49 protein-coding genes (2 of these 49 running past the window's edge) are annotated in these 57,449 nt (G+C 66.8%); 22 read left to right on the top strand and 27 right to left on the bottom strand.

Annotated elements, in window-relative coordinates; all coding sequences use genetic code 11:
• On the bottom strand, positions 1-1,007 hold the 5' portion of the coding sequence (locus AB4Y94_RS06220) for an FAD-dependent oxidoreductase (protein WP_441726225.1). It extends 586 nt beyond the left edge of the window; 1,007 of the gene's 1,593 nt are visible here — the first part of the coding sequence; its start codon is at positions 1,005-1,007; its stop codon lies beyond the left edge, outside the window.
• A gap of 77 nt (positions 1,008-1,084) precedes the next feature.
• Entirely contained in the window at positions 1,085-2,779 is a 1,695-nt protein-coding gene (locus AB4Y94_RS06225) for a dipeptide ABC transporter ATP-binding protein (protein ID WP_441726228.1), read from the bottom strand.
• Positions 2,780-2,975: 196 nt separating this feature from the next.
• Here AB4Y94_RS06225 and AB4Y94_RS06230 point away from each other — a divergent pair, with 196 nt between their 5' ends.
• From AB4Y94_RS06230 to AB4Y94_RS06250, 5 genes are all read left to right on the top strand, one after another.
• Positions 2,976-4,235 (top strand): acyl-CoA dehydrogenase family protein, encoded by a 1,260-nt coding sequence (locus tag AB4Y94_RS06230; RefSeq protein WP_441726231.1) that lies wholly within the window; start codon positions 2,976-2,978, stop codon positions 4,233-4,235.
• A gap of 71 nt (positions 4,236-4,306) precedes the next feature.
• The gene (locus tag AB4Y94_RS06235; protein WP_441726233.1) at positions 4,307-5,482 is read left to right on the top strand and encodes an FAD-dependent monooxygenase; all 1,176 of its coding nucleotides are present in this window, start codon (positions 4,307-4,309) and stop codon (positions 5,480-5,482) included.
• Between the two features lie 15 nt (positions 5,483-5,497).
• Positions 5,498-5,848 carry a YciI family protein gene (locus AB4Y94_RS06240; RefSeq protein ID WP_441726236.1) on the top strand — a complete coding sequence of 117 codons (351 nt, stop codon included), beginning with the start codon at positions 5,498-5,500 and terminating at the stop codon, positions 5,846-5,848.
• A complete protein-coding gene (locus tag AB4Y94_RS06245; RefSeq protein ID WP_441726239.1) occupies positions 5,832-7,328 on the top strand; it encodes an MFS transporter in 1,497 nt (498 codons plus the stop codon). The genes AB4Y94_RS06240 and AB4Y94_RS06245 overlap by 17 nt, the downstream gene beginning before the upstream one ends.
• Before the next feature lie 35 nt (positions 7,329-7,363).
• Positions 7,364-8,848, top strand: a complete 1,485-nt coding sequence (locus tag AB4Y94_RS06250) for an MmgE/PrpD family protein (protein WP_441726242.1) — start codon at positions 7,364-7,366, stop codon at positions 8,846-8,848.
• Positions 8,849-8,931: 83 nt separating this feature from the next.
• On the opposite strand, the gene AB4Y94_RS06255 is transcribed toward AB4Y94_RS06250, so the two are convergent.
• From AB4Y94_RS06255 to AB4Y94_RS06270, 4 genes are all read right to left on the bottom strand, one after another.
• Positions 8,932-9,657, bottom strand: a complete 726-nt coding sequence (locus AB4Y94_RS06255; protein ID WP_441726245.1) for a GntR family transcriptional regulator — start codon at positions 9,655-9,657, stop codon at positions 8,932-8,934.
• A gap of 28 nt (positions 9,658-9,685) precedes the next feature.
• The gene (locus tag AB4Y94_RS06260; RefSeq protein WP_441726248.1) at positions 9,686-10,564 is read right to left on the bottom strand and encodes an ABC transporter permease; all 879 of its coding nucleotides are present in this window, start codon (positions 10,562-10,564) and stop codon (positions 9,686-9,688) included.
• Entirely contained in the window at positions 10,561-11,511 is a 951-nt protein-coding gene (locus AB4Y94_RS06265; RefSeq protein ID WP_441726251.1) for an ABC transporter permease, read from the bottom strand. Before AB4Y94_RS06265 ends, AB4Y94_RS06260 begins: the two co-directional genes overlap by 4 nt.
• A 90-nt stretch (positions 11,512-11,601) precedes the next feature.
• Complete coding sequence (locus AB4Y94_RS06270) at positions 11,602-13,233, bottom strand: ABC transporter substrate-binding protein (protein ID WP_441726253.1); 1,632 nt, start codon at positions 13,231-13,233, stop codon at positions 11,602-11,604.
• 186 nt (positions 13,234-13,419) lie between these two features.
• Here AB4Y94_RS06270 and AB4Y94_RS06275 point away from each other — a divergent pair, with 186 nt between their 5' ends.
• Positions 13,420-14,412, top strand: coding sequence for an LLM class F420-dependent oxidoreductase (locus AB4Y94_RS06275; RefSeq protein ID WP_441726256.1), 993 nt, complete (start codon positions 13,420-13,422; stop codon positions 14,410-14,412).
• A gap of 114 nt (positions 14,413-14,526) precedes the next feature.
• Positions 14,527-15,693 carry a methyltransferase gene (locus AB4Y94_RS06280; RefSeq protein ID WP_441726258.1) on the top strand — a complete coding sequence of 389 codons (1,167 nt, stop codon included), beginning with the start codon at positions 14,527-14,529 and terminating at the stop codon, positions 15,691-15,693.
• Positions 15,694-15,789: 96 nt separating this feature from the next.
• On the opposite strand, the gene AB4Y94_RS06285 is transcribed toward AB4Y94_RS06280, so the two are convergent.
• The gene (locus AB4Y94_RS06285; RefSeq protein WP_441726261.1) at positions 15,790-16,542 is read right to left on the bottom strand and encodes a DNA alkylation repair protein; all 753 of its coding nucleotides are present in this window, start codon (positions 16,540-16,542) and stop codon (positions 15,790-15,792) included.
• A 391-nt stretch (positions 16,543-16,933) separates the two neighbouring features.
• Here AB4Y94_RS06285 and AB4Y94_RS06290 point away from each other — a divergent pair, with 391 nt between their 5' ends.
• The 4 genes from AB4Y94_RS06290 to AB4Y94_RS06305 all read left to right on the top strand — a co-directional run bounded on the left by AB4Y94_RS06290 (position 16,934) and on the right by AB4Y94_RS06305 (position 22,137).
• Positions 16,934-18,361, top strand: a complete 1,428-nt coding sequence (locus AB4Y94_RS06290; protein ID WP_441726263.1) for a DUF6421 family protein — start codon at positions 16,934-16,936, stop codon at positions 18,359-18,361.
• On the top strand, positions 18,354-19,031 hold the full coding sequence (locus tag AB4Y94_RS06295) for an SDR family NAD(P)-dependent oxidoreductase (RefSeq protein WP_441726266.1): 678 nt from the start codon (positions 18,354-18,356) through the stop codon (positions 19,029-19,031). The genes AB4Y94_RS06290 and AB4Y94_RS06295 overlap by 8 nt, the downstream gene beginning before the upstream one ends.
• An 84-nt stretch (positions 19,032-19,115) precedes the next feature.
• Positions 19,116-20,612, top strand: a complete 1,497-nt coding sequence (locus AB4Y94_RS06300) for an FAD-dependent oxidoreductase (RefSeq protein WP_441726269.1) — start codon at positions 19,116-19,118, stop codon at positions 20,610-20,612.
• Between the two features lie 154 nt (positions 20,613-20,766).
• Entirely contained in the window at positions 20,767-22,137 is a 1,371-nt protein-coding gene (locus tag AB4Y94_RS06305; RefSeq protein WP_441726272.1) for a carboxypeptidase-like regulatory domain-containing protein, read from the top strand.
• A gap of 83 nt (positions 22,138-22,220) precedes the next feature.
• On the opposite strand, the gene AB4Y94_RS06310 is transcribed toward AB4Y94_RS06305, so the two are convergent.
• From AB4Y94_RS06310 to AB4Y94_RS06330, 5 genes are all read right to left on the bottom strand, one after another.
• Entirely contained in the window at positions 22,221-23,060 is an 840-nt protein-coding gene (locus tag AB4Y94_RS06310) for an SDR family oxidoreductase (RefSeq protein WP_441726274.1), read from the bottom strand.
• Between the two features lie 79 nt (positions 23,061-23,139).
• Entirely contained in the window at positions 23,140-24,087 is a 948-nt protein-coding gene (locus tag AB4Y94_RS06315) for a glycoside hydrolase family 43 protein (protein ID WP_441726276.1), read from the bottom strand.
• A 43-nt stretch (positions 24,088-24,130) separates the two neighbouring features.
• Entirely contained in the window at positions 24,131-25,048 is a 918-nt protein-coding gene (locus AB4Y94_RS06320) for a carbohydrate ABC transporter permease (RefSeq protein ID WP_441726279.1), read from the bottom strand.
• 8 nt (positions 25,049-25,056) lie between these two features.
• Positions 25,057-25,998, bottom strand: a complete 942-nt coding sequence (locus AB4Y94_RS06325) for a carbohydrate ABC transporter permease (protein ID WP_441726282.1) — start codon at positions 25,996-25,998, stop codon at positions 25,057-25,059.
• A complete protein-coding gene (locus AB4Y94_RS06330; RefSeq protein WP_441726284.1) occupies positions 25,991-27,307 on the bottom strand; it encodes an ABC transporter substrate-binding protein in 1,317 nt (438 codons plus the stop codon). The genes AB4Y94_RS06325 and AB4Y94_RS06330 overlap by 8 nt, the downstream gene beginning before the upstream one ends.
• Positions 27,308-27,554: 247 nt before the next feature.
• On the opposite strand from AB4Y94_RS06330, the gene AB4Y94_RS06335 reads away from it, so the two are divergent.
• The 4 genes from AB4Y94_RS06335 (at position 27,555) to AB4Y94_RS06350 (ending at position 32,368) form a co-directional block, all read left to right on the top strand.
• A complete protein-coding gene (locus AB4Y94_RS06335) occupies positions 27,555-28,583 on the top strand; it encodes a LacI family DNA-binding transcriptional regulator (RefSeq protein WP_441726287.1) in 1,029 nt (342 codons plus the stop codon).
• Between the two features lie 75 nt (positions 28,584-28,658).
• The gene (locus AB4Y94_RS06340; protein WP_441726290.1) at positions 28,659-30,503 is read left to right on the top strand and encodes a glycoside hydrolase family 2 protein; all 1,845 of its coding nucleotides are present in this window, start codon (positions 28,659-28,661) and stop codon (positions 30,501-30,503) included.
• Positions 30,504-30,507: 4 nt separating this feature from the next.
• The gene (locus AB4Y94_RS06345) at positions 30,508-31,431 is read left to right on the top strand and encodes an aldose 1-epimerase family protein (RefSeq protein WP_441726293.1); all 924 of its coding nucleotides are present in this window, start codon (positions 30,508-30,510) and stop codon (positions 31,429-31,431) included.
• 100 nt (positions 31,432-31,531) lie between these two features.
• Positions 31,532-32,368, top strand: coding sequence for an alpha/beta fold hydrolase (locus AB4Y94_RS06350; protein ID WP_441726296.1), 837 nt, complete (start codon positions 31,532-31,534; stop codon positions 32,366-32,368).
• 36 nt (positions 32,369-32,404) lie between these two features.
• Here AB4Y94_RS06350 and AB4Y94_RS06355 read toward each other — a convergent pair whose 3' ends face one another.
• Together AB4Y94_RS06355 and AB4Y94_RS06360 are read right to left on the bottom strand one after the other, a co-directional pair.
• Entirely contained in the window at positions 32,405-33,373 is a 969-nt protein-coding gene (locus AB4Y94_RS06355; protein ID WP_441726299.1) for a manganese catalase family protein, read from the bottom strand.
• 287 nt (positions 33,374-33,660) lie between these two features.
• Positions 33,661-34,872 carry an MFS transporter gene (locus tag AB4Y94_RS06360; protein WP_441726301.1) on the bottom strand — a complete coding sequence of 404 codons (1,212 nt, stop codon included), beginning with the start codon at positions 34,870-34,872 and terminating at the stop codon, positions 33,661-33,663.
• A gap of 79 nt (positions 34,873-34,951) precedes the next feature.
• Between AB4Y94_RS06360 and AB4Y94_RS06365 the strand changes: the two genes are divergently transcribed.
• The 4 genes from AB4Y94_RS06365 to AB4Y94_RS06380 all read left to right on the top strand — a co-directional run bounded on the left by AB4Y94_RS06365 (position 34,952) and on the right by AB4Y94_RS06380 (position 39,020).
• On the top strand, positions 34,952-35,416 hold the full coding sequence (locus tag AB4Y94_RS06365) for a hypothetical protein (RefSeq protein WP_441726304.1): 465 nt from the start codon (positions 34,952-34,954) through the stop codon (positions 35,414-35,416).
• A gap of 30 nt (positions 35,417-35,446) precedes the next feature.
• Complete coding sequence (locus AB4Y94_RS06370; RefSeq protein ID WP_441726307.1) at positions 35,447-36,514, top strand: threonine aldolase family protein; 1,068 nt, start codon at positions 35,447-35,449, stop codon at positions 36,512-36,514.
• Positions 36,515-36,607: 93 nt separating this feature from the next.
• Positions 36,608-38,296: a long-chain-fatty-acid--CoA ligase gene (locus tag AB4Y94_RS06375; RefSeq protein WP_441726310.1), complete on the top strand. Its 1,689-nt coding sequence runs from the start codon at positions 36,608-36,610 to the stop codon at positions 38,294-38,296.
• A gap of 130 nt (positions 38,297-38,426) precedes the next feature.
• On the top strand, positions 38,427-39,020 hold the full coding sequence (locus AB4Y94_RS06380; protein WP_441726312.1) for a nitroreductase family protein: 594 nt from the start codon (positions 38,427-38,429) through the stop codon (positions 39,018-39,020).
• A 12-nt stretch (positions 39,021-39,032) separates the two neighbouring features.
• Here AB4Y94_RS06380 and AB4Y94_RS06385 read toward each other — a convergent pair whose 3' ends face one another.
• A complete protein-coding gene (locus AB4Y94_RS06385) occupies positions 39,033-40,082 on the bottom strand; it encodes a zinc-dependent alcohol dehydrogenase family protein (protein WP_441726315.1) in 1,050 nt (349 codons plus the stop codon).
• A 100-nt stretch (positions 40,083-40,182) separates the two neighbouring features.
• Between AB4Y94_RS06385 and AB4Y94_RS06390 the strand changes: the two genes are divergently transcribed.
• Together AB4Y94_RS06390 and AB4Y94_RS06395 are read left to right on the top strand one after the other, a co-directional pair.
• Positions 40,183-40,740 (top strand): gluconokinase, encoded by a 558-nt coding sequence (locus AB4Y94_RS06390; RefSeq protein WP_441726318.1) that lies wholly within the window; start codon positions 40,183-40,185, stop codon positions 40,738-40,740.
• Entirely contained in the window at positions 40,737-42,275 is a 1,539-nt protein-coding gene (locus AB4Y94_RS06395) for a GntT/GntP/DsdX family permease (protein WP_441726321.1), read from the top strand. The genes AB4Y94_RS06390 and AB4Y94_RS06395 overlap by 4 nt, the downstream gene beginning before the upstream one ends.
• Here AB4Y94_RS06395 and AB4Y94_RS06400 read toward each other — a convergent pair.
• The 12 genes from AB4Y94_RS06400 to dnaK all read right to left on the bottom strand — a co-directional run bounded on the left by AB4Y94_RS06400 (position 42,272) and on the right by dnaK (position 56,930).
• Positions 42,272-42,775 (bottom strand): flavin reductase family protein, encoded by a 504-nt coding sequence (locus AB4Y94_RS06400; protein WP_441726323.1) that lies wholly within the window; start codon positions 42,773-42,775, stop codon positions 42,272-42,274. The genes AB4Y94_RS06395 and AB4Y94_RS06400 overlap by 4 nt on opposite strands.
• Positions 42,772-43,887, bottom strand: coding sequence for an FUSC family protein (locus AB4Y94_RS06405; RefSeq protein ID WP_441726326.1), 1,116 nt, complete (start codon positions 43,885-43,887; stop codon positions 42,772-42,774). Before AB4Y94_RS06405 ends, AB4Y94_RS06400 begins: the two co-directional genes overlap by 4 nt.
• 29 nt (positions 43,888-43,916) lie before the next feature.
• Positions 43,917-46,085 carry an ATP-dependent Clp protease ATP-binding subunit gene (locus tag AB4Y94_RS06410; protein ID WP_441726328.1) on the bottom strand — a complete coding sequence of 723 codons (2,169 nt, stop codon included), beginning with the start codon at positions 46,083-46,085 and terminating at the stop codon, positions 43,917-43,919.
• A gap of 114 nt (positions 46,086-46,199) precedes the next feature.
• On the bottom strand, positions 46,200-47,297 hold the full coding sequence (locus AB4Y94_RS06415; RefSeq protein ID WP_441726331.1) for a substrate-binding domain-containing protein: 1,098 nt from the start codon (positions 47,295-47,297) through the stop codon (positions 46,200-46,202).
• A 73-nt stretch (positions 47,298-47,370) separates the two neighbouring features.
• Positions 47,371-48,711, bottom strand: a complete 1,341-nt coding sequence (gene mmsB, locus AB4Y94_RS06420) for a multiple monosaccharide ABC transporter permease (RefSeq protein WP_441726334.1) — start codon at positions 48,709-48,711, stop codon at positions 47,371-47,373.
• A complete protein-coding gene (gene mmsA, locus AB4Y94_RS06425; RefSeq protein WP_441726337.1) occupies positions 48,708-50,231 on the bottom strand; it encodes a multiple monosaccharide ABC transporter ATP-binding protein in 1,524 nt (507 codons plus the stop codon). The genes mmsB and mmsA overlap by 4 nt, the downstream gene beginning before the upstream one ends.
• Positions 50,232-50,425: 194 nt before the next feature.
• Complete coding sequence (locus tag AB4Y94_RS06430; RefSeq protein ID WP_441726340.1) at positions 50,426-51,652, bottom strand: ROK family transcriptional regulator; 1,227 nt, start codon at positions 51,650-51,652, stop codon at positions 50,426-50,428.
• Positions 51,653-51,738: 86 nt separating this feature from the next.
• A complete protein-coding gene (locus tag AB4Y94_RS06435; protein ID WP_441726343.1) occupies positions 51,739-52,878 on the bottom strand; it encodes a class I SAM-dependent methyltransferase in 1,140 nt (379 codons plus the stop codon).
• 102 nt (positions 52,879-52,980) lie between these two features.
• Complete coding sequence (locus AB4Y94_RS06440; protein ID WP_441726345.1) at positions 52,981-53,394, bottom strand: heat shock protein transcriptional repressor HspR; 414 nt, start codon at positions 53,392-53,394, stop codon at positions 52,981-52,983.
• Positions 53,395-53,396: 2 nt separating this feature from the next.
• Positions 53,397-54,398, bottom strand: coding sequence for a DnaJ C-terminal domain-containing protein (locus AB4Y94_RS06445; protein WP_441726348.1), 1,002 nt, complete (start codon positions 54,396-54,398; stop codon positions 53,397-53,399).
• Entirely contained in the window at positions 54,391-55,032 is a 642-nt protein-coding gene (locus AB4Y94_RS06450; protein ID WP_441726351.1) for a nucleotide exchange factor GrpE, read from the bottom strand. The genes AB4Y94_RS06445 and AB4Y94_RS06450 overlap by 8 nt, the downstream gene beginning before the upstream one ends.
• Before the next feature lie 8 nt (positions 55,033-55,040).
• Positions 55,041-56,930 (bottom strand): molecular chaperone DnaK, encoded by a 1,890-nt coding sequence (gene dnaK, locus AB4Y94_RS06455; protein WP_441726354.1) that lies wholly within the window; start codon positions 56,928-56,930, stop codon positions 55,041-55,043.
• 357 nt (positions 56,931-57,287) lie between these two features.
• Between dnaK and AB4Y94_RS06460 the strand changes: the two genes are divergently transcribed.
• Positions 57,288-57,449 carry the beginning of a DUF4383 domain-containing protein gene (locus AB4Y94_RS06460; RefSeq protein ID WP_441726357.1) on the top strand. Its footprint extends 303 nt past the window's final position, so only the first 162 of its 465 coding nucleotides appear in the window; the start codon lies at positions 57,288-57,290; the stop codon falls past the right edge of the window.

Below are 57,449 nucleotides of genomic sequence, written 5' to 3' on the forward strand. Positions count from 1 at the left end.
AAGCTGTGCGTCTCCATCAGGGTCTCGCGTGCGTAGCGACGGCCGTTCTGGTCGATCAGGACGAACCCGTAGTCGGTCATCTCGCAGGGGAACGCGGCTGCCGCGTCCGGAACCGAGTACCCGATCGTGGTGGACGTCGCAGTCATGTGCCAGAGGTCAGCCCCAGCCGACTGCGCGATGCGGATGCCGTCACCGGCGTTGCGGTTCGCCGGGCTCATTGCCGGCATATCGATGCCGAAGTACTGACGCTGCATTTCGGGGTCCCAGGCGAATCCGCCGTTTGCGAGCACCACGCCGCGCTTCGACTTGATCTGGATCGGGCCGTCGGCAGTCTCAACGGTGACGCCGGTGACAGCACCGCCCGGGGTCTCCTGCAGGACGCCGGTCACGCGCGCGCCAGTGACAACCGGGGCACCGCTGGCTGCGAGTGCGCCACGCAGGAAGTCCCACATCGCTGCGCCGAAGCGGCGATCCGGACGCTGGGGCTGGACGTGCATGCGCAGGCCGAGGGAATCAGAGTGCGGGAAGTCCGGGAAGGCGGAGCCGACGCGGCCGGCCGGGAAGACACGGCGCTGGGCGATCTCGCTGTTCTCGCGGGCGATCTGGTACTCGTCTGCGATCAGCACACCACCATGCGCTTCAACCCAGTCGGGAATCTCATCCAGGCCCTTGACGAAAGCCTCGATCGGTTCGACAGGAGTTCCGCCTTGGGCGAGTGCGAAGAAGTGCTCGACCGCACCAGCGGCGTCGGCGATCATGCGGATGGTTCCACCCGAGTAGTGGGTGCTCCCACCGGCGTGGTCCGCCTTCTCGAGGACGAGCACCGAGGCGCCGAGGTCCGTCGCCTCGACCGCCGCGGCCGTTCCGGCACCGCCGGCACCCACGACGATCAAGTCGTACTCCTTCTCAGCGAGCGCAGGGAGTTCTGCGACGGTGAAGAAGTTCTCGGGTCGATCGTAGTCACCAGTGTAAATATCTGATTCCCAGATTCCATCAACAAACGTCATTGTTTTTCCTTACCCTTAGCCGATATGGCACGCTACGTACATTCTATAACATATAGCCACGCACCCGCAATCCTGTCTTACGCTGCGGGTTGCTGCCCCTGCTCGGCCAATTGCCCAGCCAGCCGCGCGAGCCGCCGCTCGCGCTGCACCACCGGATCCGGAACAGGAATGGCCTGGACCAGCCGTTGCGTGTACGGATCTTTCGGGTTGCGGATGACGGCGTCTGGAGTGCCGCTCTCGACAAGCTTTCCGCGCCGCAAGACGACGATGCGGTCGGAGAGGCGGTCGATGACCGCGAGGTCGTGACTGACGAAGAGGCACGCGAAGCCGAAGTCGGCCTGCAGTTCCTCCAGGATCTCCAACACCCTCTGCTGCACCGACACATCCAGTGCAGAGGTGGGCTCATCCGCGATCAGCAGTTCAGGGCGGGTGATGATCGCGCGCGCGATCCCGACCCGCTGTCGCTGGCCACCAGAGAGCTGGTAGGGGTAGCGAGACAGCGCGTCCGCCGGAAGGTATACCGAGTCCAGGGCCTCGCGCACGCGATCAGTGATCTGCGGACGCGTCAGCCCACCGGCGAGACGCAGCGGCTCGGATACCGAGTCCCCGACGGTCCGCCTCGGGTTCAAGGAAGAGCCCGGATCCTGGAAGACGAAACCGATTCGGCGTCGGAGGCGCTGGAGGTCTTGGGCGCCGACACCGACGATCTCCGTCCCGCCCATCTTCACGGAGCCCGACTTGAACTTCTCCAGCCCGATGATCGCCTTCGCGATTGAGGTCTTTCCGGACCCCGACTCGCCCACCAGGCCGACGATCTCGCCCTTGCCGATATCGAAGCTCACCTCGTCGACAGCGCGGAATGCGCCACGGCCGCGAACCTGGTACTCGATGACCGCCTGATCCAGCCGGAGCAGTGGCTCGGCCTGCTGCGGCGCAGGAGGCGCCAAGGTCTCCCCCACCCGCAGACGGGGCACCGCAGCGAGCAACTGCTTCGTATAGGGGTGTTGCGGCCGTTCGAAGACATCGACCACCCGGCCGTGCTCGACGACGTGTCCATCCTGCATGACGACGACATGGTCTGCCGTGTCGGCGACAATGCCCAGATCATGCGTGATCAGCACCGCGGCCCCGTTCATTCGCTTCCGGAGCCTGCGAAGCAGTTCCAGGATCTCCGCCTGCACCGTGACGTCGAGCGCGGTCGTGGGCTCGTCTGCGATCAGCATCGACGGGTCGCACGAGATGCAAAGCGCAATGAGCGCACGCTGGCGCTGTCCGCCCGAGAGCTGGTGGGGGTACGAGTCGTAGGCCCGCTGCGGATCGGGAAGCTCCACCATCGTGAGCAGCTCGAGCGCGCGCGCCTTCGCGGATGTCGGCGTGTGAGCCGCCCGCGAGCGCAACACCCGAACGAGCTGCTGGCCGATCGTGTACACGGGGTGCAGGGCCGTCATCGGCTCCTGGAAAATCAGTGCGATTTGGTTTCCGCGCACTTTCCGGATCGTCTCTTCCGGCGCCCCGATGAGCTCGCGCCCCTTGAACTTCACCGATCCCGTCACGCGCGCATTGCGGCCGAGCAGTCCCAGCCCCGCGAGCGAGCTGACCGACTTCCCCGAGCCGGATTCGCCAACCAGCGCCACGACCTCCCCGGCCATCACGCCGAAGCTGACACCGTGGACGACTTCCGTCCAGTCATTTCCAGACTTGAACGAGACGGCGAGGTCGGTGACCTCATAGACAATCTCGTTGCTGGTTCTCGACTCGTCATCGATGGACATGCTGAACTCCTTCGTCCTGTAGCCGCTCCGTTCAGAGCCGCCACGCCTCCGTCTGGAGGGCCCGTTTCACATGATACAGTTTATAAGCTAGGGTTGGCGACATCGAATTCGGGCGAACACCACAGCTGGCCGCCCACGCTCAGGGCGAAGCAGGCACGCCTGTCGCCGAGCAGACGAATACGGAAGGTTTTCAACGATGACGTTTTCCACCAAGACCGCCGCGAGCCAGGGCTCGACGCTGACGCCGCCCGACCAGACCCTCACCGGTGAAGAGATGGTCGCACGAGCTGAGGCGCTCATCCCGCTGCTGCGTGAACGGGCCGCCAGGGCGGACGAAACCAGAAGCGTCGAAGCTGACACCTTCCGCCGAATGCAGGAAGCCGGGCTGTTCCACGTCTTCCGTCCGAAGCGCTATGGCGGGCTGGAGCTGTCTGAGTACCATCACGCCATTATCGCCATGACGCTGGCTAAGGGTTGCGCCTCAACCGCCTGGGTCTTCTCCATCCTCAATGGGCACAGCCGGAGCTTGCTGGCGTACTCGGAGGAAGTCCAGGACGAGCTCTGGGCCGAGAACAGCTTTGCCACGTGCGCCGGAAACATCACGGTCAACCCCAAGGCGACCGCGGAACGCGTCGACGGAGGCTACCTGCTCACCGGCGACTGGGGATTCTGCAGTGGCTCAGATTTCTCGGAATGGCTTTTCTTCACCGCCGCCGCGGGCCCGGACGGAGATGGGCACCGCTTCCTCCTGCCTCGCAGCGAGGCTCGCCTGATCGATGACTGGCACCCGACAGGCATGCGCGGAACGGGCAGTCGGCGGTACGCGGTCGAGCGCGTGTTCGTTCCTGATCGCCGCGTCGTGCGAACCAAGGACATGGCGAATCTCGCGGAAGAGAACCGGCGCCTGCACCCATCATTCGATTCGATGGTCGCCTCGACACCAGATGGGCACTTCCCGTACGCGAGCGTGGCTCTCGGAGCAGCTCTCGGCGCGATCGAACACTTCGCGCGGACGGTACCGAACAGCACACGAGTGCGTGACTTCTCCGGCGTCGCCAGCAGCCTTGCCGACCAGGATTATGTCGCAACGGAGTTCGCCTCCGCCGTCAGCACCGCCGAGGCAGCGGCCTCGGTGCTCGTGGCACGGAGCAGGGCGGCCGAGGATCGTGGTCGGCGTCGCGTTCGCGCATCCGCCGCAGAGCGTTCCGCGGAGCGCCTGGCGAACGCGCATGTCGCCCGCTCTGCGGTCGAGGCTGTCCAGCGGATCTACTTCCTCATCGGAACGAGGGCGAACCACCCTTCACACCCCGTCTCGCTGGCCAAACGCGATATCGAGGTGATCGCCACCCACCAGACGGTCAACTGGCGCGAATCGAGTGTCGGCTACCTTTCATCGATCGTGGACACGTTCGTGGCGGCGCAGAAGGCCGAAGCGAGCGCCCTCGCGCCCGAGTAGCGGCGAATGATCGTGCGCCGGGAGACGGCGCACACACTATCTGATCAGTACTGATCGAAGGAGATCCAGCCATGGCATCTGGCAAACGCGTCGCAGTCATCGGCGGCGGCATCGGCGGACTGTTCGTCACCAAAGCACTGTTGAGCAAGGGGTTCGAGGTCAAGGCCTACGAGCAGGCCTCCGCCTTGGGCGAGATCGGTGCGGGGGTGTACCTGACTCCCAACGGTGTCCGCCAGCTGCAACGCGTCGGCCTGGGCGACGCGGTCGGAGCCGCTGGAGCGCTCGTCGGCGAGCGCTCCCGGTACTTCCGGCACGACGGCAGCGAGATCTCCCCGGTTCGGGTAGCGGACTCGACAGGGTGGAACGCCACCTATGGCATGCACCGCGCTGATTTCATCGAGTTCCTCGCCGCCTCGATCCCTGATGGCATCGTGAGCCTCGGACACCGCGCTCAGTCTTTCGAGCAGGACGATTCGGGCGCGGCAGTGACCTTTGAGGACGGCTCCTCGGTCGAAGCGGACATCATCATCGCGGCCGATGGGATCCACTCCACACTGCGTTCGCACGTGTGGCAGGAGTCCGAGCCGGTCTTCTCCGGAACGAGCGTCTACCGCGGACTCGTCCCGCGCCGGCTTCTCGACGGATGGCGGGCGGATGAGTGGTCCATGTGGCTGGGGCCCGGGAAGCACTTCCTCACCTTCCCGGTGCGATCCGGCGAACTGATCAACTTCGTGGGCTTCGTCCCGGCAGAGGATCTGTTCAAGGAGTCATGGACCGCGCCCGGCGACCCGAACCAGCTCCGCGCCGACTTCGCCGGGTGGGACCCGCGAATCGGGGAGTTGCTCTCGCACGTCGAGCAGACGTTTCGCTGGGCGCTGTACGACCGCAACCCGTTGCCGACCTGGACGAAGGGTCGCCTCACCCTGCTCGGCGACGCAGCGCATGCCATGCTGCCGCACTTGGGCCAGGGTGCGAACCAGTCGATCGAAGACGGCGCCGCACTGGCCACGCTCCTTGAGGCTGCCGATCCCACCCGGATTCCCGAAGCGCTCGCCGTGTACGAGAACCTTCGACGCGCTCGAGTCGCCGAAGTCCAGAGCGGCGCCCGGCAGAACGGCCTCCGCTACGACTCACAGTACGCGGACCTGGCGCAACGAGACACGGAGATCCGCAACCACCAGGAATTCCGCCGCAACCTCTACGACTACGACGTGGTTCCGCTCGCTGCCAGCGCCCTGGGCGCCTGAACCGGCGGCGACCCGATGGCTATCGAGCGCGCAGACGAACCCGGGGCCAGTTCACACGCGCCCATGCGGGATGTGCAGCTCTGGCTGGTCGTCACCCGCAACACAGACACCGACCGCGGGGTGCACCGTGCGGCGCACCGCGATTACATGCGCCTGCTGGTGGAGCGCGGACTGGTTTTCGCGTCCGGGCCTGCTTCCGTCGACCACGGTGAAGCCCCCTTCGGCGGCGCCACCGTCCTCCGCGTGCCGGATGCCACCGAAGCGCGGCGGCTCATGGATGACGAGCCGTTCATCCGGGCAGGTGCACGAACATACGAACTGATTGCCTGGCACGTTCGTCACGGTGACTATGACTCGCCCGAGTAGTGTAGATCGGCGGGCTTCGCGGCGCGCACGCAGCTTAGAGCCACCGGCACCGCGATCGCCCCGCAACCTACAACTCTCGCGACCCCAGTGGGGAGCGATCTGGCTGCTGCTGTGCTGCCAATCGCTCATGATCCTGGATACGTCCGGATTCAACGTCGCACTGGCGTCGATCGGACGGGACTTCTCAGTTCCGGTGGACCAGACGGGCGCGGTCAACCTGGGCTACGTCGTTGCCCTGGCCGCCATGATCCCGCTCTGCGGCTGGCTGGGAGAGCGCTTCGGCACCGTACGCGTGCTTGCGATCGGCCTGTCGGTCCTGGTGGTCGGGTCGATACTCGGCGCCGCTGCGGTCTCATTGCCCATGGTGGTCGCTGGTCGCGTCGCCCAGGGCGTGGGGAGTGGCGGCCTTGTCCCGCTCGCGTTCTCGCTGATGTTCCGCAACTTCCTCCCGATGCAGCGGTTGAGCATCATGGCCGCACTCGCCCTGCCGATCTCCCTCGCGCCCGCGCTCGGACCTCTGGTCGGCGGACTCCTGGTCGACCAGCTGAGTTGGCGTTGGGTGTTTCTTCTCAACCTGCCGCTGAGTGCCACCGCGATCGTGATCGCCCTCACCTTCGCCCGTGAAGTCGAGAACCGGGCGGTGCGTCCACTCGATCTCCGGGGCGCAATCCTGACCGCCCTCGGTTTTGGTGCGACAGTGCTCGGCGTCGAACGCCTTGCGACCGGCGCCGATGTCCTCTTCGGCACGATCAGTCTCACGGTCGGCATCGCGGCCCTGTCGATCCTCATCCCCTACGAACTGCGAATGGGCAACCGGGCGTTCCTGGACGTCAGCCTTTTCCGGCGGCGCAGGTTCGCGAAGTCCACGGCGATCACCGCCGCACACTCGGTCGGGTTCATGGGATTCGGCCTCGCCGGGCCGCTGCTGCTGCAGACGCAGCTGGGGCTGAGCGCGTTCGGAGCCGGGCTCGTGGGCGTGGCGGGCGCGATGGGTCCGATCATCACCAGCCGCATCGCACGCCGCGTCATCGTCAGGCTCGGGGCACGGTGGACGATCGGAATCTCGCAATCGGGCATCCTCCTCGGCCTCGGCATCATGGTGCTCGGCTACGGGTTTGGCGAGGTGTGGATCATCATGCTGGGCGTCTTCACCAGCGGCGCCTCGTCCCTGCTCACGATCATGTCGTGCCAGACCGTCGGCTTCGCAGCAGTACCCGAGACGAACCTGGGTGACGCCACAACGCTCGACGGCACATCGCGCCAGATGAGCGGGGCAATCGGCATCGCCGCAGTCTCCGGGGCACTCGCTGCCGCAGCGGCTTTGAATGGTTCGATGATCGCGACCGTCTCCATCACGTTGGGCGCCCTGGCACTGTTCCACCTGATCGCGATCATCATCCTCGTCAGCCCTGGTCGCCTGCCGCTCCCATCGGACAACAGCGGCGCCGAGCGGGGATCGCTGCCCGGACGGGATTCCTAGCAGAGCCACGCCCGCCCGCATCGAAGGAGCCGACGATGACCGACACACGCAACAGCGCCGCACACCACGCCTCGAAGGAGACAATGATGACCGAAACCATACAGAACAGCGCCGCACTCCACGCCACTTCGGTGGATGTGGCCGTCATCCTGGCCGACCATTGCATCAGGGCCGACTACGACAGCCTTCCGGGCCCCGTCATCGCCGCTACCAAGAATCAGATCATCGACACGCTGGGCATCGCACTCGCCGGCAGCGAACAGCCTGGTGCCAGGCAGCTGCGCGAGCTCACCATGGAGATGGCCGGCAAACCCGAAGCACGCATCTGGGGCACCGACATCCGGGTTCCGGCGCAGGACGCTGCCCGAGTCAATGCCACGATGACGCACGCTCTGGACTACGACGACACATACGAACGATCCTTCGTCCACCCGTCTGCGATAACGATTCCGGCGGCCCTCGCCACCGCCGAGATGCTCGGTGGCGTGACCGGCAAGGAGCTCATCACGGCGGTCGCGCTCGGCGTGGATGTCGCCTGCCGGCTGGCCAACTCCGCACGTCCTGGCGTCACGGGCTTCGTCCACGGCTGGCACAACACGACGCTGTACGGCTATTTCGCCTCCGCCGTCGTCGCCGGAAAGCTGATGGGACTTACCCGGGATGAGCTTGTCTCCGCGCTGGGTGTCGCTTACCAGCAGGCCTCGGGCAATTCCCAGGCGCATATCGACGGCGCCTTGACCAAGCGGATGGGACCGGGGTTCGCCTCGTACGGCGGCCTGCTCTCGGCCCGCCTCGCGCAGCGAGGCGTGCACGGGGCGAAGGGAGTCTTCGAAGGCGTGCGCGGGTTCTTCTTCCAGTACCACGGCAACGACTACTCCCGAGAAATCCTCCTGGACGGTCTGGGCAGCAGCTTCTGCGGGGCCGATGTCGCGTTCAAGCCCTGGCCCTCGTGTCGCGGCTCTCACACCGCCGTCGACGCGGCCCTGTCACTCTTCACCGACGCCGGCATCCAGGCGAGCGACGTCTCGGAGATCACGATCTACAACGGTCCCGGTGACTACTCGCTGCTGGCGTCGCCGATCGCGAAGAAGCAGCGCCCGGACTCCCCCGTGGATGCACAGTTCAGCAACCCCTGGGTCGTTGCCGCCGCCCTTGTCGATGGAAAGGTCGGGCTCGAGCATTTCACTCCCGCGGCGATTCACCGCCCAGACCTGCTGGCCGCGACCCAGCTCATCCGTACCGCCGAAGATGCGAGCCTCGTGCGTGCCGGCGGCGGCCCCGGTGCGGCACGCATCGAAGCGCGGACAACCGACGGCCGGACACTGACGAGGACCGTGGCCTATGCCAAGGGCGAGCCCGGTAATCCGATGTCCCCTGACGAGTTCCGCCAGAAATTCCTGGACTGCACGATGCTGGCCGGAATGTCGAAGTCACACGGCGAGGAGCTTTTCGCCACGGTCAGCCGGCTGGAAACACTCTCTCGCGCCGAGCAGTTGACTGCGGAATCCGTCGTCGACTGACATCGGCCACTCCACCCCCGGCGCGTCGCGAACGCGGCGTCGGGGGGCGGAGGAAGGCGCCTGTAACAACAGCGCTCTGGAACTCAGCTATCTTTGCCCAAGATGGTCTCAAGCGCAGGCAGCAGCCGCTTGTAGGAGGTCTCGAGGTCTGTCCGGATGAGTTTGCGGACCGCCTTGCCGTCCCTGGCCTCAATCGCCTTGACGATGGCCTGGTGCTCCGGCGAGTCGCAGGCGGACACCGAACCCACTTCAGCGAGCATGACGCGATATCGGCCGACCCGGTCCCAGATGCTGTCCAGGATCTGGGTCATGGTGTGGTTGCCCGCCGCCGTGTAGATGGTCCTGTGGAACATCCGGCTGCTCTGCAGATCGATCTCCGACGCGTGCTTCTTCACTGCGCCCTGCGTCACGAACGCGCGCAGGGTCTCGATCACGTCGTCCGAGGCGGTTTTCGCTGCGGCTTCCGCCGCCAACGGCTCCAAACCCATGCGGATGGCGTGGAACTCGCGGAACTCGTGGGCCGAAGCGGGTGCGACGCGAACCTCGCTGTGCGCGCGCAGCACCACGAGTTGCTCGGCCTCAAGCCGGCGAAGCGCCTCCCTGACCGGCGTCGTGGACGAGCCCAGCCACGCGGCGAACATCTCCTGGTCTATCACCGCTCCCGGCGCAAGGTCACACGAGAGGATCCGGGCTCGGATCTCCGCATATGCCGCGTCCGACTTGGTGAGGCTCACACGAGGGGCCGAGCCCTGGGCGAACTTGGGCAACTCGTGCCCGTTCTTCGCGGTCGAACTTGCCAGAGACGTCATCTTTACACCATACCAATTGTATTCGCCATCATGCCCGCGACTCGCGCGTATCCGTCCGCTGGTTCACCCAGTCGGCGACGAAACTGATTGCCAGTAGTGTCAGGCACATCGCGGTCGCCGGCACGAAGACAATGTAGGGCAGTCTGTTCAGATCGGCCCGACCCTCGTTCATGAGGCCGCCCCAGCTCGCCTGGGGGGGCGGTACGCCCAGACCGAGGAAGCTCAGAGCGCCTTCTGCCGAGATCGCGAGCGCGATCATGGTCAGGGCGAACGGCATGACGACCAGCATCACGTTCGGAACCATCTCGCGCCAGAGGATGCGCGCGCTGTTCGAGCCCATCGCCTTCGCCGCCTGGACGAAGTCGCGTTGCGCATACCCCATCGCGGACGACCGCGCGAGTCGCGAGACCAGCGGAATCGCGACGACGCCCATGCCGAGGATCAACGTGCCCAGGCTCGGACCGAGGAAGGTCGTCAGCGCGATGAGAGCCACGATCGTGGGGAACGCGAGCAGGATGTCGTTGAACCACCCGACCAGGCGATCCCACACTCCGCCGAAGTATCCGGCGGCGGTGCCCATCGCCATGCCGATGATGAGGGCGATCAGCGTAGAACCGACGCCCACCGACAGGCTCACGCCCGCACCCGCGACGGTTCGAGACAGCAGATCCCGCCCAAGGGCATCGGTACCCAGCGGGTGCCCCCACACCGTGAAGGGGGGCGTTCGCACAGCGGCGTAGTCGGACACGGCCGGGTCAGGAAGCGGGAGAATCGGCTGCAGCAGGACCATGGCGACAACGACGCCGAGCCACACGAAGGAGGCCCAGACGTAGACGGGGATCCGGGCGCGCTGCGGACGGGCGCGCCGGATCGCCATGATGGTTGCGGTATTCGGGATCTGGGTCACGCTGTCACTCGCACTCTCGGATCGATGGCCATGTGGATGAGGTCCGTGATGAAGTTGACGACCACGAAAGCGACGGCGAACAGTAGAACCAGTGCCTGCACCGTCGTGTAGTCCCGACTGTTGATCGCATGCACGAGGAGCGTACCGAGGCCGGGAAGACCACAGATGACCTCCACGACGACGGCACCGCCGAGCAGAACACCGACGTGCAGACCGGCGACGGTGATGAGCGGGGGCAGCGACGGCTTCAGTGCGGAGTTCCACAGCAGCTCGCGACGCGAATACCCCAGTGATCGCCCCACGAGTACGTAATCCATCCGGAGTGAGTCGATGACCGACTCGCGGAGTACGCGTGTATACACCGCGATGAGCAGTGCGCTGACCGCCAGTGTCGGGATGATCAGGGAGACCGTGCTCGCCCAGACGCCCTCCTGCAGCGGCACGTAGCCGACAGCGGGCAGCCATCCGAGTGCGACGGCGAACACCGAGATGCCGACCATCGCCAACACGTAGTTCGGGATGGCTTGCATTGCGAAGTTGATCGCTGTCACAGCGCGGTCCACCCCGCGGTCGCGGCGTGCTGCGACATACAGGGCAACCGGCACCGCGACGACCAGGCTGAAGACCTGCGCCATCACCATCAGGTGAATCGTCACCGGCAGGTTGTTGAGGATGCCGGATGACACCGGCTGGTTATTGACGTAGGACACACCGAAGTTGCCCTGGAGGATCTTCACGATCCAGTTCCCATACTGCTGCCACGCCGGCAGGTCCAGTCCCAGATCCTTTCGGATCTCGGCGATGAGCTGCGGATCGGCGTTCCCGGACTGCGCGGCGAGCGCCAGGGCAGGGTCGCCTGGGAGGAGGCGGATCAGCAGGAATGTGAGCACGCTGATGCCGAATAGAACGATGATCAGGTGCACCATCCTGGATACGACGGGCTTCATGCTTCTCCAGTTGAGCGATACGGGTCACGTCGAGTGCTGTCCACGTTTGCAGTCAGCACTCGACGCGACCGATGAGGGGGCTGGGGTCGGTTACTTCGCGACCCACACGGAGCTGAGGTCGAACACCTCGATCGTACGGGTCGTCGGGTCTCCGTCGGGGAAGCCCTTGACCTTCGGTCCGAGCACCCGGCCGGAGCCGGCGCTGACGATCGGTACCGTGACCACGTTCTTGGCCAGCACATCGAGGATCTTGGGCACGACCGCCAGGCGGTCCGCGTCGGAGAGTGCAGCCGCGGACTTGTCGAACAGTGCATCGAGCTCGGGGATACTGACCTTGCTCCAGTTCCTCGTGCTGCCCGTCCGGAAGGCCTGGCTGAGCGCCGTGGTCGTCTCGGGCTGGAAGGCGCGAGTGATCAGTGCGATGTCGAAGTCACCACCGGCAAACTTCCCGACGAGGGCCGTCTGGTCCTGGGTCTCGATGTTCACCGTGACGCCGATTGCACCGAGCATCTGCTGCACCAGCGGGGCAACCTGCGCGTTGTCACCGCCCGGGACGATCGTCACAGTCAGGTCCAGCTTGCTCTTGCCGGTGTCTGCGAGATACTCGTCGATGAGTTTCTTGGCGTCCTTCACGTTCTCCGAAGGCCACTTGGCGCCCTTGCCCGCGTACGGGTGGCTGGGGACCAGGATTCCATCCATCGGCTGGTGCAGCCCCTCATAGACCACCTGGTTGACGGCCTTGCGGTCGATTGCCTCGTTCAGCGCAGTGCGCACACGGATGTCGGAGAGCACCTCGTTCTGGTTGTTCAGGATCATGTAGAACGCCGAGTACGCCGGCTGCTCGAGCCCGACGAGTCCTGCCGCGCGCGCTTTCTCGACGGCAGGGACGGACGCGACGGTGGCCCCGTCCAGGTTGCCTGCACGCACGCCATCGATGCGTGAGTTCTCCTCCTGGACGGTGGTCAGCGTGACCTTGTCCAGGTACGGCAGCCCCTCCGAGGCGAACTTGTAGTCGGGGTTCTTGACCAGAACGACCTTGGCACCCGGCGTGAACGACTCCACCTTGAACGGTCCAGCACCAACGGGCTTGGTCGCGAAGTCAGCACCGGCGGCTTCCTTGGCAGTGGGCGATGGAATGAAGCCCATCGAATTCTCCGTGAACAACAACCCGAACTGGTTGTTCGGGGCCGCGAGGGTGAACTTGACGGTGAAATCGTCGACGGCGGTCATGCCCGCGATCTTGCGCGCGTCGCCCGCCTGGGTCGATGTCGAGCCCTCGGCTGCGACGTTGGTCAGGTGGGTGATGACCGCTGCTGCGTTGAGCGGGGTGCCATCGGTGAACTTGACGTCGGGGTCGAGAGCCATCGTCCACACCACGTTGTCCTGGGTCTTGAGCGACTTCGCGAGGTTGGGCTTGACACCACCGTCAGCGGTCGCCGACATCAGCGAGCCGAAGATCGACTTCATGGCGAGCACCATCGAGTCACCCATGACCCCGGCGGGCTCCAGGGTCTGAATGGGAAGCCAGATGCCCCACGTCAGTTCGCCACCCTCGACCGGTTTGCCGATTGCAAGCTGCTGCCCACCGAACTGTCCCGTCGTGACATCGGCATTGGCCTTGTCCGTGACACCCGGACTTGGTGCGCCGCCGGTGCACGCCACCAGCCCCATGGCCACTGCTGCCATCATCGCGAGGTAAGTGATTCTTCGACCAAACGCCATTGCTGCCTCCTTGCAGTACGGGCATGGTTCCAACCGACCCTGGGAATGGGGTCGTCGTTCCTGCCACCGGGGGTAACTATATATCATACATTCCGTAAGTGACAACTCTCCCTCGAGCCACTCGTGGACTGGCTCCCTGCCCAGGCGGCACACTCGGGAAATGCGGAGTCGGCCTAGGCTGAAACAATGCGATTCGGAATGTTTGTACCCCAGGGCTGGCGTCACGATCTGGTCGGCATCGAGCCGGCCGAGCAATGGGCGGCGATGAGCGGCCTCGCCGCACACGCCGACGCGGGGCCGTGGGAGTCGATCTGGGTCTACGACCACTTCCACACCGTTCCGGTGCCAACGGATGAGGCCACCCACGAAGCCTGGACGCTCTTGTCCGCATTCGCCGCGATCACGTCGCGGGTGCGCCTGGGCCAGATGTGCACGTGCATGAGCTATCGCAACCCCGCCTACCTCGCCAAGGTCGCGGCGACCGTCGACATCATTTCCGGCGGACGGGTCGAAATGGGCATCGGCGCCGGCTGGTACGAGCACGAGTGGAAGGCATACGGCTACGGCTTCCCGCGCGCCGGCGAGCGGCTCGCCCGCCTCGACGAGGGCGTCCAGATCATGAAGCAGGCCTGGGCCACCGGCTCGGCCACCCTGAACGGCGATCACTACCAGGTGGACGGCGCAATCGTGCGCCCACTCCCGCTGCAGAAAGACGGCATCCCACTGTGGATCGCCGGCGGTGGCGAGAAGGTCACCCTGCGGATCGCCGCCCAGTACGCGGACTACACCAACTTCGCCGGCGCGCCGGAGGAGTTCACCCACAAGAGCGACCTCCTCCGCCAGCACTGCGCCGACCAGGGCCGAGATTTCGACGCCATCACCCGGTCGGCGAACTACAACACCATCGTCGCCGCGACGGAGGCGGAAGTCGCCGACCGCATCGACGCGATCGAGGCCCGCGTCACGCCATACCTGGGCGAAGCCAAAGCCGCCGAGTTCGTCGCGGAATACCGCGGCGGCGAGGCACTCGGCGTCGGAACCCCCGAACAGGTCGCCGAGCGGCTCGTCGCGATGCGCTCGCGCGGTCTCGGCTACTCCATTCATTACTTCCCCGAGGCCGCATACGACCAAAGCGGGATGGACCTGTTCGAGCGGGAGGTCATGCCGGCCCTGCTCTAGCCGGCCGCGCCCGCGCCCACCCGCACGACGCGTCATCCGCACAGGGAAAGCTGCGATACTCGGGCGATCGCGGCGCATCGCACGCGCATTTCCGCGTGACGCAGGAGCAGACGTATGACCAGCACCACCCCCAGACCGAACACCGGGCATCCGCTGCACCAGCCATTCAGCTGGGTCGAGGACGGCCGGTCACACACGGCACACTGGCACTCCGAGGGCGGCTGGCCCGCGCCAACCCGGCTGGTCAGCGCTGACGATCGCACCACCGCCGACGCCGCCTATTGGCTGGTGAAGAACGGAACGGCCCTGCTCTGGCGGGGCGACTACCGCGGCGCGCGGCAACTGCTGAGCGCGCTGGGGCGGCGCATCGACCAGCGCGTCGGCCGTGGCCAGCGGATGCCGCGGGCGGACCTCGCGACCGTCTTCCGTCGGCAGCGGGTCGAGTCGGCCGAGCGCGCGCGACTGCTCGGGATGCTCCTGGTTCCCCTCGACCCCGACTACGGCATCCCCCTTCGTCGCTCCCCCGATGCGCGGCTGGCCTGCACCGAGACGTGGGGCGAGACAACGGAGCCGTCCGTCACCTCGCTTCGCGAGCTGGTCGGCGTGATCGGCGCGCACGAATGGCGCACCACGGGCGTTGAGATTCCGGCGCTCGAGGGGCGGATCCACCCGCACTACGGGGTGTTCTCGCCGATTCGCGGGGAATACCTCGACCTGGTCGCTACCGCGCCGCTGGGCTCCGCGGCCACGGCGTTCGACATCGGAACCGGCACCGGCGTGCTTGCGGCGATCCTCGCTCACCGCGGAATCCGCCACGTGGTCGGCACCGACCAGGAACCCCGCGCCCTGGCGTGCGCGCGGGCCAACATCGACCGGCTGGGCCTGGCCGCCCAGGTCGACATCGTCAAGGCCGACCTGTTCCCGGTGGGACGCGCGGATCTCATCGTCTGCAACCCGCCGTGGATCCCCGCCGCGGCGGCGACCTCGACCGATCACGCCGTGTACGACCCGGACAGCCGGATGCTGCTCGGATTCCTGGACGGCCTCGCGGAGCACCTGGAGCTGGGCGGCGAGGGCTGGCTGGTCATCTCCGACATCGCCGAACGGCTGGGCCTGCGCTCCCGCGGAGACCTGCTCGACGCGATCGAGGGCGCCGGGCTCGCCGTCGAAGGGCGGATGGACATCAGACCCGTCCACGGTCGCGCGGCGGACGCCACCGATCCGCTGCATGCGGCGCGCTCAGCGGAGGTCACCTCGCTGTGGCGGCTTCGCGCCGCCTGACCTGGCGGCGTGCAGTCGCCGGTGCGAGACTTGCGGGTCCGGTCGAGGGTGCCCGTTCTGCCGGTAACCCTCGTCCGGGTAGGTAATCCTTGGCCCTTACCGCCCCCGGTAGTGCGCCCTCGCCTCAGGGTCAAGGTGTTCGGTGGCGTAGCTGAGAGCAGTGCGCGGCATCCGCTGTGCGTACTCATCGAGGAAGCCGATCAGCAGCTGGCGGTCGACGCGCTTGCCCACCTCGCGCAGCATCCACCCGACGGCCTTGTGCATGAGGTCCTCGCTATCGCACCGCAAACGGGCGGCAAGCTCGAGGGTGGTGCCGGCGTCGCCCCGCATGATCAGGCCGAGGGTGGCGACGATCGCCACCCGGCGTTCCCAGAGGACGCTGCTCCCGGCGAGTTCGGCCAACACGTCGCGCGGCCGATCGAAGAGATAGTCGCCGAGCAGGGTCGGCGCAGAGGAGTCGACCAGGTCCCAGTTGTTCACCTGGCCGGCTCGCACAGCATCGAGGTAATACTCGCTGAGACGCGTGCGTGCGACGTCGTCGCGGCCCCGGGCCGACGTCGCTTGGTCGTACTGCCTCACCAGGGTCAGCAGGCCGGCGAGCCGGTGCTCATGCACCGCGCTGCCGAGCAGGGCACCGACCTCATCGAGCGGCAGGCCGGAGAAGCGCTTGACCACCACCCTGGTCGCGGGAACGCTCACCCCGATGAAGACGTCCCCCTCCCCGTACTGCCCGGGACCGGTCTTGAAGAACCGCGCCGAGCCTGCCGCGCGCTCGGGCGACGCCACCAACGCCAGCGCGGCCCGCACCGCCTCGGCGGTCGGCGCCGTGGCGTCCGCTGTCTCGCTCATGTTCCGCACTCTACCCACCTGCTGCCATCCGATCCGCCTCGTCCCGCCGGGCTGGCACGGAGGGCCGTTGACAGCTCGTGCATAACTCCTGCTGAACGCAGGGCGTCCCGGCCAGAACCGCGAAATCATGAGGCGGTCCAGCCGCGGTTGCCGAATAGTGCAGGAGTTATGCACAGCGCATGAGCCGTCCGACGTGCTGCGAGGGGTGCCCAGTCGGTTCCGGGCCGATCCAGCCGGGACGGAGCAACCCGACGGCCGCGTTCCACGCACGTTAGTTGCGTCCACGCGCATGAAAACGCTGGTCAGTCCCGGTTACGCTGGGTGAGACGCGCACCATGCCGGGTCAGCACACGCCGCAGTCGCGGCCGATCCACGAGGACGGGAGGTTCCCATGTCGAATTACACTGCAGAAGCACTGGTCGGTGAGCCCGAGGTCGTCGAGGACGTTCTCGACAGCGACACCCGTGAACTCGCCGGCAGCGTCGAAACGAACCCGGCCTGGCTCCGGCTGAAGGCCGCCGCCACAGCGCTGCAGGGCGTGCAGGTCACGGACGGCTCGATCCCCGAACGCTCAGACCACGCGGATGCGGCGGCCCAGGTCGCGACGATCGTCGCCGCGATCGAAGCGCTCGCCCCGCTGTTCCCGCACGATTCCGCGTACCTCGAGGCAGTCGTCGTCGACTTCACGCGCTGGGCTTCCGGGCACGACGAGGTCGCACCCTTCGGCGTCCCCGACTTCTACGACTCCCTGATGGCGTTCCAGCCGCAGCTGAGTCGCGTCGACGGCATCCGTCACCTGGTCGTGTTCCCGATGTACACGCAGAACGGGAGCACCGACCGGCTGGTTGAGGCGGTGCTGATCGAGGTGATCTGGCCGGAGTTCATCGGGGAGCTGGAGAAGGAGTACACGAACGCACTGTTCGTGCCGATCCGCTTCGTCGATTTCACGCCCGGGTACGACACGAACTCGGCCGTGCTCTTCCCCGAGACCGTGGCGATGCGGCAGATTCCGACCTTCACCTGGGGCGCGATCTTCCAGGACCGCGAAGCCGCCAGGTACCGGCGGGTGGTGCGAGCGGCCGCGGAGATCACCCGGCTCGACCTGCCCGCCGAAGCCAAGCAGCTGCTCGACGACCAGCACCTCACCGAGGAAATGTTCGTCATGTGGGACCTCATCCACGACCGCACCCACATGCGCGGCGACCTTCCGTTCGACCCGTTCATGATCAAGCAGCGGATGCCGTTCTTCCTCTACTCCCTGGAGGAACTGCGCTGCGACCTGACCGCCTTCCGCGAGTCGGTGAAGATCGAACGCGACGAGGATGCCAGTCCCGAGGCGCGCACGCACGCCAAACTGGTGCAGTACGGCGTGATCTTCGACCGGATCTTCCGCTTCGCGATCACCGGCACCCGGGTGCGCAACTACGACGGCCTCGGCGGGCAGCTGCTGTTCGCCTGGATGCACCAGCACCAGGTGCTGCACTGGACCGACACCAAGCTCACCTTCGACTGGGACGCGGTACCGGAGGTCGTCATCGCCCTCGGCGCCCGCATCGAAGAGCTGTACTGGCGCTCCATCGACCGGCCGAAGAAGGCGCATTGGCTCGCCGCGTACGAGATGATCCGGGAGACGCTCACTCCGAACCCGGCGTCGAACTGGGCCCGCGGCCTCCCGGACGACGTGCTCGCCGGCCCGCCCAAGGGGTACACCGACCGGGTGCTCGACGATGAATTCCCGCTGTCGATGTTCTTCGAGGCCCTCGACAAGAAGATGAAACCGGTCATCGAGTCCACCGTGGGGATCACCGCACGTGACTAGCAGCAGCCTTTCACCCCGGCCCGTCGTCGGTCGCACCGTGCTCATCGCCGGTGCGACCAGCGCGGCCGGGGTCGCGGTCGCCGACGCGCTCTGTACCGCCGGCGCGACCGTGATCGCGGTCGGTTCCAACGAAGGGCGACTGCAGTCGCTGCGCGACACCGTGACGGATGCCGTCACCTACGTCTGCGACCTCGGCGACTTCTCCGCGGTGCACGAGCTGGCGGCGGCCGTTCACGCGGAGCATGGCGCGATCGACGGGCTGATCCACCTGGTCGGCGGCTGGCGAGGCGGTGGCGGGTTGACCGGCCAGACCGATGACGACTGGGACTTCCTGCACAGCCATGTGCTGACCACGCTCCGCAACACCACTCGCGCCTTCAACAACGACCTGCTCGACTCGCCGGCCGGGCGCCTGGCGATCGTCTCATCCGTCACGGTCGAGAATCCCGCCCCCGGCGGGGCGAACTACGCGTCGGCGAAGGCGGCGGCGGAGACGTGGACCCGGGCCGTGGGCCGCGGTTTCGCCACCGCGGAGTCGGCTGCCGCCGCCGTGATCTTCGTGGTGCGCTCGCTCACCGGGCTGGAGCATGAACTCGCCACCCGCGTCGTCGACCTGTGGGACGCGGATGCGGCATCCGTCAACAACACCCGGGTGCGTCTCGGCGACTAGCCAGCCCCTCCTGCCCTTCTCCGCGCCGCTCGTCGGGAGTAGCCTCGACCGCAACGACCCGCAGTTGCAGAGCGAAGGAGCATCGTGACATCCCTCTGGCTCGATCGCGCAGGCTTGATTGCCACCGACCCGTTCGTCACCGGCGCCCGGTTCGACACCGTCGTGGTCGGCGGTGGACTCACCGGGCTCACCATCGGCCTGCTTCTGGCTCGTTCCGGCCAGTCGGTGGCAGTGCTCGAAGCCAGGCACCTCGCGTCGGTGACCACGGGAAACACCACCGGGAAGGTGAGCCTGCTGCACGGTGCCCAACTGTCCCACGTGATCTCGCACAACTCGGGCACTGTCGCGCGAGCGTACGTGGAGGCGAACCGGGAGGGACAGCAGTGGTTGCTGCGGTATTGCCAGGAGCACGCCGTGCCGGTCCAGCGGCGTGACGCGTTCACCTACGCCGGCACACCGGACGGTGCCGAATCGGTGCGCCGCGAATACGATGCCTGCCGCGAGGCGGGGCTCGACGTCACGCTGGAGAGGGAGACCGAGCTTCCCTTTCCGACCTACGGCGCCGTCAGGCTGCCGGACCAGGCGCAGATCGACCCGCTTGACGTCGTCGAGGGCCTGTCCGGCGACCTTCGGGCGCACGGCGGGGTGATCTGCGAAGGCGTGCTGGTAACGGATGTCGATGAGGCCGGTGATCACGCCGAGCTCACCACGTCACGCGGCGCCGTGCACGCCGGCCGGGTGGTGCTCGCGACGGGAACGCCGTTCCTCGCGCGCGGCGCCTATTTCGCCCGGCTCAAGCCGCTTCGCTCCTACGCGGTGGCGTTCCGCGTGCCCGGGTCGATCCCCCAGGGGATGTACCTCTCCCTGGACGAGCCGACCCGGTCGCTTCGCACTGCTCCCGTCGGCGCCGAGGAGTTCCTGGTGGTTGGCGGGAACGGCCACGTCGTCGGCCGGGAACGGGCGGCCGCCGCGCAGTGGCGCGACCTGGAGGCGTGGACGCACGACCACTTCCCCGGCGCCGAACGAACGCACGGCTGGTCGGCCCAGGACTATCGTTCGCTGGACTACGCGCCATACGTCGGGCCGATCGAACCGGGAAACGAGCGCGTGTTCGTCGCGACCGGCTTCAACAAGTGGGGGCTGTCGAACGCGGTCGCGGCGAGCATCGCGCTGTCCGGAATGCTGCTGGACGGAGCGATGAAGTGGGCGGACACCCTGTACGAACGACCCCCGACGTTGACCGACGCTCCTGACGCCGTGGCCTTGAACGCCGGCGTCGGTTTCGAATTGGCCAAGGACTGGCTCGGCCAGACGTTCTCCCACAAGCCGGCGGCGCCGCCGGCCGAGGGCGAGGGCGTGACCTACCGGGAGGGGATGAGCCCGGTCGGCGCCTGCACCGTCGGCGGGACCACCTCGCGGGTATCGGGTGTCTGCACCCACCTCGGCGGGGTACTCGGTTGGAACGACGCGGAGAAGTCCTGGGACTGCCCGCTGCACGGCTCTCGCTTCAGCCACGACGGCACCCGGCTTGAGGGTCCGGCCCTGCGCGACCTCGAGCGGGTGGCCGACTCACCGGAATAACCGCACCCCCAATCCGGGGCATCTGGCGCGCGAACCATCATCCGGCCAGTAGGCTCGCGGCGGAGCCTTTCGGGGGGCATTGAACTTTGTGTCGTGTTCACTTTCACCAGTCTCCGCTCCAGATGACGTCGACAGTGAATGAGGACAAACAAACGTGAAGATCACTCCCACAATCGGGCTGCGCCGCATCGCGGCCCTCGGCCTGAGCATCGCCATGGTCGGCGGACTCTCCCTCGTGGCCGCCGCGCCCGCATCCGCCGCCCCAGACGTCTATACCTTGAGCGGTTCGGTGCTCGCGCAGGGCGATGGTGCCAGCGCACCCCTGCAAGGAGCCGACGTTGCGATCGACAATGGTCCGTCCTCCGTCACCGACTCGAACGGGGAATTCTCCCTGGTGGTGGAACCGGGCACCCTCAGCCTGACCATTGACGCAGACGGCTACCAGTCCGACTCGCTCTCCGTGACCATGCCGAGCAGGGACCTTGCGCTCGGCCCAATCACCCTCCAGGCCAATGAGCCCCCCGCACCCGCAACGTACTCGATCAGCGGCGTGGTCACGGCCACGGACGCAAACCCGAGCTTCGCCCCCACCGTTGTGCTCTCGGGCATTGCGGGATCCTCCCCGTGGCAGACCCAGCCCGACGCAGAGGGAAACTTCACCTTTGAGCGTCTCGACCCGAGCGCTGATCTCTCGCTGACCGTTTCAGCTGAGGGCTACGGAACGCTCGTCAAGGACGTCCCCGTCACCGACTCGGACGTCACCGTGACGATCGAACTCCTCCCCAACCTTCCTGCAGGCACCGTCTCGATCTCCGGCGCCCAGACCGTGGGCAGCACGCTCACCGCCACGCCCGCCGGATGGCCGGCCGGCACCACCTTCAGCTTCCAGTGGGGCGCTGTCGGCCCGCACGCCCAGAGCTCGGGTGACCTGGACGGCGCCAACTCCAGCACGCTGGTCGTGACGAGTGAAACCGTTGGCAAGCGGATCTGGGTGCAGGCCATCGGCTCCAAGGCCGGCTTCGCCGACAGCTACTCCGACCTGTTCGTCTCTGCCGCTCCCAAGCTGCCGACCATGGCTGCCCCGGCGGCGAATTCGACGGACCTCGCGGCCTTCCTGGCGGCAAACGACTCAACCCCGCAGCCGCAGACATCCGCTGGTCTTCCGGCCGGCGACCTGAACCCGACGAAGAGCTACACCGCCAACGTTCCGTTCACCGGTGGTGACGACTTCGTGGACGTGTACCTGTACTCGACGCCGATCAGTGTCGGCACGTTCCCGGTCGTGAACGGCGTTGCGCAGGTCACCCTGAGCGCCAGCGTGCTCAGCCAGCTTGCCGCCGGATCGCACACCCTCGTCGTGGTCGGCCAGTTCTCCGGAGTCGTGTCGAGCGTCGCCATCGGTGTCTCCGCCGTGCTCGCTGAAACTGGATTCAACGCCGGCGCACCCGTCGGTGCCGCGGCGCTCCTGCTGCTTCTGGGTACCGCACTGGTTCTCGTGCGTCGCCGCCGGGCGCTGCAGGCCTGATCCACTGAAATGAACTGAGGGCACGGCCGAGAGGTCGTGCCCTCACTCGTTCGCGCACCTGGGTGCCGCCGGCGGGCATCCGCTCACAAAATCGGACGACCCCCGGTGACGGCGAGGCGGGCGCCCGAGATGAAACTGCCGTCGTTGGACGCGAGAAGTACGTACGCCGGTGCGAGCTCGGCCGGCTGACCTGCACGACCAAGCGGCACGTCGTCACCGAACTCCGCCACCTTCTCCTCCGGCATGGTGGACGGGATCAGCGGCGTCCAGATTGGCCCTGGAGCGACGCTGTTCACCCGGATCCCCTTCTCGCCGAGCAGTTGTGCGAGGCTCGCGGCGAAGTTCGCGATCGCCGCCTTGGTGGCGGCGTATGGCGCCAGTGTGGGGTTGGGCATGTCAGAGTTCACCGACGAGCTGCCGATGATCGACGACCCCGGCGCCATGTGCGGCACGGCCGCCTTCACCAGGTGGAACATTGCGCCGATGTTGACCTTGAAGGTGTAGTCCCATTCCTCCTCGGTGATCTCGTCAAGGGACGGGTGTGACATCTGGAAGGCGGCGTTGCTGACAAGCACGTCGATCCTCCCGAACTCGGCGACGGCCGTGTCGATCACCGTACGGCACTGCTCGGAGGTCACCAGGTCCCCGCGCACCAGCACTGCCCTGCGACCTGCCGCTTCGACCAGGGCTGCGGTGTCCCGGGCATCGTCGTCCTCGCTCAGGTACGAGATCAGCACGTCGGCGCCTTCGCGGGCGAACGCGATGGCGACGGCACGGCCGATGCCGCTGTCGCCGCCCGTGATCACGGCGGCCTTTCCGGTCAGTTTTCCGCTGCCGCGGTAGCTTTCCTCACCGCAGTCCGGCACGGGTGTCATCTTCGACTGGACCCCGGGTACTTCCTGCTGCTGTGCGGGCTGGCTCATGGTGACCTCCTGGACGATGGGCGGATGCGCGTTGGCCTACACCGTAGACCGGCCCCCCGTGCCCGACAAGGTGTCGCTCTCACTCCCCGACGACCGGTTCGTCACCCTTCCACTCCAGTGGCACGACGTTCATGCCGCGGTACACCACCGCTGGGTCCCAGGAGTGGAACACCAGTCGCTCGGTGCCGTCCATCGCGGTCACGATGTCCTGGCCGCCCGGGCCCAAATACCGCCCGTGCGAGCGCGCCGTGCTGAACCACGCGCCGTCATGTTTGGTGTACGGCCCGGTGATCGCCTGCGCGGTGGCGTACCCGATCGCGTACTGGTCACCGCCGTAATTGTTCGCCGAATAGAAGAGGACGTAGGTCGAACCGTGCTTGACGAGAACCGGGGCCTCCACCAGCGAGCCCTCCCAGTCATCCGTCTGTTTGATCAACTTCGTCGACGGACCGGCAAGCTGCAGGCCGTCCGGGGAGAGGGGTGCCACCTGTAGCCAGGTGTCTTTGGCACAGCAGTTGCCGTCGTTCTTCCACACCAGGTAGCGGATGCCGCCGTCGACAAACGTGCTCGGGTCGATGGCGCCGCCCTCGTCAGCCGGGCAGATGAGCGCCGAGTCGCCAGCCGGCCGGAAGGGGCCCTCCGGAGCAGTCGCGGTGGCCACGCCGATGCACTGGAACGCCGGATCGGAATTCGCGGTGGTGAAGTACATGACGAAGTGGCCTGGTGAGAATTCGGAGACGTCCGGCGCCCAGGTTCGCCCCGGAATCGCCCAGTCCGGCAGCCCCGGAAGCGCGTCGGAATCGGAGACCGCCCATGTCTTCAGATCGGCGGAGGTCGCAACCTGCACGTTCACCGCCGCCGTGTTCGTGGCGTAGGCGTAGTAGGTATCGCCGAACCGCGAGACGTCCGGGTCAGGGAAGTCCTGGTCGATCGCGAACGGCGCGACGCTGTCGTCGGTCGGGGACGTCGCCGGGGAGTCAACGGATGCTCCGCCCGAGCACGCGCACAGGCCGACAGCGACGGTCACCGCCACAACCATCGCCAGCCGAGCGGTGAGCGGATGCCGCACCTCAGCCCTTCAGCCCTGAACTGGCCACGCTGTCCACGATCTGGCGTTGCGCGAGGGTGAAGATGATGAGCACCGGGATGGAGGCGATGACGGCGCCGGCCATGACGATCCCGAAATGGGTGGAGTATGCACCCTGCAAAACCGCCAGCCCCGGTTGCAGCGTGAGATTCTCCGGGCTCAGCAGCACATAGATGGGCCAGAGGAAGTCGTTCCAGTTCGCGAGGAAGCTCAGCACCGCGAGCGTCGCGAGCGCGGGCCGCGACAGCGGCAGCACGATCTGCAGGAAGATCCGGATGTCGCCGGCCCCGTCGATACGGGCGGCCTCCTCGATCTCACCGGGCAGTCCGATGAAGAACTGGCGGAGGAAGAAGATCCCGAACGCGCCGGCGGCGCCGGGGATCGTGATCGCCCAGATCGAATCGAGCCAACCGAAATTCTGCACGATGAGGTAGTTCGGGATCAGGAAGATGACCGGCGGCACCAACAGCGTGGCGACGATCGCGCCGAACACGATCCGCTTCCCGCGGAACTCCATGCGCGCGAGGGCATAGGCCCCCATCGACGCGGTCACCAGGATGATCACCGTCTGCAGGCTGGCGGCCGCCATGCTGTTCAGGAACCAGCGGAAGATCGGCTGCTGCCCGCTGGAGAGAGTCTGGTACGCGTCGAAGACGAACGGGATCGGCCACGGGGAGGCCGGGCGGTTGATCGCGTCGAAGTCCGTCTTGAACGAGGTGAAGAAGATCCAGACCAGCGGCACAACGATCACCAGCGCGGTGACACAGAGCACGACGTAGAGGCCGACCCGCCCGGGCCGGCGCGGGCGCCGTGACGGCGGCGACGGCTGGCGTGCCGCGGATTCCCCGGGCTGGGCGGCGCCAGGGGTCGGAATCGGGCGGGAGAGGCTGTTCGTTGTCATGGGAACCGTCACTCCATGTTTTCGCGCTGCAGGCGGAAATTGATCAGGCTGATGACCAGCAGGAAAGCGAACAGTACGTAGCTCATGGCCGATGCGGCACCCATCTGGTTCTGCGAGAGTCCCTGGTCGGCGATGTACATGACGGCGGTCCTGGTGGCGTGCCCCGGACGCCCGTTGGTGATCAAATACGCCTGCCCGAACATATTGGCCGACGCGAGGATCGTCACGGTCGTGACGAAAGCCATGACCGGTCGGAGACCAGGCAGTGTCACGCTCGTGAACTTCCGCCAGGCTCCCGCGCCGTCAACCGCTGCGGCGTCGTAAAGCTCGGTGTTGATCCCCTTCAGCCCAGCCAGCAGGATCACCGTGTTGAAACCGAGCGTCCACCAGATCGTCACACCGACCAGGGTCACCCACACCCAGGGCACGTCAACGGTCCAGGGCGTGTTCGACGGCAGGCCCACCAGCGCGAGCAGGTTGTTCACAACGCCCAGCTGCGGGTCGAGCAGGTATTTCCACATGACGCCGATCACCGCGACGCCGAGCACGTACGGCGCGAAGAAGATCGCGCGGAATGCCGTGCCGCCTCTGATCTTCTGGTTGAGCAGGATCGCAATGGCGAGGGGGACGAGGATCAGGAAGGGCACGCTGCACACCGTGAAGATGCCCGTGGCACCCATGCTCAGCCAGAAGTCGCCCGACGTGATCGAACCCGGCGTGAACAGGTCGACGTAGTTCTGCAGGCCGACGAACGGCTGGTTGGGCAGGAGGGGGTTCCAGATGTGCAGGCTGATCCAGAGGCCGTATACCGCGGGCGCAACCACGAACACGACGAAGAGGATCAGGAACGGCGCGAGGAAGAGGTAGGCGGTGCCCGTCTTCCGCCGAACGCCCGCGCCCCCGGGGCGGGTGCCCCGGGGAACGACGGGTGCCAGTGTCGTGCTAGCCACCGTACTGGCTCTTGTTCTGCTTCAGCAGCTGGTTCGCCTTCGTGACGGCGTCATCCAGAGCCTGCTTGGGCGTCTTCTTCCCGAGGACCGCCTCGTTCAGAGCGGTCGTGATCGTGGCGTTGGCGGCGCTGATGCCGGGTGAGACCGTTTCGTAGTGCGCATACGGCAGCTCGTCCATGAACGGCTTGAGGTTCGGGTACTTGGACAGCAGCGCCGGGTCGTTGCGGACCGTGTTCGCTGCCGGCAGTTCGCCGGTCTCCGCCCAGCCCGCCGAGTTGTCGTTCATCCACTTGACGAACGTCGCCGCGGCGGCCGTCTTGTTCTTGTCCTGGCCCTTGTTATTCACGAAGACCCAGTGGGTGGAACTCGACCAGACGGCCTTCTCGGTGCCGATCTGCGGCACCGGGGCCGCAACCCACTGGACGTTCGGCAGGGCCTCGTTGGTGGTCTGCCACACGCCGTTCCAGTTGAAGGCCGTCTTCCCCGCGACGAGCGCGTTGAAGTTGCCGTCCTGCGCAACGTCGCTCGGGCTGTGGCCGTTCTTGATCAGATCAGTCATCCAGGTCAATGCCTGCACCCCGGCATCGGAGTTGAAGGTCGCCTCTGAGACGTCCTTGTTGTAGAGGTCGCCGCCGAACTGCCAGACCAGCGTCTCGAATTCGAAGGTGCCGGTGAACACATACCCGTCGACCCACTCCCCCTGCACGCCGGCCGCCTTCAGCGCGTCCAGCGCCTTCTGGTAGCTGGCCTTGTCGGTGGGCAGGGCGGCCGGGTCGAGGCCCGCCGAGGTCAGCACCGTCTTGTTGACGTAAAGACCGAGCGGCGTGACGCTCCACGGGATGGCGTACTGCGCGCCGCCGTAGTTGCCGGCCTTGAACACCCCTTCGGGGAAGTCGCTCTCGCCGTAGCCCAGCGACTTCACAATGTCATCGCTCTTGAGCAGGAGCCCCTGCGCCGCGTACGTGGCCAGGTCGTCGCCGTGTGCGACGGAGACGTCGGGCCCCTTTCCCGCCTTGATCGCCAGCGGCATCTTGGCCGAGATGTCACCCCACTGCATGGGGACGTCCTTGACGACGATGTTCTTGTGTTCGGTGTTGAATTTCTGGATGAGCTTCGGGACCAGCACCGGGGCCGCACCACCTGTCCAGCCGTTCCAGAAGCTGATGGTGACGTTGGGCCCTGTGTAGTCGCCGCCGGACACCGAGTTCGTGCCGGCCCCGTTTCCGCCGCCGCTGCAAGCCACGAGCGCCATACCGACGCCCAGCGCCAGCGTCGCAGCGAATGCGCGCCGACTGAATCGTTTGTTCACTGTGGTGCTCCCCTTCGAGTGTGATCGCCGGGCCACGCCCTGGGCGAGAAATCCCGGTCCGGGGAAACGGCCCTCCAGGGGAGAACAGTTCGCCCTCGAACCTTGGTCGTGAATTTACAGCGCTGTAATATTCGTGTCAAGGCCTTGTGCCCGCACGGCGTCGCACCGACGCTAAAGTCGACAGCGGCGCCGTGCATGAATATTCGTGCACGAATATCACCGTGGCGCAGTCAGAGGAGCGGGGCGCATGGCACAAGTACGGCTGCAGGATGTCGCTCACCTGGCTGGAGTGTCGATGAAGACCGTCTCCAATGTGGTTCACAATTACCCGCACGTGAGCGCCGGCATGCGAGAACGCGTGCAGAAGGCGATTGACGAGCTGGGCTACCGCCCCAACGCCCTGGGACGACGCCTGGCCACCGGCAAGACCGGGCTGCTGGCCTTGGCCTTCGCCGACGTCAGCATCCCGTACTTTGCGGAACTCGCCCGGGTCGTTTCTGCCGCGGCCACCCGGCGCGGCTACCGGCTGCTGCTCGAGCAAACCGACGGAACCCTGGCGGGTGAACGGGCGGTGGTATCCAGCAGCGAAGCCGGCCTCGTCGACGGCGTCATCTTCCAACCGTCGGTGATGTCATCGTATGAGATCGCCCAGCACCGCAACGATGTCCCCCTGGTGCTGCTCGGCGAGGGGCCGGCCCCGTTGAGCGTGGATCACGTGATGATCGACAACGCCCGCGCGGCAGGTGAAGCCACCGCGCATCTGCTCGCCCTCGGGCGCACCCGGATCGGGTTCGTCGGCCATGAGGAGCGCGGTCAGTCGGCCACATCGAGCCAGCGCCTGATGGGGTACCAGGAGGCGCTTGAGCGGGCGGGGATCCGAGTGGACATGACACTCCTCCTTCCCAGCCGGACCATCTCCGCGCTGGGCGCCGCCGACGCCGTCGGCGCGGCCCTAGACAGCGGCCTGCGATTCGACGGCCTGGTCTGCCGCGACGACCTGGCAGCCATCGGCTCACTGCGCGCGCTGCAGGAGCGCGGTTTCACGGTTCCCGGTGATGTCGCGCTCACGGGCTGGGACGACATCCCGATGGCCTCGTTCACGCATCCCAGCCTGACGACCGTCTCCGCCGACACGCTCGCCCTCGCCGAGAACGCACTGGACATGCTGGAGGAGCGCATCGGTGGATACGACGGGGTGGGCCGGCACCGCATCGTCGAATACGTCCTGGTCACCCGCGAAAGCGCGCCGGCCGCCGCCATGCCCGTCGCTGTCTAGGGGTGGTCGGCAGCCGTCGCCTGCGTCCCAGGTGCGCCGTTTTACAGCGCTATAAAACTAAGGCACACTGTACGCATGAAGACGGATGCCGTCAGCGGCGACTCCCCAGCGGTGCGAGCGAGCGAACAAGACGGCTCGTATCCGCGGCCCCAACTGCTCCGAGCCGAATGGGTCGACCTCTCCGGCCCCTGGGCATTCCGTTTCGACGATGACGACGCTGGGCTCGCCGAGCGCTGGTACCAGCGGCCACAGTTCGACACGACGATCCTGGTTCCGTTCCCTCCGGAGTCCCCGGCGTCGGGCATTCACGACACCGGGCACCACGCCACCGTGTGGTACCACCGTGAGATCAGCCCGGCCGAGGTGGCGGCGGCAGGTCGTCATCGGCGCGTCATCCTGCATTTCGCGGCCGTCGACTACCGCTGCCAGGTCTGGCTGAACGGCATATTCCTTGGCGGGCATGAAGGGGGCCATATTCCGTTCAGCTTCGATATCAGCCATGCGCTCGATGCCCGCGGCGACCGCGATACCGGTCCGCACAGCCTGGTCGTGCGGGCCGAAGATGATCCGCTCGACGTCTCGCAGCCGCGCGGCAAGCAGGACTGGCAGCTCGATCCTCATTCGATCTGGTACCACCGCACCACAGGCATCTGGCAGCCGGTCTGGCTGGAGGCGGTCGCAGACCTCGCCATCGAGTCGGTGCACTGGGTCCCGGACGTGCCGGCGTCCTGCGTTCGGGTGTCGCTGCGATTGAATTCGAGGCCACCGCAGGGCACGACCGCCTCGATCTCGCTCTCGTACGACGGTGTTCCGGTAGCCGAGGTGTCTGCACCCGCCGCCGGAGACTGGATTGAAGCTGTCGTGGAGTTGCCGAACCAACGCAACGGGCAGGCCTATGAACAACTCCTGTGGTCACCCGAGGCTCCGCGGCTTCTCGACGCGGAGATCACCCTCCAGTCGCCGGGGGGAGGTGACACTGACACCGTCTACTCCTACCTGGGACTCCGGTCCACCGCGGTGGACCGCGGCGCGTTCCTGCTGAATGACCGCCCCTACTATGTGCGGTCGGTGTTGAGCCAGGGCTACTGGCCACAATCCCACCTGGCCAGCCCTTCGGCCGGTGCGCTCCGGGACGAGGTGCAGCTGATCAAGGACCTCGGCTTCAACGCCGCCCGGATCCACCAGAAAATCGAAGACCCACGGATGTTGTTCTGGGCAGACCGGCTGGGACTCCTGGTCTGGGGCGAGACGCCGAGTGCATTCGAGTTCACCCCGAAAGCCGTGAACCGAATGATCGCGGAGTGGACGGCCGTGATCGAACGCGACCTCTCGCATCCGTGCATCGTCACGTGGGTGCCGCTCAACGAGAGCTGGGGCGTGCAGCACATTGCCCACACCCCGGCCATGCGCGACTACGCCCGCACCCTGTTCCACCTGACCAAGACGCTTGACCCGTCGCGGCCGGTCGTCTCCAACGACGGCTGGGAGCACCTGGACTCCGACATCTGGTCGGTGCACGACTACGAGTGGGCGGCGCAGGTGGTGCGCGACCGCTACGGGGATGACGCGGCCAGGGAGCGCCTCTTCGCGGGCATGGGTCCGGCCGGGCGCCGGATCCGGCTCTCCGCGGAAGCCGACCGTGGCCAGCCGGTGATGCTCACCGAGTTCGGGGGCATCCAGTTCACCGCCGGGGAGGCCCCGGGCGACGCCTGGGGCTATTCGCGTGCGTCGTCGGAATCGGACTTCGCCGAGCGGGTGGGCTCCCTCGTTGCGGCCGTTCAATCGAGTCCCTTCCTCGCCGGCTTCTGCTACACCCAGCTCACCGACACGATGCAGGAGGCCAACGGTCTCTGCGATGAGAATCGCGTGCCGAAGCTCCCGGCCGCGGACATCTCCCGCTTCATCCGCGGGGCAGAATGAGGAGATGACCTCTCCCCTCTCCGGCACCCAGTTCGTCCTGACCCACGGCGACTACACGGCCACCATCGCCAGCGTCGGTGCCACCCTCCGCAGCCTCCGGCACGCCGGGCGCGACCTGGTGGTTCCGTTCGACGCCGACGAGGTGCGCCCCGTCTACCGCGGGGCAACCCTGGCGCCCTGGCCGAACCGGGTGACCGGTGGGCGCTACACATTCGGTGACGTGACCCGTCAACTTGCGCTGACCGAGCCGGCCAGGGCACACGCCCTGCATGGTCTCGTCGGCTGGCTCGACTTCGTCGACCTCGACCAGGCCGCGGACCGCGTGCTGCTGGCCACCACGGTCGAAGCACAGGAGGGCTACCCCTTCCGCCTGCAGGTGCGGGTCGAGTTCGTACTGGGCGACGACGGACTGCGAACCACCGTGACCACCCGGAACACCGGTGCCGATGCCGCCCCGTACGGAACCGGTCCGCATCCCTACCTGGTCGCGGGCGAGGGTCGCGTCAACGACTGGACGCTCACGCTGCCCGCCGAGCGGGTGCTCACCGTGACCGAGGACCGGTTGATCCCGATCGTCCTCACCGACGTCGCCGCGGAGGGTGACGGCGTCTTCGACTTCCGCGCGCCGCGCGCCATCGGCGACACGTTCATCGATCACGCCTTCACAGGGCTCGGCCGCGACACCCACGGTGTCGCCGAGGTGCGCCTGACCGCGCCCTCCGGAACCGGGGTGATGATGCGCTGGGACACGTCGTGCCCGTGGGTGCAGGTTCACACGGCCGACCATGTCGACACCGCCCTGCACCGCCTCGGCCTGGCCGTGGAGCCGATGACCTGCCCGCCAGATGCCTTCAACTCGGGCATCGACCTCATCATCCTCGAACCGGGCGCGTATGCGTCGGCGAGCTGGAGCATCGCCGCACTCTGACCCTGCCTCGCAGAGCGCCGGTACCTGCGCTTGCCGGTGGGCGGTTCGGGGCCGAGACTACTGGGACACGCATCCGCCACCGTCGAAGGGAAACACGTCAATGCCCACCATCACCGTCGGAACCGAGAACTCCGCCCCGATCGAGCTGTATTACGAAGACCAGGGGTCCGGCACGCCCGTCGTGCTCATCCACGGCTACCCGCTCGACGGGCACTCCTGGGAACGTCAGACCCGCGCGCTCCTGGACGCCGGATACCGAGTGGTCACCTACGACCGGCGCGGTTTCGGTCGCTCCAGCCAGCCGTCGGTCGGCTACGACTATGACACCTTCGCCGAAGACCTCCGCCAGCTGCTGGACACCCTCGACCTGAACGGTGTCGTACTGGCGGGCTTCTCGATGGGCACGGGCGAAGTGGCCCGCTATCTCGGACGGTACGGCTCCGGCCGGGTGTCGAAGGCCGTCTTCATCGCCTCTCTCCAGCCGTACCTGCTGAAGACAGACGACAATCCAACCGGGGCCGGCCCGATCGAGTTCTTCAAGGGCATCGCGGACACCGTCATCACCGACCGGTACGCGTACTACACCGAGTTCTACAAGACCTTCTTCAATCTCGACGAGAATCTCGGCTCACGGATCAGCGAGGAGGCCGTGCGAAACAGCTGGAATGTCGCCGCTATGGGTGGCGCGATCGCCGCGTCGGCGGCGCCCCTGGCCTGGCCCACAGACTTCCGCGGTGACATCCCGGCAATCGACGTCCCGGCCCTCATCGTGCACGGCACCGCCGACAATGTCCTGCCGATCGACTCGACCGGCCGCCCGTTCCACCAGGCGTTACCGGCGGCGGACTATGTGGAGATCGAGGGCGCCCCGCATTGCCTGATCTGGACCCACGCCGCGGAGGTCAACGCCGCCCTGCTGGGGTTCCTCGCCAAGTAGGCGTGGCGCCGACTCCGCTCTTCAACTCCTGCTCGGTTACTTCGTCGCCGGCGGCTCATTGAGCGGACCGAACATCATGTCGACGTCGGCCATCTCCATATCCGCGGTGGCCTGGATCAGCTCGAGGAGTTCCGGATCGAGGCCCGGGGTGAACTCCTCGAAACGCTCAGGAGCGATTGTCGACGGCACTCCTTCCGGGGCCTGCTCGCTGGCGTCCAGGGTGGTGCCGTCTTTCGATGGTGAGAGGCCCTGGAAGATCTTGCCGGCCTCCGACTGGTTGGCGAGGTCGAATGTGTACTGCTTGCTCTGCAGCCCGAGGTCGAGCAGCCGCTTGACCTCGGGGAACTTCTCCGCATTGGTCTTCGGTATCGGCAGTACCTTGTTCCAGCCCACGCTGAGCGTCTCGAGGGCCTTCGCGTACGCGTTCTCGTGTGCCTGGTCCCGCACTATCAGGTAGGCGATGGTGGATCGCGCGGTTGCGTTGTCGGTCATCTCGTAGATGCGGCACTTCTGCAGCCGCCCGGTCGACTCCAGCATGAGGTTGTAGAGAAGATCCAGCACGAGATTGCCGGAGTTGTACACATAACTGCCGCTCCACGGGTTCCCTGCGGCGTCCACCGGCAAAGCCCCTTGGGCGCCGACCAGGTAGTGGTGGATGTTGCTCTGCGACAGTGCGAGCTGTAGCGGAATCGCCCCGCCGGCGCCCGGGGTGTCCAGCGGGTCGGTCGGCGTGCCCTGGTAACGCGGCGAACCGTCCAGCAACCTGGAAATCGTGGTGCCGATCAGCTCGACGTGGCTGATTTCCTCGGTCCCGATACCCTGAAGCAGGTCGCGGTAGGGCTTGGCGGCTGCGCCCCGGAAATTCATGCTCTGGAACAGGTATTGCATCATCGTGCGCATCTCGCCGAACTGGCCGCCGAGGCCTTCTTGCAGGGCATTTGCGGCGGCGGGGTCCGGCTCGTCCGGAACAATGTCATTGATCAGTCGCTGCACGTGAAAGAACATGTTTCCTCCAACTGGCGTAGACCGGGGGCATTCGCCCACCGATTTTGCCCGCTAAGGTACGACTGCCGCTCCGAGTCGACAAGGGGGTTGATTGCGCCTGGATTCCGTGGGTCTGCTACATGCCGGAGGAGCGGGGCGTGTACCCCAACTTCAATCTTGAGGAGAATCTCGGCTCACGGACGCCGCCCTGCTGGAGTTCCTCGCCACCTGGGCCGTCACGCATCGGGGTTGCTGGAATAATTCAGGACGAACAGCCCCACCTCGACGCCAGAGCGCTGGACTCACCCTCATTCTCCTGAGCGGGGCGCGCTGACCAACCGCGCCTCCCGCGGCATCCGAAACGCGTACCCGCCGGCCACCAGCAGGAATGCCGCGGCGAGCGCGAACGCGGCGGTGAACGAGACCACCTGGGCCAGCCACCCGGCGACCAGCGGCCCGAGAATGGCACCGAAGTCGGACGCCATCGAGAACACCGCCACCGGTCGGCCTCCCCCGCCGCCGGCCGCATCACCGACGGATGCCGCTGGCGCGGTTCCGAGGAACGCTGACGCGACCCCGTAGACGCACATCAACAGGGTGAGCACCCAGACGTTCGGCGCGAATGCGACGGCGAGGATCGCCCCGGCGGCCACGACACTGGCGCCGATGATCGCGGGCTTCCGGCCGATTGTGTCGACGAACGTACCGGCCGGCGCAAGGGCCAGGGTCTGCGCCACTGCCGCGCACGCGAATGCGATTCCGGTCCACGACGCCGGGTCGTGCATCACCTCGACGACCAGCACCGGCACCAGCGCGCCACGCACCCCGAGCGACGTCCAGCCCTGGGCGAAGTTCGCCAGGCACGCCGCGCGGAACCGGGGATCCCTGATCACGAGACGGAATGGTGTCGGCGGGGTGCTCGCCCCGGTCCCGGCTGACTGCCGCACCCTCGGCCCCAGGAGCACCACGCCGACAGTGCCGGCCACCGCCAGCGTGCCGGCGTAGAAGAAGAACGGCGCCGTGAGCGAGATCGCCGCAAGCACCCCGCCCAGCGCCGGGCCGGCCATGCCGCCGATCAGGAACCCGCCCTGGTAGAAGCCCACCGCGCGGCCGCGGCTGGCTGAGGTGGTGGATCCCAGGAGCAGCGTCATGGCCGCCACCGAGAACATCGCCGAGCCGATACCACCAGCGCCTCGGAGCAGGAGAACCTCGGGATAGGTGTGGGCCAGTCCGACCAGCGCACTCGAGATCGCTACGATGCCGATGCCCGCCGAGAGCACCGCCCGTTCGCCGGCCCAGTCGATCAGGCGGCCGCAGAACGGGCTGAACACGAACCGCATCAGCGCGAAAGCCGACAGCACCGCCCCGACCTCGAGGTAGCCGACGCCGAAGGTGCGCACATATACCGGCAGGACCGGGACCACCACACCGAAGCCCACCATGACGAAGAAGGCGATCACGCCGAGCACGACGACGTCGCGGGAGAGCGCGGGCCGGGCGGGATGGGGGCTGCGGCTCACCCGTTCAGCGTAATCGCGAATCCAACCCGGTGCCGGATGCCGCGAGATCCTGGCGCGCCTCCGCAGCAAGGCTTTCCTGGTGTCGACCGGAATCCAGACCAAGGTGGTGGAGATCCTGATGTCGGCGATTTCGGTGCGAGCGTTGCTGGCCGGGAAGATCGTCGGCGACACCGTGATGGCGTTCGCGCAGATCGTGGCGATCGGCATCCTGGTCTCGCTCGGAATGGCGGTCACCGGCCAGCGAGCGCTACTGGGCGACGTCGGTGCGTCGATCGCATGGTTCGCCGTGTTCCTCCTCTTCGGATTCGTGCTGCTCGCCGCGCCCTACGCTGCCACCGCATCGATGGTGTCCCGGCAGGAGGATGTCGGCTCCGTCACGGCGGCGGTGTTCCTCGGCGCCGCCGCCTGGTGGGAACCCGTGGTGTCGCTGGTGATCCTGCTAGCTGCCACGCTTCTGGTGACCCTGCTCGGCTCCCGCATCTACTCGAACTCGCTGCTGCGGATGGGAGCCTGCGTGAGCTTCCGCGATGCGATCCACGGCTGACCGCGATCGGTGCAGTGAGAGAATCGACGGGTGACCCAACTCCACGACCTTGCATCCCGCGGCTTCGCCTCCGACAACTACTCCGGCATCCACCCCGAGATCCTCGACGCCATCGTCCGGGCCAACGGCGCCCACCAGGTCGCGTACGGCGAGGACCTCTACACCGCCCGCCTCCAGGAGGTATTCGCCTCCCACTTCGGCGACGGCATCGAGGCGTTCCCGGTGTTCAACGGCACCGGCGCGAACGTCATCGGCCTGCAGTCGATGCTGCCCCGCTGGGGGGCGGTCGTCGCCACGTCCACCGCGCACATCCACACCGACGAGGGCGGTGCCCCGGAACGGGTGGGCGGTTTCAAGCTGCTCCCCGTCGCCACACCGGACGGCAAGCTCACCCCGGAGCTGATCGACCAGGAAGCCTGGGGCTGGGGCGACGAGCACCGGGCCCAACCGCTCGTGGCGTCGATCACGCAGACCACGGAACTCGGTACCGCCTACACGGTCGACGAGGTGGCCGCAATCGCGGACCACGTGCACGCCCGCGGGATGACCCTGCACATGGACGGCGCCCGCATCTCCAACGCGGCGGCCAGCCTGGGGGTGCCGCTGCGTGCGTTCACCCGCGACGCCGGTGTCGACGTGCTGAGCTTCGGCGGCACCAAGAACGGCCTGATGCTCGGCGAATGCGTGCTGGTGCTGAACCCGGGGTCCTCAGAGGGCCTCACCTACCTGCGCAAGCTGAACATGCAGCTGTCGTCGAAGATGCGCTTCATCTCGGCCCAGTTCATCGCTCTCCTCGAGGGTGACCTGTGGCTGCGGAACGCGAGCCACGCCAACGCCATGGCCGCCCGGCTGCGCAGCGCCCTCGAGGACGCGATCGCGGCCGGCACGATCACCGGGCTGTCGTTCAGCCAGCCCACCCAGTCCAACGCGATCTTCGCGGTGCTGCCGCCCGGTGTCGCCGACCGCCTGCGCGAGAGCTTCCGTTTCTACGACTGGAATCCGGCCACCGGTGAGGTGCGGTGGATGTGCGGTTTCGACACCACCGAGGAAGACATCGATGCCTTCGTGGCTGCGGTCATCCGTGAACTGGGCGCCTGAGACCGGTCGGCGCGCCCTCAACGGCTGGTCGCGCCCGCCACGGCGCTAGCCTGCCGCCGTTTCGGTAGCGTGGAGTCGTGAAGGGAGGCACTCATGAGCGACTTTGACGGCAAACCGTGGCTTGCCCACTACGCACCGGGCGTGCCGCACACCATCGCCCTGCCCACCGAGTCCCTGGTGGATATGATCGAGGCCGCGACCAAGCGCTACCACTCCGCCGTCGCCCTGGACTTCTTCGGCGCTCCGACCACATACGCCGACTTGGGCGACCAGGTCCTGCGGGCCGCTGAGGGGCTGCGCAAACTGGGCGTGAAGCCCGGCGACCGGGTGGCCATCGTGCTTCCGAACTGCCCACAGCACATCGTGGCGTTCTACGCGATCCTCCGCCTCGGTGCCATCGCGGTTCTGCACAATCCGCTCTACACCCCGCGTGAGCTCCGGCACCAGTTCGAGGATCACGGCGCCCGGGTCGCGATCGTGTGGGACAGGGTGCACGCCACCGTGCGCGACTTCCCCGCCGACGTCCGAGTGGATGCCGTGGTCACCGTCGACATCACCCGGGCGATGCCGCTCGGCAAGCGCATCGCGCTGCGTCTCCCGGTCGCCGCTGCCCGCACTGCGCGGGCTTCCCTCACCGTGGCGCGGGGGCTGAAGGGCGGCGTAGCCTGGGAGACGCTGGTCGGCGGCCGGAGGCTCAGGGCCAGGCACCCCCGCCCCGAGATCGACGACACCGCGGTACTGCAGTACACGAGCGGCACGACCGGCAGCCCGAAGGGCGCGATCCTCAGCCATTACAACCTGCGGGCGAACTGCGTGCAGGGCGAAGCCTGGGTGCCGGGCCTCACCCGTGGCCACGAAGTGTTCTACGGGGTGTTGCCCATGTTCCACGCCTACGGCCTCACCCTGTGCCTCAGTTTCGCGATGAGCATCGGAGCGCGGCTGGTGCTGTTCCCCAAGTTCGACGAGAGGCTGGTGCTGGATGCCGCGCGCCGGATTCCGCCGACCTTTCTTCCCGCGGTTCCCCCGATCTATGACCGACTGGTCCGCGCCGCCGCGGCCCGCCGGGTGAGCCTCCGCAGCATCCGCTTCGCGATCTCGGGGGCGATGAACCTGCCGGTTGCCACGGTAGAGCGCTGGGAGGAGGCCACCGGGGGGCTGCTCGTCGAGGGCTACGGCATGACCGAGACCTCACCGATCGCCGCCGGCAACCCGATCGGACCGACGCGCCGCCCCGGCACCGTCGGCGTGCCGTTCCCGAGCACGGACATCCGGGTCGTCGACCCGGGCGACACGTCGATCGAGCGTGGCATCGACGAAGAGGGCGAGCTGCTGGTGCGCGGCCCACAGGTGTTCTCCGGCTACTGGAAGCGACCCGACGAGACCGCGCAGGTGCTGCTCGAGGACGGTTGGCTGCGCACCGGCGACATCGTGCGGGTGTCAGCGGATGGTTTCATCACCATCGTCGACCGCCTCAAGGAGCTCATCGTCACGGGTGGGTTCAATGTGGCGCCGTCCGAGGTCGAGGAGGTCCTGATCGCCCACCCGGACGTGGCGGAGGCGGCTGTGGTCGGACTCGCCAGCGCTGCGGGAGGGGAAGACGTCACAGCGGCGGTGGTGCTGCGAGAGGGCGCGTCGCTCGATGCGGAAGCACTCCGTACCTACTGCCGTTCACACCTGGCCGCGTACAAGGTGCCACGGCGGGTGGTTGCCATGGATGACCTCCCCAAGTCCCTGATCGGCAAGGTGATGCGCAGGCAGGTGCGCGACCGGCTCACCGGCTGACCTCTCCGGTGGGGAGATACCCGCCGCGCAAATATGCGTGCACATGGAATAGTGGGGGCTCCGGTGCGTTGACACCGATGGGCCAGCGGCGTCCCGTCACCATGATCCGAACGGGAAAGACCACGACCCCATGACTTTGATTACCGATACCCTCAGCCGCGCCGCGGACACCGACGCTCCACTCATTCCGATCCTGGCCGAGCGTTGGAGCCCGCGCGGGTTCGACCGCACCGCGGTCATTGACGAGGCGACCCTGACCACCGTGCTCGAAGCGGCCCGGTGGTCGCCCTCCGGCAGCAACGGCCAGCCGTCGCGCTACATCATCGCCCGCCGTGGTTCGGCGAGCTTCACGAAGATCCACGACGCGATGATCGGCTTCAACCAGGCCTGGGCAGACTCCGCATCCGTCTTGATCGCCAATGTCGCGGTACTCCCGCTCCCGGGCGAGCGCGAGAACCCCTGGGCACGTTACGACCTCGGCCAGGCTGTCGCGCACCTGTCGATCCAGGCGCAGCACGAGGGCCTGCACACCCACCAGATGGGTGGCTTCGACGCGGCAGAGATCGCCACGGCGTTCCAGCTGCCGGATAACTACTCGGTGGTGTCGGTCACCGCGCTCGGTGTGCTCGCCGACGTGGAATCGCTTTCCACCGAGCTGCTTGAACGGGAATCAGCGCCGCGCACCCGCAAGCCGCTCGACGAGCTGGTGCTCGTCAACGACTAAGCCCGAGCGGCGTTACGGCCGCAGCAGCACCTTGATCGCGCGGCGCTCGTCCATGGCGGCGTAGGCGTCGGCCACGCCGGCCAGGGGCAGCTCCAGGTCGAACACGCGCCCGGGGTCGATGGCCCCGGAGAGCACCTCAGGCAACAGCTCCTCGATGTAGCCGCGCACCGGTGCGACACCGCCGTTCACTCCCACATTGCGGTTGAACAGCGGGCGTACCGGAAGCTCAGGGCCGCCGTTCGGCACGCCGACGTAGCCGACCATGCCGCCGGGCCGGGTGGAGCGGATGGCCTGGTCCATCGACTCCTTGGTGCCGACGCACTCGAGGACGCAGTCAGCCCCGATCCCGTCGAACAGCTCCAGGACCCGGTCGACGCCGGCGTCCCCGCGCTCTTCCACGATGTCCGTCGCGCCGAATTCCCGGGCGAGAACCTGCCGGTCGGCGTGCCGCGACATCGCGACGATGCGGGAGGCGCCCAGCCGCTTGCTGGCCAGGACCGCGCATAGGCCCACCGCACCGTCGCCGACCACGACGACGGTGCTTCCGGCAGTCACGCCGGCCGAGACTGCCGCGTGGTGCCCGGTTCCCATCACGTCGGCGAGGGTCAGCAGGCTCGGTACCAGTGCATCGTCCGGCTGGCCGGGGGTGGCAACCAGGGTCCCGTCGGCGTGCGGCACCCGCACGCGTTCGCCCTGGGCGCCGTCTGCGAACCCGCCGAGGGTGTCGTCCGAGCCCCACCAGCCACCGTGCAGGCACGAGGTGGTCACGCCGTTACGGCAGTTGACGCAGGTGTTGTCGCAGTCGTAGAACGGCGCGATGACGAAGTCGCCCACGCTGATCCGGGCCACGTTCTGGCCCACCTCTTCAACCACCCCGACGAATTCGTGTCCGATCCGGTGCGGATGCGTGGTCGGCGCGATTCCGCGATACGGCCAGAGGTCCGAACCGCACACGCAGGCGGCGACCACACGAACGATGGCGTCGCCACCGGTGCTGAGGGTCGGGTCCGGTACTTCTTCCAAGCGGATGTCACGTTCTCCGTAAATCACTGTTGCACGCATGGTTCGACCCTATGCCTGATCGGCATTCCTCTTCGGCGCCGCTTCGGATTCGGTCCGATCCCGTCCCTCACATTCATTCGAACGGGGGCACTATGGAGGCATGGGCGACGACGGCCACGAGATCATCGAACGACCACTGGTGCTGGTATTGATGGGCGTGTCCGGCTGCGGCAAAACGACCGTGGCCGAAATCCTCACCGACCGATTGGGCTGGGCCTACGAAGAAGGCGACACGCTGCACCCGAAGGCCAATGTCGAGAAGATGGCCTCCGGGCATCCGCTGGACGATGCCGACCGGGCTCCGTGGCTGGAGAAGGTGGCCGACTGGATCGAGAGCCGGCAGGACGCCGGCGAGAACGGCGTGATCACCTGCTCCGCCTTGAAACGGGCCTACCGCGAGGTGCTGAACCGGCGCGGATCCGGTGTCGAATTCGTCTACCTCGCCGGCGACAAGGCACTCATCGCCAATCGGCTCGCCTCCCGGAAGGGCCACTTCATGCCGACCGGGCTGCTCGACAGCCAGTTTGACGCACTGCAGGAGCCTGACGCAGACGAGCCGGCGGTTCGGGTGGACATCACCCCGGCTCCTCGCGTCATCGCACAGAACATCCTCGACAAGCTGGGCCTCGACGACCCGGCGGAACGGAACGCGCCATGAACGTCCTCGAACACCTTTCCGCGGGCCTCACGCGGCTGGCTCCGCACGCAGCCACGAATCCTGTTGACGAGCCGTGGAGCGGCCACGATACCCAGGTCCTGATCGTCGCCGTCATCGGAATCGCCATCGTCGTCGTCCTGATCGTTGCACTTAAGCTGCACGCCTTCCTCGCGCTCACCATCGGCGCCCTGTTCGTCGGGATCGCGTCGGGAGTCGCGCTCGACAAGGTGACGGCGTCGTTCGAGGCCGGCGTCGGCGGGGTACTGGGTTACGTCGGGATTTTGATCGCCCTCGGTGCGATGCTCGGCAAATTGCTCGCTGACTCCGGCGGGGCGGACATCGTGGTCAACACGCTGCTGCGCGGGCGTCCCGCCACCCTTCCCTGGAAGATGGCCTTGATCGCGGGGATCATCGGCATCCCGATGTTCTTCGAGATCGGCCTGGTGCTGCTGATTCCCGTGGTCATGCTGGCCGTGCGCCGCTCGAAGGGCCCCGCGATGCTGCTTGGCATCCCGGCCCTGGCCGGCCTGTCGGTGCTTCACGGCTTCGTTCCGCCGCACCCGGGGCCGCTCGCCGCGATCGGGATCCTGCATGCCAACGTCGGAATCACCCTGGCACTGGGCCTGGTGATCGCCATCCCCACCGTTGTGATCGCCGGCCCGTTGTTCGGTCGGCTCGCCGCACGCTGGGTGCCGGTCGGCGCGGGCGGGACCGCCCTGGCCGTCAGCAGCGGAGGACGCGACGGTGACGACGATCGGGGCGGGCGCGGTCCCGGCGGCAACGCGAACGGCACCAGCACCCGCACCCGCGCGAGCACCCAGGCCCGCACCGAACTCGCGGGCACGGCGCAGGACCCGGATGCGAAGCGCAGCCCCACGTTCGCCGTCACCCTCGTGACCATCCTCTCGCCGCTGGTCTTGATGTTGATCAAGGCCGCCGCGGACATCTGGCTGGACCCGAAAGCCCCGCTGCGGCCGTTCCTCGACTTCATCGGTGACCCGGTGTTCGCTCTCCTGTTCGCCGTGCTGCTGGCCATGGTGACGTTCGGCACCACCGTCGGATTCTCGGCCAGCGTGCTCACCAAGAAGATCGGGCAGTCCCTCGCTCCCATCGCCGGAATCGTCTTCATCGTCGGCGCCGGCGGCGGTTTCAAGCAGGTACTCGTCGACGGCGGCACCGGAACGGCGATCGCCAAGATCGCGGTGGCGGCGAGCCTGTCCGCCCTGCTGCTGGGCTGGATCGTCGCCGTCCTGATCCGCCTCGCCACCGGATCGGCGACGGTCGCCACCGTCACCGCGGCCGGAATCGTCGCCCCGGTGGCAGCCGGTCTCCCGCCCACCCAGCTGGCGCTCGTTGTGCTCGCGGTCGGGGCCGGTTCGCTGTTCTTCTCCCACGTGAACGACGCCGGCTTCTGGCTGGTGAAGGAGTATTTCGGCCTCACCGTCGGGCAGACCATCAAGACCTGGTCGGTGATGGAGACAGTGATCTCCGTGGTCGGCGTGCTGTTCGTGCTGCTGCTGTCGCTGTTCCTCTAGGCCGGATGCCCGGGAGCAATGGTCCTGGCCTGCTGGTAGGTCAGGACTCGGCGGGTATCCGTGCGTGGCCGATTCGAGATCTGCACAGGTGCCAGGAGAAAGCCGACATGGTCGCCGAGCGGAACCTGCGTGAGCACGGTGCCGATCATCCAACCCGCGCTGTCTGACAGCAACGGCAGTCCCTGCGGTCCGGGTTCCCAGCGACACCGCGAGAATTTGTCGATCTGATCGCCGGTGGTCCCCCCGAACAGTTCGGCGAGATCACGGTGCCCCGCGTCGAGCAGGTGCACGGCCAGCGTCTCGGCCTGTCGTGCCAGTTCGTACGTGCGGTTCGCCGTGGAGAGGCAGACCAGAAGCCGCGGCGGATTGATGCTGGCCTGCGTCGCGAAGCCGACCAGGCATCCGTCGCTCCGCCCGCCATGGTGCACCGTGACCACGAAGACCGGGTAGTCGACGCCCTCCAGCCAGGTGTCCAGGTCGGCGGTTGACGGTCCGCTCATGGCGTCTCCTTCTGGTCCGGGTTCGCCACGAACGGGCGGGCTGACTCGACGATCCGCTGCAGGCTCACGGCTGCGGTGACAGCAACGGAAACGGATGACGGCCGTCCGTCGGCGCGCCGGTCGAGTGCCCGGCTCAAGTCGTCCAGTGCCCTCTCCGCCGTCCCGAGCTGGTCGGGTGAGTCTTCGCTTTCGACCGGGCTGGCGACCAGGTCCGCCACGGCGATGATGGCCGCGGGGAGTTCGTGCTGCATCTCCGGCGCCGCCTGCTGGTTCCCGGCCGGCCCGCCCCGACGCTGGTCGTCCTCGTGGTGGCCGAGCGGCTCGAAGGCGCCGAGGACATCCGTCAGGTCACGCACGTAGAACAGGGAGCGCTCCAGCGCCCGCAGCCGCCGGTAGTTCTCGTCACTCTGGCCCTGGGTCCGGCGCCCGCGCGGGTTCCCCCGCCGACTCTCGTCGGCTTGCGACACCGCCCCGCGCACATCGACACTGGTGTCCTCAAGCGCGGTGACGTCGGCCACCCAGTCGCGTTCGCTCTCGGGTTCCGCGCGCAGTGCCGATGCGAGGTCACGGAGGTGGTCGGCGACCTTGTCCCGCAGCTGATTCAGTTGCACCTCCGCCCGCTGCAGGTAGAGCGGCGGCGCGATGAGCACCGTCACCAATACCCCGACCACCACTCCCAGCACCATGTGAACCAGGTAGTTGATCGAATAATCGTCGGCGTTGACGCCCCCGATCAGGAGCACGAACAGACCGGTGATGGGCACCCAGTTGCGGCCTTCACCCAGGAACCGCACCCCCGCGAGCAGCACACCGACACCCACCACGATGGCGATGCCGACCACCCGCGGCACCTCGAGGCCGAGCGTCAGGAACGCGATCCCGGCCCCCAGCGCGAGTCCCACCAGCGCCTGCACGCCGGTCCGCGCCGAGCGTACGAGCGTCGGGTACATGCTGACGACCGCGCCGAGGGGTGCGTAGTAGGAGTAGTCGGCGTTGGCCAACGGAATGAGCGGCGCCAGGAACCAGGCCAGGCTCGCCGCGAAAGCCGTCTTCGCAGCGAGCAGAACCCGTGGTTGCGCGCCAACGCTGCGCGCCCAGGCGGTGAGTCTCATGCCGGACACCTTGCGGCCCGCGCGGCCGGTCAGACCTCGTCCAGTACCGGTGCCGTCGCGTCGACCGTGAGTCCCTCGCCGTCGGCCGCGAGGCCAACCAGGACGGTGGCGCCGTCGCGCACGCTGCCGTCGAGGATCGCCGTGGCCAGTTTGTCGTCGATCTGCTGCTGCATCAGCCGGCGGAGCGGCCGTGCGCCGTAGTTGGGGTCGTAACCGCGCTCGGCCAGCCAGCGCCGGGCGTCGGGAGTGACCGCCAACTGGAGCCGCCGGTCACCGAGCCGGGTCTGCAGCCGGTCGATGTAGAGCTCGACGATCTGGCCGAGGTCGTCGGTCGAGAGCGGCGAGAACACCACGATGTCGTCCAGCCGGTTGACGAACTCCGGCTTGAACGCCTGCCGGACCAGCTGCTGCACGGCTTCCTCCTTCTCGGCCTGGCTCAGTGTCGAGTCGATCAGGAAGTGGGATCCGAGGTTGGAGGTGAGCACCAGGATCGTGTTGCGGAAGTCCACCGTGCGCCCTTGGCCGTCGGTCAGCCGTCCGTCATCAAGCACCTGGAGCAGCACATCAAACACCTCAGGGTGCGCCTTCTCGACCTCGTCGAACAGGACCACGGAATACGGCCGGCGTCGCACCGCCTCGGTCAACTGCCCGCCCTGCTCATAACCGATGTAGCCTGGAGGGGCCCCGACGAGGCGGGACACGGAGAATTTCTCGCCGTACTCGCTCATGTCGATCCGGATCATCGCTTTCTCGTCGTCGAACAGGAACTCGGCGAGCGCCTTGGCCAGCTCGGTCTTGCCGACACCTGTCGGCCCGAGGAACATGAAGGAACCGGTGGGCCGGCCAGGATCAGAGATCCCGGCCCGACTGCGGCGCACCGCGTCGGCGACGGCGCGCACTGCCGGCTTCTGGCCGATGAGCCGGTGAGCCAGTTCGGCTTCCAGGTGCAGCAGCTTCTCCGTCTCGCCCTGCAGCAGGCGCCCCACCGGGATTCCGGTCCAGGCGGCGACGACGGCGGCGATGTCCTCGGCCTTGACCTGGTCGTTGACCATCCGCTCCTCCTCCGGCGCTTCTTCGGCGCGTTCGGCGGCTTCGATCTCCCGCTGGATCGGCGGGATCACCTCGTATTCGAGGCGTGACACCTCCTGGTAGTCGGCTTCCCTCATGGCGCGGTCACGTCGCATCCGCAACTCGTCGAGTTGCTTCTTGAGCTCTCCGACGCGGTTGAGCGACCCGCGTTCCCGGTCCCAACGCTCCTGCAGTTCGGCCAGGGTCTCCTCACGCTCGGCGAGCACCTCCCGAAGCTTCGCCAGCCGCTCCTTCGACGCGTCGTCCTTCTCCTTTTTCAGGGCGAGCTCTTCGATTCGCAACCGTTCGACGCCGCGGCGCAGCTCGTCGATCTCGACCGGGGCGGAGTCGATCTCCATCCGCAGCCGGCTGGCGGCCTCGTCGATCAGGTCGATCGCCTTGTCGGGCAGCTGGCGGGCGGTGATGTAGCGGTTGGAGAGGGATGCCGCGGCCACCAGCGCAGAGTCGGCGATCGACACCTTGTGGTGAGCCTCGTAACGCTCCTTGAGCCCGCGCAGGATGGCGACGGTGTCCTCGACCGAGGGCTCGCCGACGAACACCTGCTGGAACCGCCGCTCCAGGGCGGCGTCCTTCTCGATGAACTCGCGGTATTCGTTGAGCGTCGTGGCGCCGATCAGCCGCAACTCACCACGGGCCAGCATCGGCTTGAGCATATTGGAGGCGGCAACGGAACCTTCACCGCCGCCGGCGCCCATCAGGGTGTGCAGCTCGTCGACGAAGGTGATGATCTGGCCCTCGGCGTCGTTGATCTCCTTGAGCACGGCCTTGAGGCGTTCTTCGAATTCGCCACGGTACTTCGCGCCGGCGACCAGGGCGGCCAGGTCGAGCGACACCAGCTGCTTGCCCTTCAGCGACTCCGCCACGTCCCCGGCGACGATGCGCTGGGCCAGACCCTCCACGACCGCGGTCTTTCCCACCCCTGGCTCGCCGATCAGCACCGGATTGTTCTTGGTGCGCCGGGTCAATACCTGGCTGACCCGCCGGATCTCGGCGTCGCGGCCGATGACGGGGTCGAGTTTGCCGCTCTTGGCGATCTCGGTGAGGTTGATGCCGTACTGCTCGAGAGCGCTCTTGGCCTCGTCCTGCGGCGGCTGCTGGCCAGCTTGCATAGGGTTTCCTCCAAAGTTGAGCCGTGGTGACTCAATTTTACGCAGCGAGGTCCGAAACAGCAACCGACCCCCGCAAGTCGCGGGGGTCGGTTGTGGTCGTGCGTGAGAGCGGTGCTACTTCGTGAGCGGCTCCAGGTTGGGGTCGTTGGCGTAGGATTCCGCTGCGTTCTCCTTCGTGACCAGCTGCGGGGGCAGCAGGAACGTGGGAACGACCTTGACACCGTTGTTGTAGTCGGTGCTGTTGGTCTCGATTTTCTTGCCGGCGGCCAGGTCCTTCACCATCTGGATCGACTGCTCGACGAGCTTGCGCGTGTCCTTGTTGATGGTGGAGTACTGCTCACCGGCCATGATCGACTTGACCGACTCGGCCTCGGAGTCCTGGCCGGTCACGACCGGGATGGGCTTACCGGCCGCCTTGACGGAGGTGATGATGGCGCGCGCGAGGGTGTCGTTCGGCGAAAGCACGCCGTTCAACTCCGCCGAGGTGTAGTTACCGGCCAGCAGGGTGTCCATCCGGGTCTGCGCATTCTGGGCCAGCCAGCCGGCGGTCGCCGTCTGCTTGATGTCGGTCTGGCCTGAGACCACCTTCACGGTGCCGTCGTCGATCTTCGGCTTCAGGACCTTCATCGCGCCGTTGAAGAACACCGGCGCGTTCGCGTCGTCGGACGACCCGGAGAAGAGCTCGATGTTGTATGTCTTCGCGTCGGGGAACTTGGCCTTCATGCCGTCCAGGAGCGCCTGCCCCTGCAGTTCACCGACCTTCTCGTTGTCGTACGCGACGTAGTAATCGACGTCCTTGGTGTTGAGGATCAACCGGTCATAGGCGATGACGGTGGCGCCACCGTCGTGCGCCGTCTTCACCTGCGAGGAGAGCTGGCCACCATCCTTGGCTCCGATGATGATCACCTTCGCGCCCTTGGTGACCATCGAGCCGATCTGGTTCTGCTGGTCGGCGACGGTGTTGGTCGCGGCGGCGTACTGGACGTCAGCCGTGTATCCGGCCTTCTTCAGTCCGTCTTCGAAGAGCTTGCCCGCCAGAACCCAGTTCTCACTGGTCTTGTCGGGAAGGGCAACGCCGATGACCGAACCTGACTTGAAGCCGGCCGCAGCCTCGGTGGAGCCGCCGGTCGATCCGCCACGGGCGGAGCAGCCCGACAGGGCCATCAATGCCACGCCGGCGACGGCCAGGGTCGCGAGTGCTTTCTTTCTCATGGGATGTAGTTCCTATCGTTTCTGTGGTGCGGGGGACCTGGATACGGCTGCGTTCCAGGGGCTTGGGAGAGAATCACCGGTTCGGCGTGGTGGACTGCGGCCGGGCTGACTCCTCCGCGCGATCGGTGGGTGCCACCGTCGGGCGATCGATCGGTTCGGCCGCTCCACGGTTACGGTTGAACCGTCCGATCAGCGACGGCCGGCCTTGCTTCTTGCTGTAGACGTCGATGCCGACGGCGACCAGCAAGACCAGGCCCTTGATGATCTGCACCCGGTCGACTCCGACACCGAGCAGTTGCAGGCCGTTGTTCAGGACGGCGATGACAAGACCACCGACGATGGACCCGACGATGGTTCCGATACCGCCGGCGACCGCGGCGCCACCGATGAAGACAGCGGCGATCGCATCGAGTTCCCAGCCGACGCCGTCACCGGGCCCGGAAGCCACCGAACGCGCCACGGCGAGCATTCCGGCGACGGCGGCGAGGACCGACATGTTCAACATCACGAAGAAGTTGACCCGACGGATGTTCACGCCCGACAGTTCCGCTGCGTGCCAGTTACCGCCGACCGCGTAGATGTGGCGGCCGAGCGTCGTGCTCTTGGTGACGAACGAGTACACCAGCACGAGAACACCGAGGATGATGCCGGAGACCGGGAAGCTGGTGCCGACTCGGCCGCTCGCAAACAGGATGGTCGCGTAGATGACGATGGCATCGAGGATCACGACTTTCACAACGCTCACCCAGAGAGGGGCCTTCTCCGACCCCATCTCGGTTTGGGTGCGCCGCTCCCGCCATTCGCCGTAGATGACCGCGACGGCGATGATGAGCCCCAGGATCAGGGTCGGGTTACTGAATCCGAAGTCGGGCCCGAAGTCGGGCAGGTAGCCACCGCCGATGAAGGTGTAGGCGTCCGGTACCGGCACCGTGGCGGAGTTGCCGAAGAACTGGTTGCCGCCGCGGAAAATGAGCATGCCGGCCAGCGTGACGATGAAGGCCGGCACGCCGACGTACGCGACCCAGAAGCCCTGCCAGGCGCCGATCAGCACCCCGATGACGATGCCGAGCAGGATGGCGACCGGCCAGGGGAAGTGCCAGCTGTTCATCGACGTCGCGACGATGATGCCGGTGAAAGCGGCCACCGATCCCACCGAGAGGTCGATGTGGCCGGCGATGATCACCATGACCATGCCGATCGCGAGGATCAGCACGTAGGCGTTCTGGTTGATCAGGTTGATCAGGTTCCCGGGGTCGAGGGTCAGCCCCCCCGTCAGCACCTGGAAGAGCAGGATGATGACGACCAGGGCACCCAGGATGCCGACCTGGCGACCGCTCGACTGGCCACCACCGAACATCTTGCCCAGATCATGGAAGAAGCCCCGGGATTCCTTTTTTTCGGTCACTGCAGTCATGGTTGGCCAACTTTCCTCTTAGCGGAGGTCATGCTTCGCATTACTGACTCCGGATCTGCCTGGTCGATCGGAATGTCGTTCGTGATGGCGCCCTCGAAGATCGTGTAGATCCGGTCTGACACACCCAACAGCTCCGGCAGCTCGGAGGAGATCATGATGATCCCTTTGCCCTGCGCGGCAAGGTCGCGGATGATTCCGTAGATCTCCGACTTCGCCCCGACGTCGATGCCGCGCGTGGGCTCGTCCAGGATCAGCAGGTCGGGGTCGGTGAACATCCACTTGGCCAGCACCACCTTCTGCTGGTTGCCGCCGGAGAGGGTGTTGACGCCGTCGTCGACCGTCGGAGTCTTGATCCGGAGGCTCTTCCGGTAGGCCTCCGCGGCGTGGTGCTCCTTGACCACGTCAACGACAGAGGCGGTCGAGATCTTGGAGAGCTTCGCCGACACCACCGACCGCTTGATGTCGTCGAGCAGGTTCAGGCCCAGGGCCTTCCGGTCCTCGCTCACGTACGCAAGACCGTGGTCGATGGCGTCGTTCACGTTCCGCACCTGTATCTCCTTGCCGTCCTTGAAGATCTGGCCGGAGATGTAGTTGCCGTACGACCGGCCGAAGATGCTCATCGCGAGCTCGGTCCGGCCCGCCCCCATCAGCCCCGCGAAGCCGACGACTTCGCCTCGCCGCACCGTGAAGCTCGAGTTCTTGACCACGAGGCGCTCCGCGACGAGCGGATGCTGGACCGTCCAGTTCTTCACCTCGAAGAACACGTCGCCGATCACGGATTCCCGTTCGTGGAACCGGTTCTCGAGGGTGCGGCCGACCATGCCGCGGATGATCCGATCCTCATTGACGCCATCCGCTTTGACGTCGAGCGTCTCAATCGACTTGCCGTCACGGATGATGGTGATCGAGTCGGCGACCTGCTCGATCTCGTTGAGTTTGTGCGAGATCATGATCGAGCTGACTCCCCTGCCCTTGAGGCCGCGGATCAGGTCGAGCAGGTGCTGGGAATCGTTCTCATTCAACGCGGCCGTCGGCTCATCGAGGATGAGCAGCTTGACCGACTTGTTGAGCGCCTTGGCGATCTCGACGAGCTGCTGCTTTCCCACGCCGATGTTCTTGATCGCCGTGTCAGGGTCGTCGCGGAGACCCACCCGCGCCAACAGCTCGATGGCCCGTTTCTTGGCCGACACCCAGTCGATCGCGCCGAATTTCATCGGCTCATTGCCCAGGAAGATGTTCTCGGTGATTGAGAGTTCCGGGATCAGGGCCAGTTCCTGGTGGATGATCACGATTCCCGCGTGCTCACTGGACCTGATGTCCTTGAACCGGGATTCACTGCCCTGGAAGATGATGTCGCCCTGGTATGTGCCGTAGGGGTACACACCGGAGAGCACCTTCATCAGCGTCGACTTCCCGGCGCCGTTCTCCCCGCAGATCGCGTGGATCTCGTCCGCCCGCACCTGCAGCGAGACGTTGTCGAGCGCTTTGACGCCCGGGAACTCCTTCGTGATGGATCGCATCTCGAGGATTACTGGTTGATTGGACAACGTCTGACTACCTTGTCTCGTCGGGGGCCACCGGCCCGGTAATGAATTCAACCCTGTCGGCGGCATTGTCGTCAAACGGTGAACGCAGCGAGGCGGTAACAACTGGGTAACGACTCGGTAACGAGGGGCATCCGTCGTACGGGGTGCAGATGAGGTCCAGCCCGATGTCAGGCGGGCGTGAGGCTCCTGTCGTCAACGGATCCGCGTGCGGCTCCGTGCAACCGCGGTTGCCGCAAGACCAGCGCCGCAGCACCGAGGGCTTCGGCCCGGTCACCCAGGGACGACATGGCGAGGGTCGTCGATTCGCCGACGACGGGCACGGCGTGCCGCAGCAGGCCCCGGGAGATCGGGGCGAGGAGAAGGTCGCCGAGCCCCGCGAGCGGGCCGCCGACGACGATGACCTCCGGGTTGATGAGGTTCGCCACGCCGGCGAGGGTGCGTCCGATGGCGACGCCGGCGTCCTCGAGTACCCGGAGAGTGGCCGAATCACCGTTCAGCGCATTCCGGACGATGTCCGCGGTTGTGACCCGGGATTTCTTTCCCCGGCTGAGCAGGTCCATCATCACCGAGGTCGAGGCAACGGTCTCCAGGCATCCGCGGTTGCCGCAATGGCAGACCAGGCCGTGATCGATGGCCGTTCCGTGGCCGATCTCCCCGGTTACCCCGAAGAAGCCGCGGTAGCCCCGCCCATTGAGGATCAGACCCGCCCCGATTCCGGTGCCGATCTTGACGAACACCAGCTGGTTGACGCGGTGGTGCGGCCCCCAGGTGACCTCGGCCAGGGCGCCGAGGTTGGCATCGTTGTCGAACAACACCGGGAAATGCAACCGGTCCTCGAGGCTGCGCAGGTCGATCCCCACCCACTCCGGCAGAATGGCGCCCTGCACCACAGTACCGTCGCGGCCGTCGATCGGACCCGGGATACCCACCCCGATTCCGATCACCGCGGCGGGCTGCACCTGGGCTCTCACCAGCAACTCGCCCAGCAGGGTCGAGGCCCGGTCGATGCCCTCCTCCGCCCGGTGGCCGAGGGGAAGCTCAACGAATTCTTCGGCGATGACCGTGTAGCCGACGGTGGCCAGGACGATGCGCAGGTGCCGGCGGCCGAAATCGATGCCGACGGCGATCGCTCCGTTGTCGGCCAGCCGCACCGACGACGCGCGTCGTCCAGAACTCGTGGTCGGCGCGACGTCCACCAGTTTCGCGGCCACGAGCAGCTTCACGATGTTCGACACGGTCGCCGTCGACAGCCCGGTGTGGCGGGAGAGTTCGGCCTGGGTGGACGGTCCCGTCCCGCGGAGCACGTCAATGATGCGCTGCTGGTTGAGCTGGCGCAGGGCGCTTTGGGAGCCAGGATTACGCGCTGTCGTCGGCGGCTTCGGTGCGGATGGCATTTGGCAGCAACCCTAGCAGCTTGTGGTCACCTAGTTAACGCAACGATTGGGTAACGCCGGCAGTTCCGCGCCCGCGCCGGTGCCGGTCAGCGGCGGGTGGACACGGTCACGGTGAACTTCGGGTTACGGCCCACCTGGCGGGTCGGGCCCACCGTACGGCTGAGCGCGGATCGGTAGCCGAGGTGCGTGTTCCACACCGTCCACAGCTCCCCATCGGGGCCCAGCACGCGGGCGGCGTCCTCGAACAGCTTGAGGGCGATCCCGGCGTGCACCGACGACCCGATGTGGAAGGGCGGGTTGAGCAGGATCAACTCGGCCGAGGCGTCGGGCTGCGCGGAGAGGGCGTCGTCTCGCAGCATGCTGACCCGATCGGCGACCCCGTTCGCTTCTTGCGTCGCCCGGGCCGAGGCAACCGCCGCAGCCGACTGGTCGGTCGCGATCACCCGGATGTCGGGCCGGCGCATGGCGAGTGCGGCCGCGAGCACTCCGGTGCCGCAGCCGAGATCGATGGCGGATGCGGCGTCCGGCTTCATCCGGTCCAGGAATCCCAGCAGATACCGGGTGCCGATATCGAGGGTCGTTCCGGCGAATGCTGCGCCGTGCGCGCAGACCCAGAGGCCGAGGTCGTCGTGGAACTGGCGGCGAGGCCAGGCGGCATCCGCTGCGGGGGCGTTCGCCGCGGTCAGGGGCCTCGACGCGATCAGCACCCGCGACTTCTGCCGGGCGCGTGACACCTGCAGGTCACCGAAGTACCGGCCGAGGACCTCGTTCATGGCGGTGGTCATGTGCTTGATCCGCCCGCCGGCGAACACCCGCACGTCCGGCGACGCGAAGGCGGCGATGCTGCCGGCCAGTTCGTCCATGGCGGCCAGGCTGCGCGGAAGCTGCAGGAGCACCACCCGCGCACCGGTGAGGAGGTCGGGACCGAGGTCCGCCGACCGGTAGACGCCGGTGAGCCCGGCATCCGCTGCGTTCGCGGACAACGCTCGTTCACCGGAGAGGGCGTCCTGGTGCACCCGGATGCCGCGGGCGCCGTGCAACGCGGCGGCGCCGAGGGTGAGTGCGCCGTAGTGATCCTCGAGCACGACGACATCCCCGGGGCCGGCTGCAGCGAGGGCGTCGCCGGCCTGGTCGAGGATGAGCCGGTCACTGGCGTCGACAGCGTGCAGGTTCTCGGCCTCGACGTCCGGGCGACGTCGCAGCTGCCCAAAGTCGAATTCCCTCACCCGCTCACGCTACCCGCTCCCCCCACCCAGCTCGCCGAAAACGCACTCGTTGGGGTTATCCGGGCGTTATAGACCCAACAACTGCGGGTTCGCGGAGGAAGGTTAGTGGTCGAGGGGGCGCCAGATGACGACCTGGTTGGAGCGGCGGATGCGCGTGCCGGCCCGCATCGAGACCACGTCACCCTCAGAGCCGGCCGCGAAGACGCGACGGCCGGGGCGGTTGAGCAGTTCGTCGGCGAGCGCCGTCTCGAGCTCCGCGACCCGGCCGCGGAGGCCAGCCACCGCGTCCTCGAGGTCGAGGATACGTCGGATGCCTTCCAGGCTCACGCCTTCAGCGCTCAGCTGGGCGACCTCCCGCAGCCGCGACACGTCGCGAACCGAGTAACGGCGGGACTTCCCGGCGGTGCGCCCGGGACGCACCAGGCCGAGCCGGTCGTACTGCCGCAGCGTCTGCGGGTGCATCCCGGCCAGCTCGGCCGCCATCGAGATGACGAACACCGGCGAATCCTCGTCCATGACTACCCCCTGGCCCGCGCAAGCAGGTCGCTCCGCGGGTTCTCCTTCGGCAGTGCGGCCTCGAATTCGTGCAACTTCTCCTCGGCCTCCTTCGACAGGTGCGACGGAACCGCCACCTGGACCTCGGCGAGCAAGTCGCCGGTGCCCTTCGGAGTCACAACACCGCGCCCCTTGACCCGCAGCACCCGACCGCTCGGCGTACCCGGCGCTACACGCAACTTCACCGGTTCGCCGCCGAGGGTCGGCACCTCGATCGTCGCCCCGAGTGTCGCCTCGGTGAAGGTGACCGGAACGTTCACGCGCAGGTTCAACCCGTCACGCTCGAACACGGGGTGCCGCCGCACCGACACGGTGAGAACGATGTCGCCCGTCTCGCCGCCGTCCGGACTCGGCTGGCCCTTGCCGCGCAGCTTGATCTTCTGCCCGTCGGCGACGCCGGCCGGGATCTTCACCTTGATCGGGCGACCGTCCTGCGTCTGCAGGGTGATGGTGTCGCCCTTGGTGGCGGTGAGGAAGTCGATCGTGGCCGACGCCACCACATCCCGGCCGCGGGTCGGTCCGCCGTACCCGCGGAAGCCGCCGCTCGAAGTGCCGAAGCCCCCCTGGCCGCCCTGTCCGCCGAACATGCCCCCCAGGATGTCGTCGAAGCCGCCCTGTTGGAAGGTGTAGCTCTGCTGGCGCCCGCCGCCACCGAACATTCCGCCGAAGACGTCTTCAAAGCCGCCGGCCTGCCCACCGCCACCGCCGGGGGCGGTGAAGCGTGCTCCACCGCCCATCGCGCGGATGGCGTCGTACTCTTTGCGTTGTTCGGGGTCGGCGAGCACGGAGTGCGCCTCGCTGATCTCCTTGAACTTCGCTTCCGCGGCAGCGTCCCCCGGGTTGGAATCGGGGTGGTACTTGCGCGCGAGTTTTCGATAGACCTTCTTCAGGTCCGCCGGCGTGACGTCTTTCGAGACGCCGAGAACCTTGTAGAAGTCCTTATCGAACCAGTCCTGGCTAGCCATCGCTGGGTACCCGAACCACGACCTTTGCCGCCCGGAGAAGCGTCGAGCCGAGGCGGTACCCGGTCTCGATGACGTCAGCGACGGTTTCGGAATCGGCCTCGGGGCTGGGCTGCTGGAAGATTGCCTCGTGGACCTCGGGGTCGAAGGGTTCGCCGACGGTCCCGAACGGGCTCAGCCCGAGACGCTCAACGGATGCGCGCAGTTTGGCCGCGATCGTCGCGAACGCCGATTCTCCCTCCAGGTCACCGTGCTTCTCGGCACGGTCGAGGTCGTCGAGCACGGGAAGCAGCCCGTTGACGACGCTGCCGACAACCCGTTCACGCTCGACTTCGCGGTTGGATTCCGTGCGCTTGCGGTAGTTCGCATACTCCGCCGTCACCCGCTTGAGGTCGGCGAGGTGCTCGTCACTCGGCTCGGCGACCTCGCGGTCCGCCGCGTCCAGGATGTCCTGCACCGTCAGTTCGTCTTCCTCGATCCCGTCGGCCGACGCTTCGCCGGCCGAGGCGCCGTCCACCGGGGCTGCCGCGCCCGGTGCCGAGACGGCGTCCGATGCGGACGTCGCCTGCGGCTGGTCGACAGAATCGTCCGACGGGCCGTTCACGGGCTCGCCGTCATGGCGCTTCTCGTCTGTCATATCGTCGCCTACTTCCCGGTCCCTGGGCCTGTCGAGGGGTCTTCGTCGTCGACAACCTCGGCGTCGACAACGTCTTCGTCGGAGTTGCCGGCGTCAGCGGGCTGCTCTGCACCGGAGTCGGTGGCCGAGCCTGCCGCGGCATCCGCCTGGCTCGAGGCGTAGATGGCCTCGCCCAGTTTGCCCTGGCTCTCGTTCAGCTTGTCGAACGCGGTCTTGACGGCCGCGTCGTCGTCACCGGCGAGGGCCGACTTCAGCGCGTCGACATCGCCCTGCACGTCGTTCTTGACGTCCTCGGGGAGCTTGTCGGCGTTGTCCTTGATCAGCTTGTCGATCGAGTAGGCGAGCTGCTCGGCGGTGTTGCGGGTCTCGGCAGCCTCACGGCGACGCTTGTCTTCCGCCGCGTGCTCTTCGCCCTCGCGCACCATCCGCTCGATGTCTTCCTTGGCCAGCGAGGATCCACCGGTGATGGTCATCGACTGTTCCTTGCCGGTGCCCTTGTCCTTGGCGGACACGTGCACGATGCCGTTGGCGTCGATGTCGAAGGTGACCTCGACCTGCGGAACCCCACGCGGTGCGGGGGCGATCCCGGTCAGTTCGAAGGTGCCCAGGTTCTTGTTGTCGCGGGTGAACTCACGTTCGCCCTGGAAGACCTGGATCGCGACGGACGGCTGGTTGTCGTCAGCGGTGGTGAAGGTCTCGCTGCGCTTCGTCGGGATGGCCGTGTTGCGCTCGATGAGCTTGGTCATGATGCCGCCCTTGGTCTCGATGCCGAGCGACAGCGGGGTGACGTCGATGAGCAGGACGTCCTTGCGCTCGCCCTTCAGCACACCGGCCTGGAGGGCGGCGCCCACGGCGACGACCTCGTCCGGGTTGACGCCCTTGTTGGGCTCCTGGCCGCCGGTCTCGAGCTTCACCAGGTCGGAGACGGCGGGCATACGGGTGGAGCCGCCGACGAGCACGACGTGCGCGATGTCCTCGACCTTGATGCCGGCCTCACGGATGACGTCCTGGAACGGCTTCTTGGTCCGGTCGAGCAGGTCCTGCGTCATCTGCTCGAACTGGGCCCGGGTGAGGGTCTCGTCGAGGTTCGCAGGGCCGTTCTCGGTCAGGGACAGGTAGGGAAGCTGGATGCTCGTCGACATCGAGCTCGAGAGTTCCTTCTTGGCCTGCTCGGCGGCTTCCTTGAGGCGCTGCTTGGCGATCTTGTCGTTGGAGACGTCGACGCCGGTGGTCTCCTTGAACTTCTTGATCAGGTGGTCGACGATCCGCTGGTCCCAGTCGTCGCCGCCGAGGCGGTTGTCGCCGGCGGTGGAGCGCACCTGGATGGTGGAGAAATCGTCGTCCTTGCCCACTTCGAGCAGGGACACGTCGAAGGTTCCGCCACCGAGGTCGAAGACCAGGATGAGTTCGTCTTCCTTGCCCTTGTCGAGGCCGTAGGCGAGGGCGGCGGCGGTCGGCTCGTTGATGATGCGCAGCACGTTGAGGCCCGCGATCTCGCCGGCTTCCTTGGTGGCCTGGCGTTCCGCGTCGTTGAAGTAGGCGGGAACGGTGACGACGGCATCCGTCACGGTGTCACCCAGGTACGACTCGGCGTCGCGCTTCAGCTTCGCCAGGATCCGGGCAGAGATCTCCTGTGGGGTGTACTTCTTGTTGTCGATCGCGACGTTCCAGTCGGTGCCCATGTGACGCTTGACGCTCGAAATGGTGCGGTCGACGTTGGTGACGGCCTGGCGCTTGGCGGTCTCACCGACGAGGACTTCGCCGTCTTTGGTGAATGCGACGACGGACGGCGTGGTGCGAAGGCCTTCGGCGTTCGCGATGACGGTGGGTTCTCCACCTTCGAGGACGGCCACCACCGAGTTTGTGGTTCCGAGGTCGATTCCTACGGCACGTGACATATGTGCGCTCTCCTTCAAAGTGAATGGTGCCCAGCCCGATCACACGGACTTGAGCGTTGCAGACTCAAGTGTGACGCGGAACGAAACGACTGTCAAGCGAGTCACCTGAAAGTTGAGTGTGAATGACTCAAGTTTGGGTCCGTGGGTGGGCCGTCTGATTCGCGGTCCGCCTCCGCCAGGCGACCGCCAGCCCTCCCGCAAGCACTCCCGCCCTCGCGTTTCCGGCCGTCAACCCCTCAAACCACTCATTTCCCTGACGAGCCCCGGAGCGTACTATTCCGGTTAAAGGGCGCAGTGGGCGGCATTTCGCCGCCGCGGCGCCGGGCAACTCAGGGACACGGCGAAAGGAAGAACGCAATGAGCACCACGAGTTCGGCCAGAGGCAAAATGACGTCCAGCACCGTTCAGAAGGCCGCTCTAACCGTCGGGATTGTTTTCCTGGTTGTCGGCGTCTTGGGGTTCGTCCCGGGTATCACCAGCAACTACGGGACCATGATGTTCGCCGGGCACGACTCGGAC

Origin of the sequence: Glaciibacter sp. 2TAF33, from assembly GCF_052114945.1 — a bacterium.
Taxonomy (GTDB): domain Bacteria; phylum Actinomycetota; class Actinomycetes; order Actinomycetales; family Microbacteriaceae; genus Cryobacterium.

What these genes read in the sequence shown, in the direction of transcription:
- AB4Y94_RS06350 (WP_441726296.1), top strand. Translation starts at nt 31,532, where the DNA reads ATGCCCACCATCACCGTCGGAACCGAGAACTCCGCCCCGATCGAGCTG.
- AB4Y94_RS06275 (WP_441726256.1), top strand. Translation starts at nt 13,420, where the DNA reads ATGCGATTCGGAATGTTTGTACCCCAGGGCTGGCGTCACGATCTGGTC.
- AB4Y94_RS06345 (WP_441726293.1), top strand. Translation starts at nt 30,508, where the DNA reads ATGACCTCTCCCCTCTCCGGCACCCAGTTCGTCCTGACCCACGGCGAC.
- AB4Y94_RS06405 (WP_441726326.1), bottom strand. Translation starts at nt 43,887, where the DNA reads ATGAGACTCACCGCCTGGGCGCGCAGCGTTGGCGCGCAACCACGGGTT.
- AB4Y94_RS06240 (WP_441726236.1), top strand. Translation starts at nt 5,498, where the DNA reads ATGGCTATCGAGCGCGCAGACGAACCCGGGGCCAGTTCACACGCGCCC.
- AB4Y94_RS06395 (WP_441726321.1), top strand. Translation starts at nt 40,737, where the DNA reads ATGAACGTCCTCGAACACCTTTCCGCGGGCCTCACGCGGCTGGCTCCG.
- AB4Y94_RS06415 (WP_441726331.1), bottom strand. Translation starts at nt 47,297, where the DNA reads ATGAGAAAGAAAGCACTCGCGACCCTGGCCGTCGCCGGCGTGGCATTG.
- AB4Y94_RS06450 (WP_441726351.1), bottom strand. Translation starts at nt 55,032, where the DNA reads ATGACAGACGAGAAGCGCCATGACGGCGAGCCCGTGAACGGCCCGTCG.
- AB4Y94_RS06410 (WP_441726328.1), bottom strand. Translation starts at nt 46,085, where the DNA reads ATGCAAGCTGGCCAGCAGCCGCCGCAGGACGAGGCCAAGAGCGCTCTC.
- AB4Y94_RS06285 (WP_441726261.1), bottom strand. Translation starts at nt 16,542, where the DNA reads ATGAGCGAGACAGCGGACGCCACGGCGCCGACCGCCGAGGCGGTGCGG.
- AB4Y94_RS06230 (WP_441726231.1), top strand. Translation starts at nt 2,976, where the DNA reads ATGACGTTTTCCACCAAGACCGCCGCGAGCCAGGGCTCGACGCTGACG.
- AB4Y94_RS06340 (WP_441726290.1), top strand. Translation starts at nt 28,659, where the DNA reads ATGAAGACGGATGCCGTCAGCGGCGACTCCCCAGCGGTGCGAGCGAGC.
- AB4Y94_RS06400 (WP_441726323.1), bottom strand. Translation starts at nt 42,775, where the DNA reads ATGAGCGGACCGTCAACCGCCGACCTGGACACCTGGCTGGAGGGCGTC.
- AB4Y94_RS06250 (WP_441726242.1), top strand. Translation starts at nt 7,364, where the DNA reads ATGACCGACACACGCAACAGCGCCGCACACCACGCCTCGAAGGAGACA.
- AB4Y94_RS06235 (WP_441726233.1), top strand. Translation starts at nt 4,307, where the DNA reads ATGGCATCTGGCAAACGCGTCGCAGTCATCGGCGGCGGCATCGGCGGA.
- AB4Y94_RS06355 (WP_441726299.1), bottom strand. Translation starts at nt 33,373, where the DNA reads ATGTTCTTTCACGTGCAGCGACTGATCAATGACATTGTTCCGGACGAG.
- AB4Y94_RS06280 (WP_441726258.1), top strand. Translation starts at nt 14,527, where the DNA reads ATGACCAGCACCACCCCCAGACCGAACACCGGGCATCCGCTGCACCAG.
- AB4Y94_RS06430 (WP_441726340.1), bottom strand. Translation starts at nt 51,652, where the DNA reads ATGCCATCCGCACCGAAGCCGCCGACGACAGCGCGTAATCCTGGCTCC.
- AB4Y94_RS06255 (WP_441726245.1), bottom strand. Translation starts at nt 9,657, where the DNA reads ATGACGTCTCTGGCAAGTTCGACCGCGAAGAACGGGCACGAGTTGCCC.
- AB4Y94_RS06265 (WP_441726251.1), bottom strand. Translation starts at nt 11,511, where the DNA reads ATGAAGCCCGTCGTATCCAGGATGGTGCACCTGATCATCGTTCTATTC.
- AB4Y94_RS06245 (WP_441726239.1), top strand. Translation starts at nt 5,832, where the DNA reads ATGACTCGCCCGAGTAGTGTAGATCGGCGGGCTTCGCGGCGCGCACGC.
- dnaK (WP_441726354.1), bottom strand. Translation starts at nt 56,930, where the DNA reads ATGTCACGTGCCGTAGGAATCGACCTCGGAACCACAAACTCGGTGGTG.
- AB4Y94_RS06390 (WP_441726318.1), top strand. Translation starts at nt 40,183, where the DNA reads ATGGGCGACGACGGCCACGAGATCATCGAACGACCACTGGTGCTGGTA.
- AB4Y94_RS06320 (WP_441726279.1), bottom strand. Translation starts at nt 25,048, where the DNA reads ATGACAACGAACAGCCTCTCCCGCCCGATTCCGACCCCTGGCGCCGCC.
- AB4Y94_RS06225 (WP_441726228.1), bottom strand. Translation starts at nt 2,779, where the DNA reads ATGTCCATCGATGACGAGTCGAGAACCAGCAACGAGATTGTCTATGAG.
- AB4Y94_RS06445 (WP_441726348.1), bottom strand. Translation starts at nt 54,398, where the DNA reads ATGGCTAGCCAGGACTGGTTCGATAAGGACTTCTACAAGGTTCTCGGC.
- mmsA (WP_441726337.1), bottom strand. Translation starts at nt 50,231, where the DNA reads ATGCGATCCATCACGAAGGAGTTCCCGGGCGTCAAAGCGCTCGACAAC.
- AB4Y94_RS06385 (WP_441726315.1), bottom strand. Translation starts at nt 40,082, where the DNA reads ATGCGTGCAACAGTGATTTACGGAGAACGTGACATCCGCTTGGAAGAA.
- AB4Y94_RS06310 (WP_441726274.1), bottom strand. Translation starts at nt 23,060, where the DNA reads ATGAGCCAGCCCGCACAGCAGCAGGAAGTACCCGGGGTCCAGTCGAAG.
- AB4Y94_RS06380 (WP_441726312.1), top strand. Translation starts at nt 38,427, where the DNA reads ATGACTTTGATTACCGATACCCTCAGCCGCGCCGCGGACACCGACGCT.
- AB4Y94_RS06440 (WP_441726345.1), bottom strand. Translation starts at nt 53,394, where the DNA reads ATGGACGAGGATTCGCCGGTGTTCGTCATCTCGATGGCGGCCGAGCTG.
- AB4Y94_RS06375 (WP_441726310.1), top strand. Translation starts at nt 36,608, where the DNA reads ATGAGCGACTTTGACGGCAAACCGTGGCTTGCCCACTACGCACCGGGC.
- AB4Y94_RS06335 (WP_441726287.1), top strand. Translation starts at nt 27,555, where the DNA reads ATGGCACAAGTACGGCTGCAGGATGTCGCTCACCTGGCTGGAGTGTCG.
- AB4Y94_RS06290 (WP_441726263.1), top strand. Translation starts at nt 16,934, where the DNA reads ATGTCGAATTACACTGCAGAAGCACTGGTCGGTGAGCCCGAGGTCGTC.
- AB4Y94_RS06270 (WP_441726253.1), bottom strand. Translation starts at nt 13,233, where the DNA reads ATGGCGTTTGGTCGAAGAATCACTTACCTCGCGATGATGGCAGCAGTG.
- mmsB (WP_441726334.1), bottom strand. Translation starts at nt 48,711, where the DNA reads ATGACTGCAGTGACCGAAAAAAAGGAATCCCGGGGCTTCTTCCATGAT.